Origin of the sequence: Gudongella ferriphila, assembly GCF_046224405.1 — a bacterium.
GTDB lineage: Bacteria > Bacillota > Clostridia > Tissierellales > Tissierellaceae > Gudongella.
This window is the reverse complement of sequence record NZ_JBJXRK010000007.1, coordinates 56,920-104,313: the sequence shown is the minus strand read 5'-3', so window position 1 is coordinate 104,313 and position 47,394 is coordinate 56,920. Positions and strand designations below refer to the sequence as shown.

At 43.2% G+C, this 47,394-nt stretch carries 43 protein-coding genes (1 of these 43 only partly in view); 5 read left to right on the top strand and 38 right to left on the bottom strand.

Annotated features, from left to right (window positions below):
• Window positions 1-4 precede the first annotated feature (4 nt).
• The 19 genes from mce to spoVG form a co-directional block, all read right to left on the bottom strand.
• On the bottom strand, window positions 5-406 hold the full coding sequence (gene mce / locus ACKVDP_RS06535; RefSeq protein ID WP_409228011.1) for a methylmalonyl-CoA epimerase: 402 nt from the start codon (window positions 404-406) through the stop codon (window positions 5-7).
• Between the two features lie 19 nt (window positions 407-425).
• A complete protein-coding gene (gene meaB / locus ACKVDP_RS06530; protein ID WP_409228010.1) occupies window positions 426-1,361 on the bottom strand; it encodes a methylmalonyl Co-A mutase-associated GTPase MeaB in 936 nt (311 codons plus the stop codon).
• Window positions 1,362-1,373: 12 nt separating this feature from the next.
• The gene (locus ACKVDP_RS06525) at window positions 1,374-1,772 is read right to left on the bottom strand and encodes a cobalamin B12-binding domain-containing protein (RefSeq protein WP_409228009.1); all 399 of its coding nucleotides are present in this window, start codon (window positions 1,770-1,772) and stop codon (window positions 1,374-1,376) included.
• 18 nt (window positions 1,773-1,790) lie between these two features.
• On the bottom strand, window positions 1,791-3,473 hold the full coding sequence (locus tag ACKVDP_RS06520) for an acyl-CoA mutase large subunit family protein (RefSeq protein ID WP_409228008.1): 1,683 nt from the start codon (window positions 3,471-3,473) through the stop codon (window positions 1,791-1,793).
• Between the two features lie 157 nt (window positions 3,474-3,630).
• Window positions 3,631-5,448: an ATP-dependent zinc metalloprotease FtsH gene (gene ftsH, locus ACKVDP_RS06515; protein WP_409228007.1), complete on the bottom strand. Its 1,818-nt coding sequence runs from the start codon at window positions 5,446-5,448 to the stop codon at window positions 3,631-3,633.
• A gap of 80 nt (window positions 5,449-5,528) precedes the next feature.
• The gene (gene hpt / locus ACKVDP_RS06510) at window positions 5,529-6,065 is read right to left on the bottom strand and encodes a hypoxanthine phosphoribosyltransferase (protein WP_409228006.1); all 537 of its coding nucleotides are present in this window, start codon (window positions 6,063-6,065) and stop codon (window positions 5,529-5,531) included.
• Window positions 6,066-6,081: 16 nt separating this feature from the next.
• The gene (gene tilS / locus ACKVDP_RS06505) at window positions 6,082-7,470 is read right to left on the bottom strand and encodes a tRNA lysidine(34) synthetase TilS (protein WP_409228005.1); all 1,389 of its coding nucleotides are present in this window, start codon (window positions 7,468-7,470) and stop codon (window positions 6,082-6,084) included.
• A 71-nt stretch (window positions 7,471-7,541) separates the two neighbouring features.
• Window positions 7,542-7,958: a S1 RNA-binding domain-containing protein gene (locus tag ACKVDP_RS06500; protein WP_409228004.1), complete on the bottom strand. Its 417-nt coding sequence runs from the start codon at window positions 7,956-7,958 to the stop codon at window positions 7,542-7,544.
• 68 nt (window positions 7,959-8,026) lie between these two features.
• Window positions 8,027-8,359, bottom strand: a complete 333-nt coding sequence (locus tag ACKVDP_RS06495) for an FtsB family cell division protein (RefSeq protein ID WP_409228003.1) — start codon at window positions 8,357-8,359, stop codon at window positions 8,027-8,029.
• 77 nt (window positions 8,360-8,436) lie between these two features.
• Window positions 8,437-8,679: an RNA-binding S4 domain-containing protein gene (locus ACKVDP_RS06490; RefSeq protein ID WP_409228002.1), complete on the bottom strand. Its 243-nt coding sequence runs from the start codon at window positions 8,677-8,679 to the stop codon at window positions 8,437-8,439.
• A gap of 57 nt (window positions 8,680-8,736) precedes the next feature.
• Window positions 8,737-9,033 carry an HU family DNA-binding protein gene (locus tag ACKVDP_RS06485; RefSeq protein WP_409228001.1) on the bottom strand — a complete coding sequence of 99 codons (297 nt, stop codon included), beginning with the start codon at window positions 9,031-9,033 and terminating at the stop codon, window positions 8,737-8,739.
• A gap of 46 nt (window positions 9,034-9,079) precedes the next feature.
• Window positions 9,080-10,555: a bifunctional methyltransferase/pyrophosphohydrolase YabN gene (yabN, locus tag ACKVDP_RS06480; protein ID WP_409228000.1), complete on the bottom strand. Its 1,476-nt coding sequence runs from the start codon at window positions 10,553-10,555 to the stop codon at window positions 9,080-9,082.
• Between the two features lie 13 nt (window positions 10,556-10,568).
• The gene (locus ACKVDP_RS06475; RefSeq protein WP_409227999.1) at window positions 10,569-12,179 is read right to left on the bottom strand and encodes a putative polysaccharide biosynthesis protein; all 1,611 of its coding nucleotides are present in this window, start codon (window positions 12,177-12,179) and stop codon (window positions 10,569-10,571) included.
• Window positions 12,180-12,238: 59 nt separating this feature from the next.
• Complete coding sequence (locus tag ACKVDP_RS06470) at window positions 12,239-13,156, bottom strand: peptidylprolyl isomerase (RefSeq protein WP_409227998.1); 918 nt, start codon at window positions 13,154-13,156, stop codon at window positions 12,239-12,241.
• A gap of 42 nt (window positions 13,157-13,198) precedes the next feature.
• The gene (gene mfd, locus ACKVDP_RS06465) at window positions 13,199-16,723 is read right to left on the bottom strand and encodes a transcription-repair coupling factor (protein WP_409227997.1); all 3,525 of its coding nucleotides are present in this window, start codon (window positions 16,721-16,723) and stop codon (window positions 13,199-13,201) included.
• Window positions 16,724-16,755: 32 nt separating this feature from the next.
• Entirely contained in the window at window positions 16,756-17,334 is a 579-nt protein-coding gene (gene pth / locus ACKVDP_RS06460; protein ID WP_409227996.1) for an aminoacyl-tRNA hydrolase, read from the bottom strand.
• A gap of 23 nt (window positions 17,335-17,357) precedes the next feature.
• On the bottom strand, window positions 17,358-18,305 hold the full coding sequence (locus tag ACKVDP_RS06455) for a ribose-phosphate diphosphokinase (RefSeq protein WP_409227995.1): 948 nt from the start codon (window positions 18,303-18,305) through the stop codon (window positions 17,358-17,360).
• A gap of 16 nt (window positions 18,306-18,321) precedes the next feature.
• A complete protein-coding gene (glmU, locus tag ACKVDP_RS06450) occupies window positions 18,322-19,707 on the bottom strand; it encodes a bifunctional UDP-N-acetylglucosamine diphosphorylase/glucosamine-1-phosphate N-acetyltransferase GlmU (RefSeq protein ID WP_409227994.1) in 1,386 nt (461 codons plus the stop codon).
• Between the two features lie 134 nt (window positions 19,708-19,841).
• Window positions 19,842-20,105 carry a septation regulator SpoVG gene (gene spoVG / locus ACKVDP_RS06445; protein WP_409227993.1) on the bottom strand — a complete coding sequence of 88 codons (264 nt, stop codon included), beginning with the start codon at window positions 20,103-20,105 and terminating at the stop codon, window positions 19,842-19,844.
• A 213-nt stretch (window positions 20,106-20,318) separates the two neighbouring features.
• On the opposite strand from spoVG, the gene murC reads away from it, so the two are divergent.
• Window positions 20,319-21,719 carry a UDP-N-acetylmuramate--L-alanine ligase gene (murC, locus tag ACKVDP_RS06440; protein ID WP_409227992.1) on the top strand — a complete coding sequence of 467 codons (1,401 nt, stop codon included), beginning with the start codon at window positions 20,319-20,321 and terminating at the stop codon, window positions 21,717-21,719.
• A gap of 43 nt (window positions 21,720-21,762) precedes the next feature.
• Here murC and ACKVDP_RS06435 read toward each other — a convergent pair whose 3' ends face one another.
• The 7 genes from ACKVDP_RS06435 to ACKVDP_RS06405 all read right to left on the bottom strand — a co-directional run bounded on the left by ACKVDP_RS06435 (window position 21,763) and on the right by ACKVDP_RS06405 (window position 29,327).
• A complete protein-coding gene (locus ACKVDP_RS06435) occupies window positions 21,763-22,866 on the bottom strand; it encodes a calcium/sodium antiporter (RefSeq protein WP_409227991.1) in 1,104 nt (367 codons plus the stop codon).
• A gap of 383 nt (window positions 22,867-23,249) precedes the next feature.
• Entirely contained in the window at window positions 23,250-24,098 is an 849-nt protein-coding gene (locus ACKVDP_RS06430) for a 3-hydroxybutyryl-CoA dehydrogenase (RefSeq protein WP_409227990.1), read from the bottom strand.
• Between the two features lie 13 nt (window positions 24,099-24,111).
• The gene (locus ACKVDP_RS06425) at window positions 24,112-24,891 is read right to left on the bottom strand and encodes a short-chain-enoyl-CoA hydratase (RefSeq protein ID WP_409227989.1); all 780 of its coding nucleotides are present in this window, start codon (window positions 24,889-24,891) and stop codon (window positions 24,112-24,114) included.
• Window positions 24,892-24,950: 59 nt separating this feature from the next.
• On the bottom strand, window positions 24,951-26,255 hold the full coding sequence (locus tag ACKVDP_RS06420) for a glucose-6-phosphate isomerase (protein WP_409227988.1): 1,305 nt from the start codon (window positions 26,253-26,255) through the stop codon (window positions 24,951-24,953).
• 75 nt (window positions 26,256-26,330) lie between these two features.
• Window positions 26,331-27,461, bottom strand: coding sequence for a SpoIIE family protein phosphatase (locus ACKVDP_RS06415; RefSeq protein ID WP_409227987.1), 1,131 nt, complete (start codon window positions 27,459-27,461; stop codon window positions 26,331-26,333).
• 195 nt (window positions 27,462-27,656) lie between these two features.
• Window positions 27,657-28,181: a cob(I)yrinic acid a,c-diamide adenosyltransferase gene (locus ACKVDP_RS06410; protein WP_409227986.1), complete on the bottom strand. Its 525-nt coding sequence runs from the start codon at window positions 28,179-28,181 to the stop codon at window positions 27,657-27,659.
• A 15-nt stretch (window positions 28,182-28,196) separates the two neighbouring features.
• Window positions 28,197-29,327 (bottom strand): THUMP domain-containing class I SAM-dependent RNA methyltransferase, encoded by a 1,131-nt coding sequence (locus tag ACKVDP_RS06405; RefSeq protein ID WP_409227985.1) that lies wholly within the window; start codon window positions 29,325-29,327, stop codon window positions 28,197-28,199.
• A gap of 123 nt (window positions 29,328-29,450) precedes the next feature.
• Here ACKVDP_RS06405 and ACKVDP_RS06400 point away from each other — a divergent pair, with 123 nt between their 5' ends.
• The 3 genes from ACKVDP_RS06400 to ACKVDP_RS06390 all read left to right on the top strand — a co-directional run bounded on the left by ACKVDP_RS06400 (window position 29,451) and on the right by ACKVDP_RS06390 (window position 33,193).
• The gene (locus ACKVDP_RS06400) at window positions 29,451-29,825 is read left to right on the top strand and encodes a class II SORL domain-containing protein (RefSeq protein WP_409227984.1); all 375 of its coding nucleotides are present in this window, start codon (window positions 29,451-29,453) and stop codon (window positions 29,823-29,825) included.
• 284 nt (window positions 29,826-30,109) lie between these two features.
• The gene (gene tyrS / locus ACKVDP_RS06395; protein WP_409227983.1) at window positions 30,110-31,333 is read left to right on the top strand and encodes a tyrosine--tRNA ligase; all 1,224 of its coding nucleotides are present in this window, start codon (window positions 30,110-30,112) and stop codon (window positions 31,331-31,333) included.
• Window positions 31,334-31,354: 21 nt separating this feature from the next.
• Window positions 31,355-33,193 (top strand): helix-turn-helix domain-containing protein, encoded by a 1,839-nt coding sequence (locus tag ACKVDP_RS06390; protein ID WP_409227982.1) that lies wholly within the window; start codon window positions 31,355-31,357, stop codon window positions 33,191-33,193.
• A gap of 50 nt (window positions 33,194-33,243) precedes the next feature.
• Here the strand turns inward: ACKVDP_RS06390 and ACKVDP_RS06385 are convergent, their stop codons facing one another.
• From ACKVDP_RS06385 to ACKVDP_RS06340, 10 genes are all read right to left on the bottom strand, one after another.
• Window positions 33,244-34,407: a M20 family metallopeptidase gene (locus tag ACKVDP_RS06385; RefSeq protein ID WP_409227981.1), complete on the bottom strand. Its 1,164-nt coding sequence runs from the start codon at window positions 34,405-34,407 to the stop codon at window positions 33,244-33,246.
• Window positions 34,407-35,645, bottom strand: a complete 1,239-nt coding sequence (locus ACKVDP_RS06380) for a M20 family metallo-hydrolase (RefSeq protein WP_409227980.1) — start codon at window positions 35,643-35,645, stop codon at window positions 34,407-34,409. The genes ACKVDP_RS06385 and ACKVDP_RS06380 overlap by 1 nt, the downstream gene beginning before the upstream one ends.
• 11 nt (window positions 35,646-35,656) lie before the next feature.
• A complete protein-coding gene (locus ACKVDP_RS06375; protein ID WP_409227979.1) occupies window positions 35,657-36,073 on the bottom strand; it encodes an OsmC family protein in 417 nt (138 codons plus the stop codon).
• A gap of 67 nt (window positions 36,074-36,140) precedes the next feature.
• The gene (locus ACKVDP_RS06370) at window positions 36,141-37,322 is read right to left on the bottom strand and encodes a hypothetical protein (protein WP_409227978.1); all 1,182 of its coding nucleotides are present in this window, start codon (window positions 37,320-37,322) and stop codon (window positions 36,141-36,143) included.
• Window positions 37,323-37,704: 382 nt separating this feature from the next.
• Window positions 37,705-38,487, bottom strand: a complete 783-nt coding sequence (locus ACKVDP_RS06365) for a polyphenol oxidase family protein (protein WP_409227977.1) — start codon at window positions 38,485-38,487, stop codon at window positions 37,705-37,707.
• Window positions 38,477-39,076, bottom strand: coding sequence for a nucleotidyltransferase family protein (locus ACKVDP_RS06360; protein ID WP_409227976.1), 600 nt, complete (start codon window positions 39,074-39,076; stop codon window positions 38,477-38,479). The genes ACKVDP_RS06365 and ACKVDP_RS06360 overlap by 11 nt, the downstream gene beginning before the upstream one ends.
• Complete coding sequence (glpK, locus tag ACKVDP_RS06355; protein WP_409227975.1) at window positions 39,076-40,575, bottom strand: glycerol kinase GlpK; 1,500 nt, start codon at window positions 40,573-40,575, stop codon at window positions 39,076-39,078. Before glpK ends, ACKVDP_RS06360 begins: the two co-directional genes overlap by 1 nt.
• A gap of 107 nt (window positions 40,576-40,682) precedes the next feature.
• A complete protein-coding gene (locus tag ACKVDP_RS06350) occupies window positions 40,683-40,910 on the bottom strand; it encodes a MoaD/ThiS family protein (protein ID WP_409227974.1) in 228 nt (75 codons plus the stop codon).
• Window positions 40,910-42,700, bottom strand: a complete 1,791-nt coding sequence (locus ACKVDP_RS06345) for an aldehyde ferredoxin oxidoreductase family protein (protein WP_409227973.1) — start codon at window positions 42,698-42,700, stop codon at window positions 40,910-40,912. Before ACKVDP_RS06345 ends, ACKVDP_RS06350 begins: the two co-directional genes overlap by 1 nt.
• A 214-nt stretch (window positions 42,701-42,914) precedes the next feature.
• The gene (locus ACKVDP_RS06340) at window positions 42,915-44,795 is read right to left on the bottom strand and encodes a sigma-54-dependent Fis family transcriptional regulator (protein WP_409227972.1); all 1,881 of its coding nucleotides are present in this window, start codon (window positions 44,793-44,795) and stop codon (window positions 42,915-42,917) included.
• Window positions 44,796-44,995: 200 nt separating this feature from the next.
• Here ACKVDP_RS06340 and ACKVDP_RS06335 point away from each other — a divergent pair, with 200 nt between their 5' ends.
• On the top strand, window positions 44,996-46,384 hold the full coding sequence (locus ACKVDP_RS06335; protein ID WP_409227971.1) for an MATE family efflux transporter: 1,389 nt from the start codon (window positions 44,996-44,998) through the stop codon (window positions 46,382-46,384).
• 28 nt (window positions 46,385-46,412) lie between these two features.
• Here the strand turns inward: ACKVDP_RS06335 and ACKVDP_RS06330 are convergent, their stop codons facing one another.
• On the bottom strand, window positions 46,413-47,030 hold the full coding sequence (locus ACKVDP_RS06330) for an NUDIX hydrolase (RefSeq protein ID WP_409227970.1): 618 nt from the start codon (window positions 47,028-47,030) through the stop codon (window positions 46,413-46,415).
• Between the two features lie 16 nt (window positions 47,031-47,046).
• Window positions 47,047-47,394, bottom strand: the 3' end of a protein-coding gene (locus ACKVDP_RS06325; protein WP_409227969.1) for a patatin-like phospholipase family protein. The gene runs 849 nt beyond the window's last position; only the last 348 of its 1,197 coding nucleotides appear in the window; its start codon lies beyond the right edge, outside the window; its stop codon occupies window positions 47,047-47,049.

The window sequence follows — 47,394 nt, the reverse complement described above, 5'->3', positions numbered from 1 at the left end:
GTACTTAATCTCTTTCGCTGATTTCTATAAGAACGCCGGATGTTGATTTTGGGTGAAGAAAAGCAATTCTAGCTCCGCCTGCTCCGTATCTAGGCTTCTCATCAATTAATCTTACTCCCTTTTCCTGAAGATCCTTTATGGCCTCTTCTATGTTGTCAACCTTGAATGCTATGTGCTGGATTCCTTCGCCCTTCTTTTCAATGAATCTGGCGATGGGCCCATCCTCAGTTGTGGATTCAAGAAGCTCCACCTCTGAATCTCCAACAGGTAAAAATGCAACTCTAACCTTTTGCTCCTCTACCTCTTCCTTGCTTGTGCATTTAATTCCCATTACATCTTCATAGAATTTAAGTGTTTCGTCAAGATTCTTCACTGCTATTCCAATGTGATCAATTTTTGTTACCACGGAATTTCCTCCTCTTTCTCTACTCCCTTATAAGGGAAATTATCTTTTCCTTAGCGGTGTATGGGTCCTGGGTCCTCTTCTCCACCTGGTGGGATAGCTCCTCAAGAAGGTCCCCTTCAAGGGCTTTTTGCATAATCATCTTTAAAAGCTCTTCCTCCACAAGCTGAACTATCTCAACCTTTAGGTTCCTTCTTCTTCTTTCATGAAGCTTCCCGGTCTCCTTAAGGTAGTTCTCATGATCTCTTACCTTTTGAAGCAAAACGTCGATATCCTCGTTTTTTATGGCAGATACCTTTTCAACCGGTGGTCTGTAGTCACTTTTTTCATTCAGGTCAAGATTCATTTCGATTTCAAGCTTTGTCTTGTCAGCACCGTCAAGGTCTGACTTGTTGATGGCAAAAACATCTGCAATTTCCATTATTCCTGCCTTGATAGCCTGTATGTCATCTCCCATATTGGGAATCATGACCATTAGGACGGTGTCTGCCATTTTGACAATATCCACCTCTGATTGACCCACTCCAACGGTCTCTATGAAAATATAGTCACAGCCGTATATGTCAAGTGCCTTTACCGCTCCCCAGGTGGCCTTTGAAACTCCACCCAGATATCCTCTTGTACCCATGCTCCTTATGAAAACATCCTTATCCAGGGCTAGGTCAGACATTCTTATTCTGTCTCCCAGGATTGCTCCTCCACTGAAGGGACTTGTTGGATCAACTGCAAGGATTCCAACCTTTTTGCCCTCTGCTCTCAGCTCCTTGGTAAGTCTGTCTGTAAGTGTTGATTTCCCACTTCCTGGAGAACCGGTAACTCCAATTACATAAGCGTTACCGGTTTTGTGATACTGTCTCTTTATGATATCCACAGCCTTTTCATCGTTGTTCTCAAGGAGGGATATAAGGCGTGCACAGGCTCTTTTGTCACCTTTAAGCAGCCTTTCTTCAATATTCAATTAAAACACCACCTATTTCTTCTTAATGTTTTCCTTAATGAATGCTATTACTTCCTTGGTTGGTGTTCCAGGCGTAAATATTCCCTCAACTCCAGCTTCCACAAGTCCAGGTATATCATCCTCTGGGATTACTCCTCCTCCAAGAACAAGAACATCCTCGATCCCTTCTTCCCTTAGCAGTCTTACTACCTTGGGGAAAAGGTGGTTGTGGGCTCCTGAAAGAATGCTCATCGCCACTACATCAACATCCTCCTGAACAGCTGCAGCAACTATTTGTTCCGGCGTCTGTCTAAGACCTGTATAAATAACTTCCATTCCTGCATCTCTTAAGGCTCTGGCTATAACCTTTGCACCCCTGTCGTGACCATCCAGGCCTGGCTTTGCAACAAGTACTCTAATGGGTTTATCCATTTTATTTCCTCCTCATAACTATAGTATTACAGACTGTTCATATTCTCCGAAAACTTCTCTAAGAACTCCACAGACTTCTCCCAATGTTGCGTATTCCTTGACTGCGTCGATTATGAACGGCATAAGGTTTTCATCTGTTTCGGCCTTTGCTTTAAGGACTTCAAGTGCTTCCTCAACCTTTTCATTATCTCTTGTACTCTTAAGCTTTTCTATCTTCTTCTTCTGTAGAAGCTCAACGTGCGGATCTACCTTTAGTAGCTCTTTCTTGTCCTTTTCCTCGATTCTGAATTTATTCACTCCGACTACGATTCTTTCCTGCTCTTCAACCTGCATCTGGTACTTGTAGGCAGAATTCTGAATCTCCTTCTGGATAAATCCTTTTTCAATGGCCTTTGGTGCACCGCCAAGATTATCTATCTTTTCAATGTAATCCATTGCTTCCTTTTCAATGTCGTTTGTTAGGCTTTCGATATAGTATGATCCTGCAAGTGGGTCAACCGTTTCAGTTACTCCTGACTCGTGTGCCACAATCTGCTGTGTTCTCAGGGCAATCCTTACTGAATCCTCTGTTGGAAGAGCCAATGCCTCATCCCTTGAGTTGGTATGAAGTGACTGTGTTCCTCCAAGAACTGCCGCCAGGGTCTGGATTGCAACCCTCACTATGTTGTTGTCAGGCTGTTGTGCAGTAAGTGTGGATCCCGCAGTTTGAGTGTGGAACTTCAACTGAAGTGACTTTTCCTTCTTGGCTCCAAATCTTTCCTTCATGATTCTTGCCCATAGCCTTCTCGCAGCCCTGTATTTTGAGACCTCTTCAAGAAGGTCATTGTGAGCGTTGAAGAAGAAGGAAAGTCTAGGTGCGAAATCGTCAACATCAAGTCCTGCCTTGATTGCAGCATCAACATAGGCTATACCATCTGCCAGTGTGAATGCAACTTCCTGAGCAGCCGTTGAACCAGCCTCTCTTATGTGGTAACCACTTATGCTTATTGTATTCCATTTTGGAACTTCCTTTGAGCAATACTCAAAGATGTTTGTAATAAGCCTCATTGATTCCTCAACCGGGAAAATATATGTTCCTCTTGCAATATACTCTTTTAGAATGTCATTTTGAATGGTACCTCTTAGTTGGTCTGGAGATACGCCCTGCTTTTCCGCCACTGCAATATACATTGCAAGTAAAACGCTTGCAGGAGCATTTATTGTCATAGACGTACTGACCTTGTCCAATGGTATTCCATCAAACAAAATTTCCATATCCCTCAGGGAATCAATTGCAACCCCTACTTTTCCAACCTCTCCCTCGGATAACCCATGATCTGAGTCATAGCCTATCTGGGTTGGAAGGTCAAATGCAACGCTAAGTCCAGTCTGTCCCTGCTCAAGAAGATACTTGTATCTCTTGTTGGACTCCTCTGCAGTTGCAAAACCTGCATACTGTCTCATTGTCCAGAATCTTCCTCTGTACATGGTTGGCTGTACACCTCTTGTGTACGGATACTCTCCAGGATATCCAAGATCCCTTTCATAATCCATCTCAGCTGTGTCAATTGGTGTGTAAAGCCTTTCAACCTTTTTGTCTGAACCAGTTGTAAAGGTTTCCTTTCTTTCAGGATTCTTGCTAAGCTGCTTTCCGACTTTGTTTTCATCCCAGTCCACAAAAGACGATTTAATCTGCTCTAGCTTCTTTTCATCGTACATCATTTTACCTCCTCGTATTGGTACCTTCTATAAACCCTATTATATTAGAAGTTATTGCAATTTTGCAATATAAAATTCAATTATTTTGAATAATGCATGTAAAATTGCATTTTTTTGTCAAGACATGGGAAAAGCAGGCCCCCAACAATGGGGTCCTGCATTAATTTCCTTGGAAAATCTCCTCAAACTCCTTTGCATCTATAGTTTCTTTTTCAAGTAACGCTTCTGCAATTCTGTGAAGTACATCCATATTCTCTTTTAATAATGACTCTGCCCTGTGGTAAGCTGTATCTATTATCTTTCTCATCTCCTTGTCTATAGCTGCGGCTACATCCTCACTATAGTTCCTGGATCTGTTAAGATCTCTTCCAACAAATACTTCCTCTTCATCCGTACCATAGGTCATTGGTCCAAGGACCTCGCTCATACCGTAATGGGTTACCATTGAACGTGCCAGCTTGGTTGCCCTTTCAATGTCGTTTTGGGCTCCAGTACTAATGTCCTCAAGGACAAGTGCTTCTGTAACCCTTCCACCCAGCAGTATTACCAGCTTGTCCTGCATTTGATTCTTGGTGAGGTAATTTCTATCCTCATCAGGGATATATGCAGTGAATCCTCCAGCCATACCTCTTGGAATTATGGTTACAAGATGTACCGGGTCGCTACCTGGCAAAAGCCTTGCAGTCAAAGCATGCCCTGCCTCATGAAAAGCTGTAAGCTTCTTTTCATGTGGACTTATGACTCTACTCTTCTTCTCTGGTCCTGCCTGAACCTTGATTGATGCCTCTTCAATTAGATGCATTGGTATCTTTTTAAGATTGAACCTGGCTGTCAGCAAGGCCGCCTCGTTTACAAGGTTCTCAAGGTCTGCAGGTGTGAATCCTGGTGTTCTTTTTGCAACTACACCCAGGTCAACATCCTCCTCAAGAGGCTTTTTCCTTGTATGAACCTTCAGTATAGCTTCTCTTCCCCTGATGTCTGGAAGCCCTACATATATTGTTCTGTCAAATCTGCCTGGCCTTAAAAGTGCGGGGTCAAGAATGTCCGCCCTATTGGTTGCAGCCATTACAATTATTCCTTCATTCTTTGCAAATCCGTCCATCTCTACAAGAAGCTGGTTAAGTGTCTGCTCCCTCTCGTCGTGGCCTCCGCCAAGACCTGCGCCTCTTCTTCGACCAACTGCATCGATCTCATCTATAAACACTATACATGGTGAATTCTTTTTGGCCTGCTCGAACAAATCCCTTACACGGCTTGCACCTACTCCGACAAACATTTCTACGAAGTCTGAACCGGATATTGTGAAGAAAGGAACCCCTGCTTCGCCTGCTACCGCCTTGCTCAAATAGGTTTTACCTGTTCCCGGAGGTCCTACCATCAGGACTCCTGTTGGAATTCTAGCTCCGATTTCGATGTATTTCTTAGGATTGCTCAGGAAGTCTACAATTTCCTGCAGCTCCTCCTTCTCTTCCTCTAGGCCAGCAACCTCGTCAAAGCTAACCAGCTTGCCCTCTTCAAGCTTAACAAGCTTGGCCTTGCTCTTTCCAAAGGACATTACCTTTCCGCCGCCTCCGCCGCCTTGGGATTGTTGCATGAAAACAAACCAGAAAACTGCGAATACTACCAGTATCATAATTGTAGGCAACATATTTATATACCAAGGTGTTTCGGGAACCTGTTCAGCAGAGTACGTTATCTGCTCATTGTCCACCAACTCTTTTACATAGTCGTGGTAGAATGTGAGTCTGGCTTCCTCAGGGAGTATTCCAGAAAATTTCCTTCCATCCTCCAGCTCTCCCTCAACCGTATTGCCGATTGAAGTTATTCTTGTGATGCTTCCTTCATTAATTCTTGACACCAGTTCTGTGAAATCCAGCTCTGTTACCTGCTCTACCTCTGTCCCAAACATCCTGACGCTGAACATTATAAGTAAAACTATCAACAGGTATATGCTGATGCCCTTAAAAAATCGTTTCAAACCTAGTCCTCCCTCCATCTCTTCCAGTGGATAATATTCATTGATTATAACATAGCATAGGCTTCGAATCAATCAATGGATTATTTGTATACCTCTTCCTTCAAGGCTCCCACGAAAGGATAGTTTCTATATTGTTCATTGTAGTCCAAACCATATCCAACCACAAATTCATCAGGTATTTCGAATCCCATAAAATCTATGTCCACACCAATCGTCCTTCTTTCCGGCTTGTCCAGCAAGGTGCATATCTTAACGCTATTAGCTCCCCTCTTACCCAAAATATCCTTCAGGTAGTTCAAGGTCAGACCTGTGTCGATGATATCCTCTACAATAAGTATATCCTTTCCTTCCACGCTGTAATCAAGGTCTTTGAGTATCCTAACCTCACCGGTTGAAACACTTGATTTCCCGTAGCTTGATACTGCCATAAAGTCAAGCATAACCGGAAATTCCAGCCTCTTCACAAGATCAGATAAAAATATGACAGCACCCTTAAGTATTCCTACAACCAGCAAATCCTTCCCTCTGTATTCCTCTGAAATTTCCTTTGCCAGCTCTTCAACTCTCTCATCAATTTCTTCCTCTGTAAGAAGAACCTCCTTAATTGGATTGTTCAAATCATTTTCCTCCCAGTCAATTCTTTTCCTCTTCAATTCTATCAATGGTAATTACAAGGATCCTCTTGGAATCCGGTTCAATCCTGTAATCTCTGCCAACTGCGTTCCCTGGAATCCATATTATACCCTTTTCATCAGCGAATACGGGAATTTTTTCCCTTTTCTCCCTGGGAATCTTGTTGTCGATAAACAGATCCTTGACCTTCTTGCTTCCATCCATCCCCAAAGGTCTTATTCTATCACCATTTCTCCTTTGCCTTACAATGATGTCACCGTGAATTTTGTCCTTGTCCACAGCAACTATGGATTCATGGGTTTTATATACCCTATTGTCCGACTCCTCAACTTTAATCAAGAGCCCCCAGTCAGGTAAAATATTCCTGCCAAGATTCAGAGTCCTGCTTTGAAGCTTGATCTCATTCACCTGAACAACCTTAATGATAAGGTCGTCATACGAGACTTCAGCAACGATATTTCTTCCCAAATCCACTGATTTACCTGTTTCTCCACTTGAAAACAGCCCTGTGGCACTTTGGATGTGTACTTCTCCAAAGCCATTCAAATCCCCTATCAAATCCAAAATAGCCCTTCTGACCAGTCTCCTGGCAGAGCCTTCATCTTCTTTGAGGAATTCGTCGCCTCTAAAGATTATACTATTGTTTGTTCTATTTTTCACTAATAAATTATACTTTTTCTCAATCTCATTATCCAGTACCTCCAGATCAAGCTGTGCTATTTCTGAGAGCCTGTATAGCGAATCTATAATGTTGGGATTAAAATTATCCCTTAGATATGGCAACAGCTCCAACCTTATCTTGTTTCTGGTGTATACTGTCTGAAGATTTGTGTGATCCTCAACAGAAGGTATATTGTTTTTTTCAATAAATCCTTCTATTTCATCTCTTGAGATGTTCAGCAAGGGGCGGATAATGTCTCCGCTGATCATGGACATTGCCCTGATCCCATCAAGACCTGTCCCCCTAATTATCCTGTGCAGGACTGTTTCAGCCTGGTCGTTCTTATTGTGGGCAATGGCGATTCTGCCGCCTCCCTGGCTCTTTAGCACATCCCTGAAAAAGCCATACCTGAGCAAGCGTCCAGCCTCTTCAGCCGTCATTCCATGCTCCCTGCCATATGATACCATATCAACATTGGTGGTATAATAGTCAAGTCCAAGCTCCTGTGAAATCTCTTGGACGAAATCCTGGTCTCTCTTGGCCAGGTCTCCTCTTACCCCATGGTTTACATGGGCGACCAGGAGTTTGAATCCAAGCTTTTCCCTGAGCTGGTAAAGACAATACAGCATTGCCATTGAATCCGGTCCCCCGGAAACGGCTGCCAGTACGGTACCTGTATTTTCCAGCAATTTGTACTTTTCAACATTGCTTCTTACGGCTTCAATCATATTATCACCCTATGGCCAAATTGTTCAAACATCAACCTAAAAACAGAAAAAACCGGAAAACCCGGTTTTTATTAATCGTTGTTACTGGCTTTTTTGCCTCTCATGCCAGAGCTTTTTCTGCCATCTTTGGTTTTGATCTGATCCATCTTTTCGCTGCTATCCTTCAGATAACTGTTCAACATATCTTCAAAGGACATGTTCTTTTGCCTGTCATCCGATTTTGCCCAATCGATTTCCACTGGCTTACTTGTCTTAGGCTTTGCCTGTCTAACAGAAAGACTGATTTTCCCGTCTGCTGAAATGGATAAAACCTTCACTTTTATTTTCTGATCCTTCTTCAGGTAATCAGATACTTTTTCTACGTAGTCGTGGGATACCTCTGATATATGTACCAGTCCACTCTTCCCCTCTGGCAATTGCACAAAAGCTCCAAAATTTGTAATTCCTGTTACTGTACCCTCAACGATCTCTCCAACTGAAACGGACATAGACAAATTACTCCTCCTTAAAATTTTTAATATATGTCAAGTATATATTACTGGGTGACCCCTGTCAATCAGTTATCATTCTTAAAAATATCCAGTGTATCATTTCCTCCCAGGCTTTTGTCCACATAGATAATTTCCCTTGGCTTAACCATGCCAAGGTCATCTCTTGCAACCTTTTCTATAAATTCAAGGGTTCCACTTTTCCCAATTTCATCATTGAGAAGCTTGATTTCCCTCTCAAGGCTGGTTATCTGAGTCTCCACTGTAGCCCTTCGATCCTGGAGATTGTTCATAAGCTTTCTCTGATGATTCATAACAAATCCCACATAAACAACAAGAATAATCAGAAGGACATGGAAAATCCTAATTCCCTTTCTCTTTATTGTTCTTTTGTCGGACATATTAGCACCACCTTTTCAAACGCCTCCATACTCCTTTATTATGTCACTATTTAGAAGATTTTTCAAGCTACTTTTAATCAGTCCAAGGATTTGTAAAGCTCATGAGCTTCATCCTTTCTTACATTTTCCTTAGTCTGTAGAACCTCAATGTTCATTTGCCCGCTACCGAAGCTAAGAGTAAGCTTGTCTCCAACACTAACATTGTCCCCAGCCTTTGCAACCTTGCCGTTAATTGTGACCTTCCCCTGGTCACAAGCTTCCTTTGCGATGGTTCTTCTCTTTATTATCCTCGCGGTCTTCAGATATTTGTCCAACCTCATTGAATTCTCTCCTCCTCACAAAAAAAATCAGGTCAAAGACCTGATTTCCCGCTTGTTTTATTTCTTCTTACCTTTTTTTACGTTTACGCTTTCTTTAAGCGCTTTTCCTGCCTTGAATACAGGTGCCTTTGATGCTGGAATTTTAATGACTTCTTCAGGGTTTCTTGGGTTTCTACCTTCTCTGGCTTTTCTTTCTCTAACCTCGAAAGTTCCGAATCCTACCAATTGTACTTTGTTTCCTGCTGCCAATGATTCCTCTACTGATCCCATGAATGCGTTTAAAGCTGCCTCTGCATCCTTCTTGGTAAGATTACTTTTCTCCGCGATGCTTGCAATTAATTCTGCTTTGTTCATTAATAATTCCTCCTTGTTTTTTATTTTCTAGAAATACTAAACTTAATCAGTCCTGGTCTTCCCCATTTTCATGGAGCTTGACCTCATCCCAGAGGCTATCCAATTCCTCCAAGGTCATTTCTTCCATAACTATACCCATTCTATCAGCCATGTACTCCATTTCCTCTAATCTTTTTGTGAATTTTTCAATGGTTCTACCCAATGCAACCTCGGGATTGACTTCTAGAAATCTGGATAGGTTAACAGCAGCAAACAACAAATCTCCCATTTCACTTTCAACAGCAAGACTGCCAGGACCGTGTACCGAAGCGGCTTCAAGTACTTCTGCCAGCTCCTCTGCCACCTTGTCCGATGGTCCATCTACCACGTCCCAGTCGAAGCCAACATCCGCTGCTTTCTCCTGGACCTTGAAGCTTCTCAAAAGTGCCGGCAGACGTGGAATATTCCTTAACCTCTCTGAAAGTGTAGTAATATTCCTGTTTGCATACTTTATCTTATTCCAATTATATACTACTTCCTCAGAATTATCCACATTTTTTTCAAAAAAAACGTGCGGATGTCGTGTAATTAACTTGTTTGCGAGGGAACTTGTCACCTGAATCGGGTTGAAATCCCCATTCTCATGTCCAATTTGAGTGTGGAAAACCACCTGAAGCAGTAAATCTCCCAATTCTTCCACTATATGGTCTGGGTCATCCTCCTCCAGAGCCTCTACCAATTCATAGGCTTCCTCAAGAACTGCTCCTCTTATGCTCAGGTGATCCTGGTCTCTGTCCCAGGGGCATCCGTCCTCAGCCCTCAATCTTCTCATGATCCTCTGAATGTCGCTGAAGTCATGGATTCCCAGCTTGCTCTTATCAAGTCGTGGTACAAAAAGGCTTGTCAGGGGCCCAATATTCTCACTTCTGTCAATCTGGTGCAGGGGCACTCTCTCTACTATTTCACTATCTCCCATCCCACCGTTGTGAACCAGGATCACCCTATAATCATCAGGGTAGATATCCATCAGCACCAATTTTACCTCAGACATAACCCTATTGTTGTACACCTGTGTAAATATCTGGTGGGAGTTTATGTCCACCTGGAAGCCTTCAAGACCTATTCCATCAAGAACCTTGAGGCCTTCAACAGGGTCAGCATGAGCAATTTCAAGCAAGGGCTCAATGAAGCTCATACCAGAGACCATCTGGATTTGACATTCATCTTGGTCAAGGAGCATTCTGACCGTGTTCTCGGCAACCATTGGATTCCCAGGAACAAAGTAGTTGATCACTCCATATTCCCTTGCAGCATCCAGAAGATTCGAAACAATGTTTTCATAGACACCTTCGAAGGAATCCTCCTGGTCATAAATATGGTCAAATGCAGTGAATTCTATCTCATTTTCCCTCATGTACTGAACAGAAGGGTGTTTTTCAGTTCTTAGAAAATTGGGATTCCCGCTTTCCATCCTTCTTATTGCTCCAAGGGTCAGGTCATCAATATTTCCGGGCCCAAGGCCTATAACAAATATTTTGTTCATATATTACTCTCCTTTAAGACCATTTATCAAATCTCTTTACAAGCTTTCGGAACTTGTCACCTTTTGGAATCAAATCCAGGTCTTCATCTGTTAGTGTTCCTGTCAGAAGAAGCAATACCCCGTATGCCACAACTCCAAGCAGTACCGCTACCAGGGTGGCAGGTCTCCCTCCAATCGGTCCTGCAAGGACCATGTATGAAACCCTTGCAATTATTCCCATTCCAACTGCCGAAATCAAAGGCTTCATAAGTATGGAACGAAGGTTAAGCTTTGCTTTTGCCACATATATTACATACAACAGATTCAATGTTGATGCGATTGCATAGGCTGCCACGGTGCTTATTGCCGCTCCCTTTACATTTATGGCCGGTATTCCCGTCAAAACATATGTCAGTATAATCTTTGCCACCGCCCCTATAAACAGGTTCTTCACTGGAACAAATGGTTTCCCGAGTCCCTGCAGTATTGCTGTTAGCGCCTGGACAAGAGTCAAAAAAATTACTCCCAGTGATAGGTATGCCAAAATATTTCCAACGCTTGCAATGGCTTCCGGTGGATTGTTGTAATACAAAAGGGCCACTATTGGCGTTGATAGAACAAAAAGACCGATTGCCGAAGGTAGACCTATCAGCAGGGTCATTCTGATTCCGCTAGATATAAGGTCACTGGTCTCCTGTCTTGACTTTCTTGCGCTTGCATTTGATATTGCAGGCACAAGGCTCATGGAAATTGCTATGGAAAATACCTGGGGGAGGTTCACAAGTGTCTGAGCCATACCCTTAAGCTCTCCATAAAGTGCATTTGCCTCAGCTGCTGTGTAATTTATCGACTGCAATCTCCTGAGGACAAGAGCTGCGTCAATTGTATCCATAATAGGTGCTATTGCAGCACCTATTGTTATTGGTATGGCTATCAGAAGAAGATCCTTTGCAATCTCTCCAACTGAATATTCTCTGGTGATTGTGCTCCCTGCTATTTCTTCCATAATCGCCGTTCTTCTCTTAAAGTATATGAAAACAATTATTGCAAGGCCCATAATGGCACCCATGGACCCCCCGAAGGATGCTCCACCTGCAGCTATTGGAATTCCTTTGTCCAGAAGTAGATATGTCAGTCCCAGACCTGTTACAACCCTGAATAGCTGTTCTGTTATCTGGGATAGGGCTGTTGGAAACATACTCTGTCTTCCCTGGAAAAATCCCCTGAAGGCCGACATGATAGGCACAAAGAACAGGGCGGGGACAAGCGCAACCAGCGCGTAGTAGGCATTCACATTTCCCAGGTAGTTTACAATGTAGCTGGCTCCAAATGCGATGACCATTGATGTCAGAAATCCAAGTCCCACAAGACCCACCAGGGCAACCTTGAAGACCTTGTGTGCCCCTGCAAAATCACCTTTAGCACGTTTCTCCGATACCAGCTTTGCTATGGCCACTGGAACCCCTGCAGTGGAAATTGTTAGCAGCAGCACATAAAATGGATATGCCGTCTGATAATATCCCAATCCTTCTGATTTTATTATGTTGGAAAGGGGGATTCTGTATATTGCTCCCAGAATCTTGACAAGCACTCCTGCCATTCCAAGTATCGCTGCCCCTTTTAAAAAGCTGTGTCCCTTAGACATTCCTGTTATCCTCCTGTGTAATTTCCTCTATACAGAGAATTGTTGATACCTCTAAACCATCAATCAAGATAGGTGCTTATTGTTGCATCATCCCTTAGGGATTGAACATACTCAAAGTATTCCTGCTCCTTGATAAGTGAGTTTACCTTCTCCTCCAGGTCATCGAAGCTTTCCCTCTTGTCCTGAACCTTGATTATGTGGTATCCAACCTCAGTTTTCACAACGTTGCTAATCTGGCCTTCCTCCAATTGAAATGCCACTTCCTCGAACTCCGGAATCATCTGACCCTTCCCAAAGTACCCCAGATTACCCCCATTAACAGCTGACACACTATCAAGTGATTGGGTTGTTGCAAGCTGTGCAAAATCTTCACCTGCATCCAATCTCTCTGCCAGGCTGAGGGCTTCAGCCTCACTTCCCAGCAGGATATGACTGGCGCTTATTTCAATCAGGTTATCCTTGTTTTCTTCATAATACTCTCTGGCCTGTTCTTCACTTATGGATATTCCGCTTAGGAAATCCTCCTTGTGCTTCCTGCCTCTGAGTTCTTTTCCCATATTGTCCACAAAGTATTCCTCAGAAAGGCTGTTAGATTGAAGGAACTGTTGATAGCTCTCCTCACCACCAATTGACTCCTTATACTCATCAATATATTTCTGAAGATCCTCTTCTGTAACCTCTATTCCCTTCCTTTCGTTGTCATCCTGAATCAAACGTTCCATGATCAACTTCTCCAAAATGCTTTCTTTCAGGCTTTCCCCCATGGTCTTGCCATCGATGCCCTCCTGGTCAAGGGCTCCTTCTCCAAGCTGTCTCTCATAAAGATCCTTATAAACCTGGAAATCCTTGTCAAACTCCTCCTGGGTTATTTCGTGTCCGTCAACTTTTGCAACAATTCCTTCCTGTTCAGTTGAACATCCTGAAAGAACCATGGCAGCTATCAAAGCTATAATCAAATATCTTATGTTCCTAGTCATCTTATTTAAACATCCTTTCTCTATCTCTTATGTTGATTTACATTATACACTATTACCCAGTTGAGCGAAATTGTCAATTGACTCCAACAGTTCCTTCAGTCTGTTTATGGTGTCACCTTTTATGACTATTGTTATGCTGGGCTGGTTTGAAAGGTCAAAGGATACGGCAGGTCCATACTTCTCGGTTAGCAGCTGGATAAGCTCTAGCCTGATATGGTCCACCCCTTCATAGTCAATCCTAACCTTTCTATCAATCTGAATTATGTTTGTTATATGGTTTCTGCTTGCCAACCCTCTAATGTAGGAAATATTCATCAGGTTTTCAACGGGCTTTGGTAAATCCCCATATCTGTCGATAAGCTCGTCGATAAGCTCCCTGTAGTCATCCATTGATTCGATTGTTGAGATTCTCTTGTAGATTTCAAGCTTCTGATCCTCATCGGGGATATATTTTGCTGAGATGTACCCATCAACCTTTATATCCACAGTGGTGTCCAGCTTCTCCTGAACAACATCACCCTTCAGCCTTCTGACCGCCTGACCAAGGTACTTCACATACAAGTCATATCCGATTGATTCGATGTTTCCGTGCTGTTCCACTCCCAGGAGGTTTCCAGCACCCCTTATTTCAAGGTCTCTCATGGCGATTTTAAAGCCCGATCCAAATTCGGTGAATTCCTTGATGGCCCGCAGTCTTTTTTCTGCAACCTCTGAAAGGACCTTGTCCTTCTGGTATACAAAATATGCAAAAGCCAGTCTGTTTGACCTACCTACCCTTCCTCTCAGCTGATATAACTGTGAAAGCCCAAACTTATCTGCATCATGGATTATTATGGTGTTTACATTTGGTATATCCAAGCCTGTTTCAATGATTGTAGTACATACAAGGATGTTGATTTCCTTATTCATAAAATCCAACATGACCTGCTCAAGCTCCCGTTCCGACATCTGTCCATGGGCAACCGCGAATTCTCCTTCGGGTACGAGGTTTCTCAACTCCATGGCTATCTTGTCAATTGTCTCAACCCGATTATAGACGTAGTAGACCTGCCCACCTCTCGATATCTCTCGCTGTATGGCATCCCTTATAAGTGTCCTGTTATACTCTGTCACATAGGTCTGTATTGGATATCTTTCCTCAGGAGGCTCTTCAATTACAGACATGTCCCGTATGTTGACAAGGGACATGTGAAGCGTCCTTGGAATTGGAGTTGCGGTGAGTGTAAGGACATCAACATTTTCCTTGAGCTTCTTTAGCTTTTCCTTGTGTCTTACACCAAACCTCTGCTCCTCATCCACAATTAGAAGACCAAGGTCCTTGAAGATGACATCCTTTGACAGAAGCCTGTGTGTTCCCACTACTATGTCAAGCATGCCCTTTCTCAGCATTTCCAGTGAGGCCTGCTGCTCCTTCCTGGTTCTGAATCTGCTTAGCATTGCCACGGACATGGGGAAGCTACCTAGCCTTTCCATGATTGTGTTGTAGTGCTGCTGTGCTAGAATCGTTGTAGGAACCAGTATGGCAACCTGCTTTCCATCCATTACGGCCTTAAATGCTGCCCTTAGTGCAACCTCTGTCTTGCCGTAGCCAACATCTCCACAAAGGAGCCTGTCCATGGGTTTTTTCTTCTCCATGTCATTTTTGATGTCCTTGATGGAGGTTTTCTGTCCCTGAGTCTCTTCATAGGGGAACATATCCTCAAATTCTCTCTGCCAGGGGGTGTCGGCTGAAAACTGATAGCCCTCAACCCTTTCCCTATTTGCATAAAGCTGCAGCAGGTCTGTTGCCATTTCCTCAATTGCCTTTTTAGTCCTGCTCTTGGTCTTTGCCCACTCGGTTCCGCTAAGCTTGTTTATCTTTGGCTTTATTGAATCTGAACCGATGTACTTCTGAATCATGGACATCTGCTCTATTGGAAGGTACAACCTATCCTTGCCCTTGTACTGGATTAGAAGGTAGTCCTTTTTTACTCCCTGAACCGACAGCTGAGACACGCCCAGGTACTGTCCGATTCCATAGTTTTCATGAACGATGAAGTCACCCTCGTTCAGGTCAGAGAATTGAAGCTTTTCACCGCTATCCTTCATTTTCCTGGACTTTTTCTTTGCCTTTTTCTTACCGGCTCCGTATATTTCCTTGTCGGTTATGACTGCAAGCTTCATCTCCTCATACTCAAAGCCTGCCTTCAGGGATCCCTCTGCAATAAACACCTGACCGGTCTTTATTGAAGCATCTCTGCTGGACCGGAACTCTGAATTAATTCCAATTTCCCTTAAAGCATCCTTCAATCGCTTGCCCCTATCCTGGTTTCCTGCCATTACAATTATCTTGTAGCCCTTATACAGGTACCTGTCCAGGTCTTCCTTTAGGATTTCAAGTTTCCCATGGTACACAGGAATTGTGCGCATTGTGAATCGTACTATCCCCTTGGGAGGAAAATCATTGTCCTGCTTGAGAAAAGACGCACTTGTAACTATTGATCTACCCTTTATCTCATGAATCAGGTCCTCGTAATGGTACTTCAATTGAAGGTGTGACTTCAAGACCTCCCCCACTTGAAACAGGTCAAGGGTACGACCGTTGAATTCCTCCATTGTGCCCTCATATTTTTCTCTCAATCTTTTAGGTTCATCCAAAACAACTAGAGACGTGTCCTGGAAAAAGTCAACAAGGGTTCCCATCAGCTCCTTCGGCAAATATGGAATAAGAAGGTCCTTGTTTGTAATATGGGAGCCTTCGGAAAGTGCATCCAGATACTTCCTGAACTTCTCATCAGATTTTGATCTCTTCTCGTCATCGTCAGTCTTTTTCCTGAAGTGCTCAAGATCCCTTTCAAGAGCCAATGCAATTTTATCACTTTCTTCAGTAGGAATTATTATTTCCGATACTGGGAATATTTCGACATGCTCGATAACATCAACAGACCTTTGGTCCTTGGGGTCAAAGGTCCTAATGGAATCCACTTCAGTGTCAAAAAATTCAATCCTTACAGGGTGCTCCAAATTGGGTGGAAATACATCTAGAATTCCACCCCTTATGCTGTACTGACCGGTTTGTTCAACAAGACTTACCCGTTCATAGCCTGCGCTAACGAGACCCTTGGATAGTTCCTCCAAACTTGCCTCCTTGCCCAGGGAGATGATCAATCTGTAGTTTTGGAAGGAGTCTCTGGATATGATCCTGTCAGACAGTGCCTCAACTGAGGCAACCACAATCAGGTCCCTGTCTTCCATAAGACATGACAAAACTTCCAGCCTCTGATGGGTTCTTTCCGAGCTGAACGCATCAACATCATATAGGATTGTGTCCTTTGAAGGATAGTGCCTTACAATCTGTTCAGGAAGAATAGCCTTGATATCCTCAAGTATCTGTCTGGCTTTGGTTTCGCTGTATGTGACAAATAGTATTTGTCTTTTTGTGTGGCTCTTTAGACCACACAGAAAATGTCCCATATTCTCTTCCATGAGTCCATGGGTAGAAATGGGCGTGGTCTGGTTTCTAATATCTTCAAGCAGCGTATTGTATGGCTTTAAATTCAACAATGGATCCAAAAGAAAATCCTTCATCACTAATCCTCCCAAAGGTTTAAGCCCAGGTTTTAGTCCTGGGCTGTATTTCTACTATTAAATTCATTCATGGCCTTGTCAATCCCACTCCTGACAAACTCCTGGACTGCTTCAGATGCATTCCTGATTGCCTGGTCCACAAGTTTTCGCTCATCAGTACTGAACCTGCTAAGAACAAAGTCCGCCAGGTCATAGTATGGGGGCTTTTTACCGATTCCCACCTTCAGCCTTGGAAAATTATCCGTCTGGAGGTGATAGATTATTGATTTAAGTCCATTGTGTGAGCCTGCGCTCCCCTTTTTCTTAAGCTTAATGGTTGCAAACTCAATGTCTATGTCATCCACTACCACCAGAAGCTTTTCAGGCTCAAGCTTGTAGAAATCCATGATTTCCCTTATTGATTCCCCGCTGTTGTTCATGTAGGTGCTGGGCTTTACAAGAAGCACCTTCTCAGTCCCTATGAAGCCCTCACCAGTCAATGCCTTGAATCTCAACCTGTTTACCTTGATGTTGTTTTCATGGGCTAGTCTGTCGATTACATCAAAGCCCACATTATGTCTTGTTTCGGAATACTTGCTTCCTGGATTTCCCAATCCTGCAATTACAATCACATAATCAACTCCTTGCTATGTGACTAGTCAAAGATAATGCTGACTGATTCGTTGCTGTTGATTCTTCTGATTGCCTCTGCAAGAATCGGAGCAACGCTAACCACCTCTATCTTGTCAATCCTTGCCATTTCTGACAGGGGAATTGTGTCCGATATTACGAATTTCTCAAGCTCCGAATTGTGAATCCTGTCAAGTGCAGGTCCTGAAAGCACACCGTGGGTTGCACAGCCGTAAACCTTCTTTGCTCCAAAGCTTTTCAAAACGCTAGCAGCCTTTACTATTGTACCTGCAGTATCAATTATATCATCAACAAGAATTACATTTTTACCTTCAATGTCACCTATTACATTCATTACCTCAGACACATTCGCCTTTGGTCTTCTCTTTTCGATTATGGCTATTGGAAGATCAAGAATGTTTGCAAACTGTCTTGCCCTGGTTACTCCGCCCAGGTCAGGAGACACAATTACTGTATCCTCGTCAACAATTTCCCTGAAATACTCTGCAAGTATGGGAACTGCTGAAAGATGATCAACTGGTATGTCAAAGTATCCCTGTATCTGACCAGCATGCAAATCCATTCCCACAACCCTGTCAGCTCCTGCCGTAGTCAGTAGATTTGCAACAAGCTTGGCTGTGATTGGTTCCCTGGCCTTGGTCTTTCTGTCCTGCCTTGCATAGCCATAGTAAGGTATGACTGCATTTATCCTGCCTGCTGAAGCCCTCTTAACAGCATCTATAAGAATAAGAAGCTCCATGAGATTATCATTTACCGGTGTGTTTGTGGACTGGATAAGATACACGTCACAGCCCCTTACAGTCTCTCCGATATTCACGTTAATTTCACCGTCGCTGAAGTGGGTAACATCACACGTACCCATGGTTATGCCCAGCTCCTGACAAATGTTTTTTACCAGGTCTCTATTGGCATTTCCGGTGAAGACCTTGATTCCACCTAAACAAAGGTTCATCTCTACATCCTCCTAGTTATTTGCGTTTTTTTAGTCCCTTCTTCTCTACCCATCCAGCTTTGTTTACCTGTCTGGCACGTGCTATTGAAAGCTCCCCTTCTCCAACATTATCTGTGATTGTTGAACCTGCAGCTACATAACCCCAGCTTTCCACCTTCACTGGTGCAACCAGGTTTGAATTGCTGCCTATAAAGGCGTTGTCCCCAATTATTGACTTGAATTTCCTTTCCCCGTCATAATTGACAAATACCACTCCGCAGCCTATGTTGACTCCTGAACCAACCTGTGCGTCGCCTACATAGGAAAGATGGCTAGCCTTTGAGTCATCTCCAAGTATAGCTTTCTTTATTTCCACGAAGTTTCCGATTTTGACGTTCCTTCCAAGCTCCGAGTCAGGTCTAAGGTGTGCATATGGTCCTATCTTACACCCATCGCCCACTTTGCTATTCTCGATTAGGGTTGACTCTATGCTTACCTCATCTCCGATGATGCTGTCCACTATCCTGGTGGCTCCTCTTATTGTACAGTCCTCTCCAATTACGGTATCTCCCTCAAGCACAGCCCCAGGGTACACAATTGTATCCCTACCGATCCTGACCGTTGACTCTATATAGGTATCCTTTGGATTTATGAGGGTTACACCGTTCTCCATATGTCCAAGATTAATCCTCTCCCTTATTATATCATCTGCCTGGGCAAGTTGCACCCTTGAGTTGATTCCGTGTATCTGAGAGGCGTCTTCGATCATAAAAGCTCCCACCTTGTAGCCACCTTCCACAAGCACTCCAATTACATCGGTCAAATAGTATTCGTTTTGGCTGTTGTCATTGTTGATTCCATCTAGGCCCAGCTTCAATTCCTTGCCGCTGAAGCAATAGATACCGGAATTGATCTCTCCTATTTTTCTTTGGTCCTCTGTTGCATCCTTGTGTTCAACTATTGCCTGGAGACTTCCCTCTGACTTTCTTACAATTCGTCCGTACCCTGTTGGATCTTCAAGACAGGTTGTCAGAACAGTTGCCTTATTGTTTTGGGAATTGTGGTATTTCATTAGCTCTGTCAAGGTACTGGCGGTAATCAAGGGCGTATCCCCGCATAGAACCACCACATTATCCTCATCCCCAACATGCCCCATTCCCTGCATGACAGCATAGCCTGTACCATAAGGAGCCCCTTGGTGTACAGGCTGTTCTTCGTAAATAATGTTCTCGCCGGTTATGCTCTCCATTACAGCTTCTTTTCCATGCCCAACTATAACCACATTTCTTCTGATTCCAGCTTTCTCTGCCTCATCAAGCACATAGGAAAGAAGCGGTTTTCCGGAAATCTTATGCAAGACCTTCGGGTGTCGGGACTTCATCCTGGTCCCTTCTCCGGCTGCAAGTATTATTCCAATATTCATCTTATTAACACACCTTCCGCTGAGTTATTCCCTCCATATTATTTTAACCCATTTATTTTATAAGTCCACACCTAATTGAGAATTTGGCAAAAAAACAAAGCTTTTTTAGAGAATAAAAGAGCCCTTAGGCTCTTCTACTCCGCTGTTAAAGCTTTTTCATACTCCTCAAAAACTGCCTCTTGAATTTTTTGCCTAGTGGTGGCATTAATCGGGTGAGCGATGTCTCTGAATTCACCATCTGCCATTTTTCTACTTGGCATGGCAATAAACAATCCGTTCTGACCTTCAATAACCTTGATATCATGTACAACAAACTCCTCGTCGAACGTAACTGAAACTATTGCCTTCATTTTGCCTTCCTCTGTTACCTTCCTAACCCTTACGTCTGTAATCTTCATTGTCTCACCACCTTCCTCGACGGTTCTTTGCATATTACTATATTTATTCTACATTTCTTGCCGGATTCCTTCTTTTTTTTGAAAATTATAAATATTTTTTTCAAATTTGTTCTTTATATTTTTTTTTGATATGATATAATCATTCAATGTGTGTCCGGGTAATAATTTTTCGGGTGCTGAGAATGGAATTTGAATATACCAGGAGGAAATTAAATGTTTGATATAAATTTAGGAAGTCCCCAATACCGAAGGGTCCACTTTATCGGAATCGGTGGCATCAGTATGAGTGGGCTTGCCGAAATACTTATAAATAAAGGGTTCCAAGTATCCGGAACGGATACAACTGACAGTCCGATAGTTGAGCACTTGAGGGCCATAGGTGCTGAGATTTTCATAGGTCACAGTAAGGAGAACATAGGTGATGCGGATCTTATTGTCTACACTGATGCAATCTCACCTGACAACGAGGAGCTCCTGGCGGCAATCGATTCACCTGCACCTGTTATAGACAGGGCTGCTTTTTTGGGTGCTGTGATGAGAAACTACAAAAACTCCATCGCAGTTTCAGGAACTCACGGTAAAACCACAACCACAAGCATGATTGCAACCATCATTAACAATCCAAAGATCAATCCAACCATATTGCTTGGAGGAGAGCTGGATGATATCGGTGGAAACGTAAAGCTGGGTTCAGATGATTATCTTTTAACAGAGGCTTGTGAATACAAGGCAAATATCCTTAAATATTTTCCTTCAATCGCCATAGTCCTTAATATTGATGAGGACCACCTGGATTTCTTTAAGAGCATGGACCATATTTCAGATACCTTCAAGGGATATCTTTTGAATCTTTCAGAGGATGACCATGCCATACTAAACAACGACGATCCGTTGGTAAGGAAATTGATCCCCCAGTTGGGTTCAAAGGTTGTAACCTTCGGTATAGAAGTGGCTTCTGACTTTGAGGCCAGAAATATCAGATTCAATGAAAAGGGACTCCCAGTCTATGACCTGTATCTCAAGGGTGAGATATGGGAAACCATAAGCCTAAACGTTATGGGAACACACAATGTATACAACTCACTTGCAGCCATTGCTGCAACCTATCTATTAGGTATGGATTCAAGTGAAATATCGGAGAGGATATCTGCCTATAGAGGAGTGCACAGAAGACTTGAGCACAAGGGTTTTCTCGGAAACATAGAAATCATAGATGATTATGCCCATCATCCAACTGAAATCAAGGCCAGTCTAAGCGCCTTGAGAAATGCAACGGACAAGAGGATTTTCTGTATCTTCCAACCGCATACCTTTACAAGGACCAAAATTCTCCTTGATAGTTTTTCAGAGTCCTTCAAGGGTGCAGACAAGGTAATAATAGCGGATATCTACGCAGCAAGGGAAAAGGACCTTGGAGAAATCCACTCAAGAGAGCTTGCCATGAGAATCAGGGACAAGGGCTATGATGCAACCTACCTTGGTTCATTCGACGAGATAGAATCCTTTATTCTCAGAGAGACCACCGACAGTGATGTTGTGGTTACAATGGGAGCAGGAAATGTATTCAAGGTTGGGGACAATCTGCTTAAGAAGAACTTAAATAAGGTCATATGATTTTAAAGGGTCGCATCAAATTGATGCGACCCTTTCTTTATTATTATGAAATTACATTGGTCAGATTCATACCCAGATATGCAAGATATAAGGCTATAAGCAAAGCACCTTCCCACCTTCTGATTCTGCTTCCCTTGTTGATTGTCACAAATCTGAAGGTCAGAAGAATTATTGCCATTGCAGGGAAATGAACCCTATAGAAGATTGGCGGAACCAATAGGCCCTCTGGTGTTACAGCTGCCGAGACTCCAATTACAAACAGTACATTAAGTATGTCTGCACCAATTATGTTACCAACTGCAAGGTCGCCATGGCCCCTGAGTGCTGCCTTGACTGCAGTTGTAAGTTCCGGCAGGCTTGTTCCAAATGCCACCAGGGTCGCTGCTATTATGCTCTTGGGAACGCCCACTTTCAGTGCAGTCACCTCAACTGTTGGAATCAATATCTTTGATGAAAAAATTACTATTGCCATTCCCACTGCCATCAGAAGAAACCTCTTGATGATTTCCGATTTTGGTACCTCATCATTATCCTCATCACTACTTAGATAGGAGCTCTTCCTTGACTCCCTAAAGGACCAATACATATATGCAGCAAGCATTGCCACAAAGATGAATCCCATTTCCTGGGAGATTGTGCCTGCTCCTCCCGGCGAAAAAACTGGTAGTGAAAATGCTATCAAGAGCCCGGCTGATATCATCTTGACCCACCCCTGTATCCGTATGGAGCCTCTATCGATGTCGATTGGCCTTAGAACCGCTGCAAGCCCTATTATAAGTCCCGTATTGGCAATTATTGAGCCCACCGCATTACCAAGAGCCATGTCCGGACTTCCCTGAATGGCAGCCATGGTTGATACCGACAGCTCAGGCAAGGTTGTTCCAAGTGATACAATTGTGGCACCTATGATTGCCTTTGGAACCCTTAAATAACCTGACACAGCCACTGCTTCATCAATGAGCAGGTCAGCCCCTTTGCTTAAAGTGAATAGGCTTATTCCGATTATTGCAAGCAACACAATCACGGGCATTGGATTAATTATACCAAGAACCAGATCTTCCATTTCCATCTCCTTAATTTCATGTATAGCCTCCGCAGCTCCCAAACCTTGTTTTATCGCTGGGTTAGGCATTTCCCTCAGTCTCATTGCACAATTTCATTCTCCCTTCGGTCTATGAAATTGGCATTCGTTGCGTTTATGACTTGACCCAACGAGCCAAGCGAGTTGTTGGTAATTCAAACGTAATGAGCTCCAAATTTGTGTGAATTTCATGAGCAAACAAATTTGTGATGCGAAACTACGGAGAGACCTACCAGCAGCTCCAAAACTTCGTTTTATCGCTGGGTTAGGTCATAAATAAACTCTACAACTCCCCCTTGGGGAATTGTAGAGTCTCACACGATTTTGAACCACTTAAGCCAGGACAATTCCTGTCCGTTATTGGTGACTTAAGTTCCCGATCAGGGCAGTTACTCCCTCTAACAGACTGAATATATCATAAATACATCCATTTTGTCAATGGAGTGGATTTAATAAGTGTAGAAGCCCTTGCCTGTTTTTCTACCAAGAAGATTTCCTCTAACCATCTTTCTCATCAAAGGATGTGCCCTGTATTTTGAATCCTGGAATTCTTCGTAAAGAACATCCATGATTGCAAGGCATACATCAAGACCAACAAGATCACCAAGGGCAAGTGGCCCTATTGGGTGGTTTGCTCCAAGCTTCATGGCCTCGTCAATATCCTCTGCCGTTGCCACTCCGTCAGCCAATATTCCAACGGCTTCATTTATCATAGGGATAAGAATCCTGTTTACAACAAATCCGGGTGCTTCCTCAACCTCAACTGGTGTCTTGCCAAGGGATTTTGACAGCTCAACTATTTTGTCCTTGGTTTCTTCTGATGTTGCAAGTCCTTTTATGACCTCCACAAGCTTCATTAGGGGCACGGGATTGAAGAAGTGCATACCTATGACCTTGTCCGGTCTGCCTGTTGAATTTGCAATTTCAGTTATGGAAAGTGAGGATGTGTTTGTTGCAAGTATGGCTTCAGGCTTGCAGATTTCATCCAGCTTGCCGAATGTATCCTTCTTGACCTTCATGTCCTCAGATATTGCCTCAATAACAAGATCACTGTCTGAAACCTTGTTCAGGTCAGTGGTTATCTTTATGTTCTGAAGGGTCTTGTCCATCTGTTCCTGGCTTATCTTTTCCTTGTTGACAAGCTTGCTCAAAGCCTTTTCTATTGGTGCAACACTTCCCCTTGGCTTGTCAGGGTCGATAGACCTAACCCATATGGTCACCTCTATGTCCTTCTGGGCAAATATCTGAACGATACCCAATGCCATTGTCCCTCTTCCCAACACACTTACCTTTTTCATAAAGCACCTCCACTTATTTTACCTTGAATTCAGGCCTTCTTTTCTCCCCAAATGCTTTCATTCCTTCCTTCTGGTCCTCTGTTGAAAAACAAAGACCGAAAAGGTTCCTTTCAATTTCCATTCCTGTTTCCATGTCGGTTTCAAAGCTTCTATTTATGGACTGTTTGGAATATCTGACTGCAAGCTGAGCATTTGAAGCTATCATTTTAGCCATTTCCATGGCAGTCCCCATCAAGTCTTCAGGCTCGGCAACCCTATTTACCAGACCAATCTGAAGAGCCTCATCAGCCTTTATTATACTCCCAGTGTAGATAAGCTCCTTGGCCTTGGCCAATCCTACATGACGTGACAATCTGACCGTTCCACCAAATCCTGGGGTAACACCAAGTCCGACCTCAGGTTGACCAAACTTTGCTTTTGTGGATGCAACCCTAATATCACATGCCATAGCAAGCTCGCAGCCACCTCCTAGTGCAAAGCCGTTAACCGCTGCAATCACTGGCTTCTCCATGATCTCCATTTCCCTGAAGGCCTTAAGTCCAGTCTCTGCAAAGGATCTTGCCTGAACTGAATCCATGGTACTCATCTCTGAAATATCAGCTCCTGCAACGAATGCCTTTCCTTCTCCAGTTAAAATAAGAACGTAAATATCCTCGTCATTCTTTACCTGTTCCACAGCTGCCAGCAGCTCCTTCAACACCTCTGTGTTGAGGGAATTCATAGCTTCCGGTCTGTTGATCCGTAGAACACCTATGTTATCTTCCTTGTTAAGAATCAAATGTTTAAACTCCAACGGAATCCCTCCTTGTCCAATATTTATCATACCAGTGATAGACTGATTAATCAAGGGGATTAATAGCCTTCTTTCCCTAGGAGTTTGAACATATTGCTCTTGTAGGCTTCAACTCCTGGTTGGTCAAAAGGATTCACTCCCTGAAGGTATCCAGAGATTGCACAGGCCTTTTCGAAAAAGTATATCAACTTTCCAAAGTGGAACTCATCAAGCCTTGGCAGGGAAATTATAAGATTAGGTACATTCCCTTCAAGATGTGCCAAAAGTGTTCCTTCGAAGGCCTTTCTGTTTACATGACCAATTGTCTTACCCTTAAGATAATTCAAGCCGTCAAGATTTTCCTCATCCTCGGTTATTTCCAGATCCTTCTGGGCGCTTTCCAGAACTATGCTTGTTTCGAATATATTCCTTTTACCGTCCTGTATCAGCTGACCCATGGAATGAAGGTCTGCAGTGAAGTTGACACTGGCCGGGAATAATCCCTTCCCATCCTTGCCTTCAGACTCACCATACAGCTGCTTCCACCATTCTCCCAGGTATTGCAGTCCAGGCTCGTAATTTACCAAAATCTCAATTTCCTTTCCCCTTCTATGGAGAATCTGTCTTGCAACTGCATACTGGTAGCATCTATTTTCATCAATATTTGGATTTCCATACTGAATTGCAGCTTCGTGAGCACCCTCCATCAGCTGGTCTATGTCAATTCCAGCCACTGCAAGAGGAAGCAGTCCAACTGGTGTGAGAACTGAATATCTTCCACCGATGTCATCAGGAATCACAAATGTCTCATAACCTTCATTGGTAGCCAATGTCTTCAATGCACCCTTGCTCTTGTCCGTGGTTGCAAAAATCCTGTTCTTTGCTTCCTCCTTGCCGTACTTTTCCTCCAGATGAGATTTAAGTATCCTAAAGGCTATTGCAGGTTCTGTGGTAGTCCCCGATTTGGAGATTACATTTACATAGATTTCCTTGTCATCAAGGGTTTCCATAAGATCCGTCATATACTTTGGAGACATGTTATTTCCTGCAAAGTAAATCTGTGGTGCATTTCTAGTCTCCTTTGGAAGAAGGTTGTGGAAGGTGTGGGTCAGTGCTTCAAAGGCTGCGCGAGCACCCAGGTAGGAGCCACCGATTCCAACCACTATGAAAACATCCGCCTTCTGTCTTATACTACTTGCAACGGTCTTAATCTTTTCATATTCCTGTCTGTCATATTTTTCTGTCCAATCCAGCCATCCTATGAACTCGTTTCCAGGTCCTTCACCATCGTGCAGAAGATTGTGCGCTTCCTTCAGGAATGGTTTCATAAACTCAACCTCATGCTTTTTGATAAAGCTCTTTGAATAATCAAAACCAACAGTCATATTACCCCTCCTAGAGTTTTATATATCCCACTTCCCCTAATCAATGAAAACAAAACCTAGAATAAGTATTCTAGGTTAATCTACTACTTCCACCAACACCAGGGCATAATCGTCATCCTGTTCCCCCCAGCTGTGGATTATAAACTTATCTTCAACTTCCTTTAGAATGTTGTCAGGATTTTTCTGGACAGTCTCCAAAACTCCCTCTATTCCAAACTGCTTGTCATTGTGGTCTCTAGCCTCTGTTATCCCATCAGTGTAAAGCAGTATTTTATCTCCAAGATTCAATTTGATTTCCTTCTCCTTGTATTCAACCTTTTCAAAGAGCAATGTAATTGGGTAACCCTTGATTTTCAAAGGTTCAATCTCCTCTGAGTTGAATTTTATCGGATAGCAGTTATGTCCTGCGTTTGAGTAGGTGAATCTGTGAGTAACCTTGTTGTATACTCCATAGAATATTGTAAAATACTTGTCTGCCTCAAGCTCCAGGATGCTAAACCTCTTATGAAGCTCCTCAAGTGCAAGTGCTGGACTCAAAACCTCATCCTTTATGCTCCTCATTGCCTGCTTAATAAACATGGTCATCATTGAAGCCGCTATCCCATGCCCTGCCACATCGCATATATATATTCCTATGTTTGCCTCGTCTATATAGAAAAGGTCAAACATATCCCCACTGAGCATCTCAGATGCCTGGTAGACATAGTCAATCCTAAGGTTCTCAACGATTCCTCTCTTGGGCAGGACCCTTTCCTGAATCCTTCTTGCAAAATGCAGATCCCGACTCATCTTCTTGTTTCTTTCAATCAGCTCAAGTTCCAGCTTTCTCTCTCTGGTGACATTTCTGAACACCTCAACTGCACCGGCAATCTCTCCATTCTGATTTTTTACAGGTGAGCTCTTCACGGAATAGTACTGACCCTGGATTATTTCCTCTTTTTGGACGGTTTCCCCTGTCTCTATGCTTCTGCTTGTAATACAAAATCCACATTTCTGATTTCTGCAGTGGACCTTGTAGCAGTCACTTCCCACGATGTCCTCTCCAAGTGCATCCTTCATGGCAGCATTTGCAAATATGACCTTGCCATTCTTATCAATTACCCTGACCCAGTCGGCCATTCCTTCAAGGACGCGATAATTCAATAATCCATAGGGGATATATGATAAATCTTCAGATACGTCTATTTCCTTTTTTTCTTCAATCATAATAATCACCTCTTTGAGGTCGTTAATATTTAAACTGTCATGTCACATCCAGCAATGCTAAATATTTGGTGACTATTATCATTGTATCTCATATCAGAGCATTTTTCCACAACTAAATTAATGCTAATCTCCTAATTAGATGGCTTTTTCAGAGCTTTGTACAGGAAAACAATTTCACCAGCTCCCCTTGGCAAATCAATCGTATTTTACCGCTCTTTGCTCCTCCTCTGAATACCTGGCCATTGCATAAATTGCATCTGATAATCTGTTAACATACTTCACAACCAAGGGATCCACCTCAGCAACTCCCGTAAGTGAGATTATCCTTCTTTCAGCCCTTCTGCAAACCGTCCTTGCTACATGCAGATAGGCTGAGGATATGTTTGATCCTGGAATTATAAAGCCCGTTGGGTCGTTAAGTCTTCCCATATACTCATCAATTGTATCCTCAAGGTACTTTATGTCCTCCTCCTTCATTCTATGGGCAACCTTTGATTGGTCTTCAGTGGCAAGATTTGTTGCCACGGTAAAAAGCTTGTTCTGAATGGTATAGATCCGTTCCCTCAGCTCTTGGTCTACATAGTTCTTTGCAAGCCCCAGAAAAGTTCCCAGTTCGTCAACTGTACCGTAGCTTTCAACCCTTATGTCATCTTTTGTAACCCTTTTGTTGTCAAACAAAGAAGTTTTCCCCTTGTCTCCTGTCTTAGTATAGATTCCCATTTAAACCATCCTTTCTTATTCAGGCCTTGGACCATAAAATTGGTAGAAGTCCACCTTGATTCTCCCATTGTAAAGCTTCCTCTTCCTGTCAGCCTTCTTGCCGTAGAGCGTTTCAAAATTTTCATTTGAGGTGATGGAATAGATTGACCAGGTTGGATGGTCACTGAACTTTTTCCCAAAGTCCCTGTAGAGCTGCTCTACCTCTTCACGGTCCCCCATCCTTTCACCATATGGCGGATTGGTTATTACCACTCCGTAGTCTTCCTGCAAATCAACGTCTCTCATATCCTTCATGAAAAAAGCTATGTCATCCTCAAGCCCCACATTTGCAGCGTTGTCCCTGGCCCTAAGAATTGACCTCTTATCTGTATCCGAACCAAGCAGGTGGAGTGTTGAGTCGTGGTCAATCTTTCTCATAGCCTCAACTCTTTCCACGGACCAGTATTCCTTTGGAATTATACCCCAATATTCCGCATCAAACTTTCTATCAAGTCCCGGAGCAATATTTTTGCCTATCATGGCAGCCTCAATCAGTATTGTTCCTGAACCACAGAAGGGATCAAAAAGTACCCTATCCTTGTTCCAGTAGCTTAGCATAACCATTGCAGCAGCAAGGGTCTCCTTTATTGGGGCATCTCCAGCTCTGTCCCTGTAGCCTCTCTTGTGGAGTCCTTCGCCTGATGTATCGATTGTCAGTGTAGCGATATCCTTTAATAGGGCAACCTCTACTCTGTATCTGGCCCCTGATTTTTCAAACCATTCTACAGGATACTTGGTCTTGAGTCTCTCAACAATGGCTTTTTCTACAATTCTTTGGCTGTCCGATATGCTGTATAGCTGGGATTTGACGCTCTTTCCCTCCACTATGAAGTTCCCGTCCTCAGGAATCCAGTCCTCCCATGGCAACGATTTGGTCTTCTCGAACAGTTCATCAAAGGTTAAAGCCTTGAATTCTCCCATTTTCACAAGAACCCTTTCTGCCGTTCTCAGCCACAGATTGGCTCTAGGTATATCCCTTAGGGTTCCCTTGAAGGAAATCTTCCCATTTTCGACATTTATGTCATCCACTCCCAGTTCAATCAGTTCTCTCTTCGTAACTGCCTCCAATCCAAATGTGGTGGTGGCGATCATTTCAACTCTATCCATACAATTCTCTCCCCTCTTGTTCTATTATACCAACCAAATGGCATCTTTAATAATAAATTTGTGTTTTTTAGGTCTTTTCGGGTATACATTTCAGTAGATAATTCAAAAGAAGGAGGAATGAGCATGTCAATCGGTAATTTTTATCAAAGCGGAGACTGGAAAGGTGAAAAACACGTTCCTGTTATCCACGCACCTGAGATGGTTAAGAATGGGGAAGAGGTCGAGGTTAAGGTTCTTGTAGGCGAGGAGATTCCACATCCTAACACCCTGGAGCACTACATAGCTTGGATAAAGGTATATTTCAAGCCTGAGGAAGGTAAATTCCCAGTGGAAATAGGCACCTACACATTTGCTGCACATGGAGAATCAGAGCTTTTCACAGCTCCATACCTTACTACTAAGTTTAAGGTTTCAGCACCCGGTACACTTTATGCAACAAGCTACTGCAACATCCACGGATTGTGGGAAAACAGCATGGAAATCAAGGTGGAGGACTAATCAGTCCTCTTTTTCTTTTCTTGACAAGGGTCTCTACATATAATAATATGTTATTAAATTCATAGGGACAATGAAGGGTACAAGTAGATTATGTGATGCATCTTCACAGAGAGTGAGCCGTGGTGGGAGGCTGACAGATGGCACATTATCCAAATACAGCCTGGAGTCTGCAGGGAATTTCACACCATACGTGATAAGAGGCTTTATGTGAATTAAGGTGGTACCACGGGTTTTCTCGTCCTTTAGATGAGAAGACCCTTTATTTTTTTGTAAGGAGGAATATTATGAGAAATGTTTTTGACGTATTGGAGGAAAGAGGCTACATTGATCAGGCCACGGATGAAGAGGCTTTAAGGGAGCTTCTGGAAAAGGAGTCAGTTGCCTTTTACATTGGATTTGACGCTACTGCCGACAGCCTTACACTGGGTCATTTCCTGCAGATCATGGTAATGATGCACATGCAAAGAGCAGGTCACAGACCAATTGCACTTCTGGGAGGCGGCACAACCATGATAGGCGACCCTTCGGGAAAATCCGACATGAGAAGGGTTCTCACCAGAGAGATGATCGATTACAACGCATCAAGGTTCAAGGAGCAATTTTCAAGATTTATCGATTTCAGCGAGGGAAAGGCATTTATGCCAAACAATGCAGACTGGCTGATGGACCTTAATTTTGTGGAATTCATGAGGGAAATCGGAGTTCACTTCTCCGTAAACAGGATGCTTACCTTTGATTGCTACAAAAATCGACTGGAAAAGGGACTTACCTTCTTTGAGTTCGGATACATGCTGATGCAAAGCTATGACTTCCTGCACCTTTACAGAACCTATGACTGCAAGCTTCAGCTTGGAGGAAGCGACCAGTGGTCCAATATCCTGGGAGGCTACGAGCTTGTAAGAAAGCTGGAGCAGGACAAGGTCTATGGAATGACCTTTAAGCTTCTGACCACCGCAGCGGGAACCAAAATGGGCAAAACGGAAAAGGGAACCATTTGGATGGACAAGGAAAAGACATCACCATATGAGCTTTTCCAGTACCTTCGAAATGTGGATGACAGGGATGTGGAGAAATTTCTTGCCCTGCTTACCTTCCTGCCTATGGATGAGGTTAGAAGACTTGGTTCTCTTGAAGGTGCTGAAATAAACAAGGCAAAGGAAGTACTTGCCTATGAGGTTACAAATATGATCCACGGCAAGGAAGAGGCTGACGGAGCCTTGGAGGCAGCCAAGGCACTCTTCGCTGACGGAATGGATGAAAGCAGCGTTCCTTCAACTCAAATGAATTCGGATAGGTTCAAAGACGGAATCGGAATCCTTGACCTTATGAGAGAGGTTGGAATGATAAAGTCAAACAGTGAGGGAAGGCGTCTTGTTCAGCAAGGTGGAGTAACCATCAACGGCGAGAAGGTGGATGCTGTGGACAGGATGGTTACCATTGCGGATTTCAAGGACGGTAAAATCCTTATCAAGAAGGGCAAAAAAACCTACCACCAGGTACAAATCTAAATACTGAAAGGTAGATTTATTATGACGGATTCAACACAGAGAATAAAGGAGCTTCATAACATACTGGAGGCAACCAAGCTCCTCAACGCTTCCAGAGATTTGGACTTCATTTTGAAAGAGCTTATGAATACGGCCTTAAGGTTGATAAAGAGGGCGGACATAGGTATAATTTTCCTTTATGATAAATCTGATGACCTGCTTAAATCCAAGTTTTCCTTTGGCTTTGACGATATGAAGGTTTCGTTAAAGCCAGGGGAATCAATTACCGGGATAACCTTCAACCAGAAAAGTACACTTCATCTTACCTCTCCAGAGGAGGTTCATGAGGCAATGTCGTCCATGTCCAGTGACACCAAGGAGATGCTCCACAAAAGGATAATCCGTCCCATGGATAACCTCCTTAGCGCCATCAGCTGCCCCCTTATCCACGAAGAGGAGTGCATAGGTGTACTCGTTCTGGATAATTACATGGGAGGGGAGCCTTTTACAGAGGATGATGTGTATCTGGCAGAATTGATTTCAGTCCAGGCTACCATCGCCATTAGGAATGCTGAAAACTACTCACGGGAGATCGAGGCCCAGAACTCCCTTAAGGAGTATAGCCAGCTAGTGGAGATGGAAAAAAACAGATACCAGTATTCCACTTTTCTTCACAACAAGTTCACTGAAATGATTCTAAACAGAAATTCATCCGATGATATTATCAGGGAGGTTTCACAGCTTCTTCAAACGGATATCTTTATAATAGACCTTTTTTATACAATCGTTTCCTACGCGGGAAACCATCATGAAATGAGAGATGAGCTGGAGGATATCAAGCGGTCAATATTGAAGTACATGTCTTCTGAGGGAGAGACAATCCATTACAACAATGACCTTCATTTGTGGATTATGCTCTATCCCATATTTGTATCGGGAGATGTCTTTGGGTGGATCGGTATGTTAATGGATGAAGACCATCTGTCAGAACTGGATAGGATTGTTGTTGAAAAATGCTCAAATGTTGTTGCCCTGGAAATACTTAAGGACTACGATATGTCAAATCTTGAGCAGTCAATCAGAGGAGACTATTTCGACAATCTCTTAAAGGGTAATCCCATGAACCTGGACAACAAGTTCCATGAAAGATATAGGATTGACTTTAGCCATCCACACAGGATGATTCTGGTTAACCTGGTTTACCAGAAAAAGGACAATCCAGCATACAAATACTTCAGATACTTTTACCAGGCTGTCAATGCACTGGCACTTCAGACCTTCAAGAGGAGTCTTGCCATACAGAAGCGAAATCTCATCATAATACTAATTGACGACAATGACAGCTTTAACAGGGAAATAATGAAGACCTTCCACAAAAGCATTACCGAGACTGTGGAAAAGTTGGAATCTCGAGCTAAAATCCATTCCAGCTGTGTTTCCATAGTAAGTGAAAAAATAAATAGCTATGATGAATTCAGGAGCATCTATGAAAGGACCTATAAACTGTTTGAAATCATACCAGGTAATCAGACTTCAGATTGTCACTTCTATGAGGATTATCAGGTCAAGAAGATACTGCTGAAGAACGACAAGCATGATCTTGTGGCCTTTTCCAGAAAGGTTCTGGCGCCAGTCTTTGATTATTCACATTCCTCCAGGATTGAGCTGTTCGAGACCCTGAAAACCTACATCTTCAGTGGAGGGAACTGGACCAAGACAAAAAATGATCTTCATATACACGGAAACACCCTCACCTACAGATTGAACAGAATAAAGGAGCTTATGGACGCAGATATAGATGACTACCAAACAAGGCTTAGAATTCAATTGGCACTGGAGATAACTGAAATATACAATGAAATTCTGGACGAAATAAAATAATGCTGTGGGTTCATGAACCCACAGCATTATTTGTCTGTCTAGATTACGGTTTAGTTGTTTAGGAAATCCAGTGCAAATTGTGCATATAACTCAGCTGCTCTTCCAAGGGCATCCTCATCGATGTTGAATTTTGGATGGTGATGTGGATGGTATTCGTGCTTGTCTTCATTCTTTGATCCAACAAAGGCAAATATTGAAGGTGCATACTCTGAAAAGAATGCAAAGTCCTCTCCACCTGTTGTCTTTTCAAACTTCACCAATGAGTCCTCACCGCGAAGCTTCTTTACTGTTTCTGCAGCCAATTCAGACATACTTGCTTCATTTATTGTAGGAATTGTCATTTGAGTGTACTCTACCCTTGCCTTTGCCCTGTAGGCTTCCGCAGTGTTTTCAACTACCCTTTTGACCATTCCTTCAAATGCATCATTTATTTCCATGGAAAAGCATCTTGTGGTTCCCTCCATGTATGCATCTCCTGAAATTACATTCCAACGGGTACCGCTTTTGATCATTCCAACGCTTACCACTGCAGGATCCAAGGGATTTGTCTCCCTGCTGGCAATGGACTGAAGGTTCATTACAATTGCAGATGCAACAACTGCAGCATCAACTGTCTGGTGTGGCATGGAGCCGTGTCCGCCCTTTCCTTCTACATATACCTTGAACATACCGGTTGATGCCATTCTTGGGCCTGCTTCAACAGAAATCTTCCCTGTCTCCACATCATTCCAGATATGGATTCCCATAATACCATCGACGCCTTCCATGGCTCCGTCCTTGATCATTGCAAGGGCTCCTTGGGCAATCTCCTCTCCAGGCTGGAAAAGAAGCTTAACTGTTCCATTGAATTCATCCTTCATATCGTTAAGAACCTTTGCAGCTGTAAGAAGTCCAGCTGTATGCGCATCATGTCCGCAGGCATGCATTACGCCTTCAATCTTTGACTTGTATTCAACCTCATTGAGCTCAGCGACCTCAAGTGCATCCATGTCCGCCCTAAGGGCTATGGTTTTTCCTTCTCCTTTGCCTTTAATCAAGCCAACTACACCTGTGCCACCACATTTTTCTGCAGGTATTCCCATTTTTTCAAGCTCTTCCATTACCCTTTTCTGTGTGTTATATTCCTTCATGCTTGGTTCGGGATTCATATGGAATTCCCTTCTCATTGTGATGGAATAGTCCCTGTACTTTTCTACAAGCTCTCTAACCTTCATTATTTTGCCTCCCCTAATTTTAGTATAGTATCATAAATCAATTCAATCCCTTTTTGGAGCTGGTCGTAGTCAGTCCATTCCTCCTTGCAATGGCTTCTCCCATCCTTGCTTGGAACAAATATCAATCCCACTTCAGTTACTTCTGCCATTACCATTGCATCATGCCCTGCTCCACTTAGCATGTTTCTATAGGAGAAATTCTTTTCCTCTGCAGATTCCTTAAAGAGTCGAACCATTTCCTCATTCATCTTTACAGGCTTAACATCAAGCATCTCAGTTACCGTATAGGTTACATCCGTGCCCTTTGTCAAGCTGTCCAGCCTGTCCATAATCTTCTTCTTTACATTCCTTATGCTGGCTTCATCCTTTGATCTGATGTCAACAGTGAATACCGCCTGGGCTGGTACTATGTTTGCAGCCCCTGGCTTGATTTCAAGAACCCCTACCGTAGCTACCGTACCGTTATTTTCAGGCTCTGGGTATGAATCAATTTCAGAGATAGCCTTTGAGGCCACCCCAAGGGCATCTGCTCTCATGTTCATTGGTGTTGTCCCTGCATGATCCGGTCTCCCGTTAACCTGTATCTTGAACTCGTTGATACCCACTATGAAGTCTACAATCCCTACATCTTTGCCTTCATTCTCTAGAATTGGTCCCTGCTCGATGTGCAACTCGATAAAGGCTTTTACGTCTTCCCTGTTTCTCTTGGTTTCAGCGATCTTCTCCGGTTCAAAGCCGAATTCCCTAAGGGCTTGAGCCATTGTAACCCCGTCCTTGTCCTTGTTTCTTTCCAATTGCGCAAGGTCCACAAGTCCGGCCATGGCACGACTTCCGAAAACCCCGGACCCAAATCTTCCACCTTCCTCCTCGATCATAGCCACAAATTCCAAAGGAAATTTGGTTTTAATGTTGTTCTCCTCAAGGGCTCTGAATATTTCCAGAGCCATCACTACACCCGCTGGACCATCAAAGTTTCCACCATTCTTCACCGAGTCAAAATGTGACCCAATCATTATCACTGGAGCATCAGGATCTGTTCCCTCTCTTCTTGCAAACAGGGTCCCCGCATTGTCCTCGTAGATTTTTACATTTAGCTTACCTAGCTGGTCCTTCAGGTATTCCCTTGCCATTCTGTCCTCCTCGGTCAGGGAAAATCTGGTCAGCCCACCCTCATTGCTGCTATTGAATTTTGCCAGTTCTTCTATGTCCTTCTTAATTCTTTCAACCTTTGTGTTCATAAATCAGCCTCCTAAAGAATCTTTGCCTTATATACAAGCTTGCAGGTTTTACCCAGGATTGCACTGACATTGCAGTACTTCTCCTCAGCAAGCTTAATAGCCCTTTCTAGCTTATCCATTTCCAGGTCATCACCTGAAAATTTGAAAACCACCCTTATTTCCTCGTATATCCTAGGAACAGTGCTTTCATCCATGTCAGCCTCTATTTCAAGATCCAATCCTGTTAATGAAACCTTCATCTTATCCAATATTATTTTGACATCAACACCCATGCATCCACCAAGTCCGGCAAGCAGCAGGGGCATGGGTCTGAAGCCCGCATTGTCTCCACCTGACTCCTCACCCAGATCCATCAAGACTTCATGGCCCAGCTCATCCCTGGCAACGAATGTCATGTTCTCTTTCCAGGAGCATTTCATCTTTTGCATACGATCCCACCTTTTGGCCTTATTTTTTATATTGTATAAAAAGCGCCTCAGGAGGCGCTTTTTATTGCTAAATCAGATTTACGAATATTCCTGCAATTATTACGGATACGATTGTTACAGTTGTAAATCCTCCAACAAGCATCTTTGGAAGCATTTCATCCATAAGGAATTCCCTTTCCTCAGGAGTTTCTCCCAAGGCCTTTGAAGCTTCCTCAGTAAGGATATAGTTTGGCGGGAAACCATAGAGTGCAGTCAGTGCAACTGCAAATGCCATTTCCTTCGTATACCCCAGTCTCTTTCCAAGAACCATTGAAAGGATTGCCATACCTGAAACACCTAGAACTATTATTCCCATAAGAGGAACAACAATCTCCATTAGCATTGCAGGGGTCGCTCTTGCCAATCCTGCAAATACGTAGGACATAAGCACTGTGATAAGGAATCCAAACGAGCCAGATGTATTAAGAGGTTTTTGCTCCACAAAACCAATTTCCTGTGCTATAACTCCAAACAATAGACACATTACAAATGCTGAAATGTTTATGATCGGTGCTATCAAGCCTGAAAAAGCAACTGCAGCCCAGGCAGTCAAGCCAAGTCTTGCTAGTGTAACATAGGTTGTTTGATAGTCCTTTGGTACCTGTGGCAGAAGCTTCTTCTTAACAGGCTTATCAACTACTACCTCTTCCTTGACGTGCTTGATCTCTCCGCTTCTGAATCCGTTTACAAGCCTTGTTCCTTCCTTCTTAAGCATGATTGAAGTCAAAGGATATCCAACAAATCCCTGCATAACGTATGTAATAATTGCAAGTATTGCCAGGTTGTCTCTTCCGATTGCAGTTGCAGCGTCACTCATCACTATAGCCGCTACAATACCTCCAGTAAGTGGTGGAGTTGCTATTACAGCTGTTTCTCTTCCAAATACAGCAGCTCCAATTGTCATTGTAAGGGACATTATACCAACTATACCTATAAGTGCGATTAGAATTGTTCTCCACTGTCCTGCAAGCTCTCTTACTGACATCATTGTACCCATGTGTGTGATCAAAAGGTACATTGACAATGTGACCACAGGCATCTGGAATCCAGCCAGGAATACAATGTCCTCTGGGAAGAATGTCCAGAAACCGAATAAAAACAATAATGCTGCCACGAAAACTGACGGTACAAATGCTTTTGTTTTAGTGGAGACTACATCTCCCAAAGCTAGTACAATCAACACTGTTGAAAATGCCATCATTAAACTCATATAATTCCTCCTTCATCTTTATTTAGCACAGTATACCATTAAATACTCCAAATGTATATGGTGTCAAGAACAAAATTTTTTAGCATTTTTTGAATAATTATATGTGATTGTTAGATATTTTTTTATCAATCGTCTACTTAACCCCTTGCTTTTTCACATTTTTTCTTTTATAATTGTATTGTAAAGATTAATAAATATAAATTTTTTGATATGTTTTGTTATATTTTTATCAAATTTGCTTTTTTCATGGTCTTTTTGAGATTCTTTGGTAAATCTTCCCCTCTTTGCATTTACTAGACTCAAACTGGAAAGACCCCTCTACATAGGTAGGTTCAAACAACATAAGAAGGGCTTCCCGGTTGGGAAGCCCTTCTTATGTCATTCAGTCACCAAGGACCGTAAAAAGTCCCATTAGCCCATAATTCTGTTTGTCCCTTCTATAGGAGTGGCATAGGTCATCCCTTTCGTAGGTCGATATATCAATTACAGTTATGTTCTTCTCATTAATTCCAGACTCAAGAAGCATTCTTCTGTTTACTTCCTGGAGATGGATAAGATACTTATCATCTGTTGCTTTTCTTACCAAATCACTCCACTGATCAAACTCCCGCATAAACAGACTGCTTACATCATCCCTAACAGAAAAATCGTCCTTTCCTATTGCAGGTCCTATGACAGCGATAATGTCTTTCGCGGATGATCCATATTCATTCAACATAGCCTCCATACCGTTTTGTACTATTCTTTCAAGGGTTCCTTTCCAGCCTGAATGGATGTTTGCCTGGACCATCCTTACCGGATCAAATAAAATTACCGGGACACAGTCGGCAAATCTTGTCAGCAGTGCCACTTCTTTCATATTCGTGACGAGTCCGTCGGTATTTGGAATAAACCTCCCAAAAGCTCCTCCCTTTCCCTCCTGCAATGTGTGCAGGGTCTTTATGTTTCCTGTATGAGCCTGATATCCATTGTAAAGCAGCTTTGGTTTTTCTCCCATAAACTCATAGGCCTCATTTATATAGCTTTGAAGCAGATCCCTGTCAGGATTTGTACTTGAACCCACATCCATATCCCTTGTGGTGAAGCAATGCTTAAGTCCCATTTCCTGTAGCTTTGGCAAATACAAAAATCTTTTTCCATTAAACTCTTGAACTCTATAATCCATTGTCTATTCTGTCCTTCCTGTGAATTAACTCCCTGTATTGGGTTTCAGTATCTATGTCACAAACATCCAGATGATCCTTTACATGGTACCAATGGATATCATCCTTGTTTCCGCTAATAATCTCAAAGCCACCCTTTTCGCCGTAAACCTGTTCAAGGTCTTCACGATATTTTTTTGAAAAAAGAATAGGCATTTGTATTTCTCCATCCAAAGTTGGAATTATGATTCCTTTTCCCGAAGCTGCAAAGGCATGGGTCAATCCATTTACAAGGGAACAGGAAAGGAATGGTTGGTCACCTGCAATAAACAGATAGCCGTCACCCGTTGCCTTTTTTAGCCCGCTTTTAACGCTTTCGGCCTGACCCAGGCGAGCCTTGGTATTCTTAATGGTTTCAACCCCATATCTCTTGCCTATCTCAGCAACCCTTGCATTTCTATAGACAAGTATTATCTTGGAAAGCCTCGACCTAAGCGCTGTCTTTACAACCCTCTCAACCACAAGGTCCTGCCCGATGGGAAGGAGCAGTTTGTCCCTGCCCATTCTTCTGGAAAATCCAGCTGCAAGTATTATTCCGTCTATTTTAGGCATCAGTCTTCTCCTTTCCAACCAAGTGACCTTTCAACAGCCTTCTTCCAGCGACTGTATAAATTGGCTCGTTCCACTTCATCCATGGATGGGACATATCTCCTGTCAAGATTCCAGTTGTTTACAATCTCATCCTTATCGGACCAGTATCCCACTGCCAGACCTGCAAGATATGCTGCACCAAGTGCCGTAGTCTCCCTTGTAACTGGTCTTTCCACATCCAGATTCAGAATGTCTGACTGAAACTGCATGAGGAAGTTGTTCTCCACGGCTCCACCATCCACCCTAAGGGTCTTCAAGGAAATACCAGAATCCTTTTCCATCGCCTCAAGCACATCCCTTGTCTGATATGCTATTGACTCAAGTGCCGCCCTTACGATGTGGTCAGCTGTTGTGTCCCTTGTCATGCCCACAATTGTACCTCTTGCATACATGTCCCAATGGGGCGCTCCAATTCCAACAAATGCCGGTACCATAAAAACACCATTGGTACTCTTTACCCTAGAGGCAAGTTCCTCGGATTCCGCTGCGCTACGGATAAGCTTAAGGCCGTCCCTAAGCCACTGAACCACGGCGCCTGCAACAAAGATGCTCCCCTCCAATGCATAGGTCACCTTGCCATCGATTCCCCAGGCAATGGTTGTTATAAGACCTCTGTCTGATTCTATTGGCTCTTCACCTGTGTTCATAAGCATAAAGCAGCCTGTTCCGTAGGTATTCTTGACCATTCCCTTCTCAAAGCAGGCCTGTCCAAAAAGTGCTGACTGCTGGTCCCCTGCAATTCCTCCAATTGGAATCCTTGCACCAAAGCCCTTCTCATCCGTATAACCGAATATACCAGATGAATCCATTACCTGCGGTAGCATCTCTGCCGGTATGTTCAACTCATCAAGAAGTTTCCTATCCCACTCCAGACTTCTTATGTTGTAGAGCATGGTTCTGGACGCATTTGAGTAATCGGTCTTATGGACCTTTCCCCCTGTCAGGTTCCAAAGGAGCCAAGTATCTACAGTTCCAAAAATCAGGTCTCCCTTTTCCGCCTTTCCCCTTGCACCCTTAACATTGTCAAGAATCCATTGAATCTTGGTTCCAGAAAAATATGCATCAATGAGGAGTCCTGTATTCTTTCTAACATAATCTGAAAGTCCCCTCTTCTTCAGCTCTTCGCAATACCCGGCAGTCCTTCTACATTGCCACACAATGGCGTTGTAGACCGGCCTTCCCGTTTTCTTATCCCATACTATAGTGGTTTCCCTCTGATTTGTTATCCCTATGGCGGCAATTTCATCAGGGGTTACGGAAGCACTGTCCATAACCTCCCTTATTACACCTGACTGAGTCCCCCAAATTTCCATGGGGTCGTGTTCAACCCAGGCTTCCTGAGGGTAGAACTGCTTAAACTCCTTTTGTGCCATTCCAAAGATTTTACCTTCCTTGTCAAACAGTATAGCTCTTGAACTTGTTGTACCCTGGTCCAATGCGAGGATATAATCCTTACCCATTGCGCTCACCTCTTTGCCCTTTTGTTAATTATATCAATAATCTGGATGATTTCATTGTTTTCCGTGAAATTTTTCCACAAAAAGAAGAAGCCCCTTCAGGCTTCCTCTTATCCCCCTCCAACAGGAGGGAAAAGGGACACTACATCCCCGTCCTTCAATTTGCTCTCAGGAGGTGTTCTTATTCCGTTTACCAGAAGAATTGCTACATCCTCAAGATCTACTCCAACCTGATCAAGAAGGCTATCCACACTTGTATCTTCCGCTACCTCCAGAGTTTCCTTCTTCTTGTCATCAATTCTGAGTGTGGCAAAATATCTGACCTCAACCTTTATCATTACAATCCCAGTTCCTTCAGTTTAGCTTCGGTAGGAATTCCATCCTCACCCCAGCCTCTTTCCTTATAGTATTCTCCAAGCATTTCATCAAGCTTGTTTACCCAGCCCTTGCTTGGACCTTCAGGAATTGGATCCTCAAGAAGTCTCTTTGGCAGTGTGTCTTCAGCTGGAGTAACTCCCGCAAGAAGGTTGAACTGCTTCTCTATGTTGTAGATTCTGTCTCCAATTGCCAGTAAATCTTTTCCAGTAAAGTCTGTTCCAGCTATAACATTGTACATCTCTGCGTAGTCATCCGCACCCAGTGCAAATGATGTAAACAGGCAAACTCCAAGGGAGTCTATTGTAGCTGTTAGATCCTGGAATATCTTAACCCAGCTTGGCTTGCTCTTGACATCAAATCTGTCTAGCTGCTCAGGAAGTCCCAGTATCTCTGGAGATATTGTATAGCCTCTAACGTGACAGCCTCCTCTGTTGCTTGTTGCGTAGTTAAGACCAATTCCCATTATTCCTCTTGGGTCATAGGCTGGCATCTCAAGCTTCTTAACAGTCATTGACAATTCAGGCACTCCGTAGCCTTCTGTCAATCTGTATGATCCTTTTGCCATTTTCGCACCAAGTCCCTGACCATAGCCCATTCTCTTAACCCATTCAGCTATGTCTGTTCCATTTCCAAACTCAAGTTTAAGTCCGTCAAGCTCGTCATCCTTGATATGTCCTTTCTGATACAGCTCAATTGCAGCTGCTATTGTTGCACCGGCTGAAATGGTGTCGATTCCCATTTCATTGCACCAATAGTTGGCCATGATGATTGAATCCATATCGCTGATTCCACAGTCTGATCCGAATGACCATAGAGTCTCATACTCAGGTCCTCCACCTTCCCAATCTCCTGACTTAACGTATCTTCCGCAGCCGATTGGGCATCTGTAGCATGCTGTTCTCTTGATAAGGTATTTGTCCGCCAAGGTCTCTCCACTTATTTCGTCAGCCTTGTCAAATTGGGCTTCCTGGAAGTTGTTTGTTGGAAGTGATCCCAGCTCGTTCAGTATGTTTACAAGTACTGCAGTACCATAGGTAGGAAGTCCCTCTCCTGTTACTCCATTTTCCTTTATTTTAGCCAATTGCTTCTTGTTCAGTTCCTTGACCCTGTCTTGATCAGGTACATCAGGCTTTCCGGACCCCTTGACAACGATTGCCTTAAGGTTCTTGGAACCCATTACAGCTCCTACTCCTGATCTGCCTGCCGCTCTGTCCTCGTCGTTCATTATTGCAGCAATATGTGAAAGATTTTCTCCACCAGGTCCTATCGCAAGTACTTTACAACCATCTGCATGCTTCTCCTCCAGCTTCTTGGTGGTGTTTGAAACTGTAGTTCCCCAAATGTCAGCAGCTGAAAGAATCTCAACCTTGTCATCCTCAATACTTAGATAGACAGGCTCTTCAGCTTTTCCTTCAAAGGCTATTATGTCCCAACCAGCAAACTTAAACTCCGCTCCCCATTTACCTCCTGAGTTTGAGGATGCAATTGTGTTTGAAAGGGGTGATTTAGTTACAACCATGTACCTTCCACCTGTCGCAACAGGGTTTCCAGTCATCGGGCCAGTAACCACAAATAGCTTGTTTTCAGGACTCAACGGATCCACCTTTGGATCAACCTCATCCATCATCATCTTGGTTCCTAGTCCTCTACCACCGATGAATTTTTTTGCCATTTCCAGGTCCAGGTCTTCAGTTTTCCATGTTCCATCTGTCAGATTCACTCTAAGAATTTTACCATTGTAACCATACATATGTATCCATCCTCCTTCTTTTTTCTTTGCTACCACCTATAATTAGTTGCAAAATTTATGCCAACTTTTTCCCGATGAAAGAAGTTGGCACAATGGCTATTTTTTAACTATTCTAATAATTCAAGCTTCTCAGCTGTCATCTGACAGGAAGCGTCGTTCCATATTGGAGCAATAATTGGCATATTTTGCTGTTCCACAATAGATCACTGTTTCATTATGGAGCGTTTATGCCGTATTTTTCGATTTTCCTATATAAGGTGTTTCTGCCGATACCAAGTTTTTTTGCGGCCAAGGTTATATTTCCTTCATATTTCCTTAAAATCCTCTTGATATGGTAGGACTCCATGTCCTCCAGCGTCAGGTCTTCAGCCACCTTTGCAGCGGTTGCTGTGGGTTCTTGCTTATGGAAGCTGTCCGTGGGCAGTGATTCAGTATTGATTATCAACTCCACCAGATTCTCCAGTTCCCTAATATTGCCGGGCCAATCGTGATCTTTTAGCATTTCCATGTAGTAATCCGGTACGTGCACCGGCTTCTTGCTTAGCCTTCTGGCCTTGCGATTCATGAAAAAATCAAAAAGCAGTGGAATATCCCCAGGTCTTTCTCTCAGAGGAGGCAACCTCAATGGAAGAACGTTTAGCCTGTAATAAAGGTCCTTCCTGAAGTTTCCCCTGTCAACCTCCTCCCGGAGATTCTTGTTTGTGGCTGCAATTATCCTTACGTCAACGGGTATTTCAATTGATCCCCCAACTCTACGGACGTTACCTTCCTCTATTACTCGGAGAAGCCTGGTCTGAAGCTCATAAGGCATTTCTCCAATTTCATCCAGAAACAAGGTTCCCCCATCGGCAATTTCGAATTTTCCCGGCTGTCCCTCCGTTTTTGCACCTGTAAATGCTCCACCAACATATCCAAATAGCTCAGATTCGATGAGATTCTTTGGAATTGCTCCACAGTTAAGTGCCACAAAAGGCTCATTTTTCCTATCACTTTCATTCTGAATGGACTGGGCAAATATTTCCTTACCCGTACCACTTTCTCCCATTATCAAAACTGTAGATTTGGAGTCCGCAACTTTCCTTGCAAACTCAATTACCCTAAGAAAATCCGGATCCTCTCCTATCACCTTTTCAAATGTGTATACGGCTCGTGAGCCGGTAACCTTGTTGGCAAGCTTTCTCATTTTCTTGACATCCTTGACGACAAAAACAATCTCATAGGGAATACCGCCCTCACCCATTACGGGATATGCACTGAGGTTTACCTCATTTTTGTTGGTGGCAAGATTGATGTATACATCCTCCTGGTAAATGCTTTCACCATTTTCGATCCTGTGAACGATGTCCTTCCAGTCAGGAAATAGCTCCATTCCAGTTACTCCATTGAACTCTTCCTTTGAATAACCCAATATCCTAAATGTATAATCATTTGCCAGGACAACCTTTCCATACATATCCACTGTGAAAATCCCGGACGGCAGGGAATTGATGATCGTATCCAGGTATCGTTCCATCTTTTCATGCAGATCCGAGCAATCGATATGTCTGATCATATATTCAATTGCCGAGGCTGCTGCGGCAACCATCCCAAGGGTATGGGAATTGACCAGCTCCATGCTACCGGTCAAATCAATGCACCCGATAATAGTCCCTTCATTATCTCGTATGGGAGCACCTGAGCATGTCCAGTTCTGAAGGATTCTAAGAACGTGTTCCTCCCCTGTCACCTGAAGGGGGTAGCCCTCCTTGATGGATGTACCCATGCCATTTGTACCAGCATCCTCCTCACTCATATAGGCTCCAGGCACCAACCAGGTTTCGTGGGCTTTTTGCAGCATGTCCTCATTACCTGTTATATTCAGTATACAACCTTCCCTATCAGTTAGTATAACCAGAAATTCAGAATCCTTCACAAAGGAGTAGAGTTGATTGATAAATGGCTCTGAAACCGATATCAGCCTATGGTTGTTTGTTATCAGACCATTTAGCTCCTTTTGCGACAGAATTCTCTTGCTCTTTCTCTGATTAGGGTTTATTCCGTAGGCCAAGCTTCTTCTATTGGATTCCACTATAAAGTCCCTGTCTTTATTTGCCATTAAAGTCCTCCCTAAAAATCAGTTGCAGTATTTATACTCCTTACTCTTTACTTTTAATTTATCAAGTCAACAGATAAAAGTCAAAGAAAACCGGTTGGTGTTGGTAATATGCGTGTAATGTAGTATAATTATCTAATGATAATCAAGCTATAAATATAGCTCCTTCACTTTTTGGAGGGGCATGAACAGAGGGTGCTGATATGGATAAGAACAAGACAAATAGCCAAAGGGCTTTAAGGCTTGGAAATGAGCCAATATGGAGTCTGCTTCTGAGATTTTCAATTCCTGCCATAGTGGGCATGATGGTGAATGCCCTTTACAATATTGTTGACAGGATTTTTATTGGCCGTGGCGTAAATAGCATAGCCATTGGCGGAATATACATAGGAATGCCAATAATGCTTATACTGATGGCTTTTTCAATGCTTGTGGGAATCGGCGGGAACACACTGGTTTCAATCAGACTGGGAGAAGGTAAAAAGGATGAGGCAGACAAGATAGCAAGCAACTCACTTATGCTACTTATCATAATTGGGATCCTGTTGGGAGCAGCAGGGTTATTGTTCCTGGAACCCCTTCTCAGGACTTTTGGTGCCAGTGACTCAAACATAATGTATTCAATGGATTACATGAGAGTCATCCTTCTGGGTGCACCCTTTCAGGCAATAGGCTTTGGAATGAACAATTTTATAAGAGGGGAAGGAAATCCCAAGATAGCAATGATGACAATGCTCATAGGTGCTGGACTCAACATGCTCCTGGATCCTCTTTTCATCTTTGTCTTCAACATGGGCGTACAAGGAGCTGCACTTGCCACAATCATATCCCAATTTGTTTCAGCTACGTGGGTATTGAGATACTTTCTGACAGGGAGCAGCATCCTTGACCTGAAAAGGGAATATCTGTTGCTTAAGCTGGAATATGTGAAAAAGATTTTCGGAAACGGATTCGCACCCTTTAGCATGCAAATTGCAGCCAGCATGGTTACTGCCCTATATAATACAAATCTTCAGATCCACGGGGGAGATCTTGCCACCTCCAGCATGGGAGTAATCAACTCTGTTGCCATGATGATACTGATGCCGGTATTTGGAATAAATCAGGGCTCCCAACCTATTATGGGCTACAATTACGGAGCAAGACAATATGATCGGGTTAAAAAGACTCTTCTTTATGCCACTTTGATGGCCACAGCAATAACAACGACAGGATTCCTGATTGTCCAGTTTTTCCCCGATGCAATAATATTGCTTTTCACTGGTGCTGAAGGAGCCCAATCAGGATTGCTTCCCATAGCCGTACCTGGCATAAAGACACTACTTTTCATGTTCCCAATAGTTGGTTTTCAGATTGTAAGCACCTCTTATTTTCAGGCTACGGGAAAGCCAAAGCAGGCTATGCTACTGAGTCTTTCAAGACAGGTTTTGGTTCTCATACCTGCACTGCTTATACTACCAAACATTTTTGGTTTGAGAGGTGTTTGGATTGCTGGCCCCCTGGCTGATTTTACAGCGTCCCTCATTACAGGAATACTGGTATTTTATTCCATAAGACAGCTTAATTCACAAGCAAAAAAAGGACTGATCTAACCTAAGGGTAGATTCAGTCCTTTTGAATTTAAAGCTCACGTATTATGTCTGTCAAGTGCTTTGTAAGCCTGGCGGTCAATCCCCACACAATATAGTCCTCATACTGGTAAAAGAGCACCTGGTGTTTTCCCTCCCGAAAATTGTACTCCCTGCCTCTGGGTATCAGCTCATATGGAAAGTCCTCCGCGTCTTCCGTCTTTAGAGACAGTTCATAGGCAAGCGGTTCTGTTTCCAGAAGAAAATCAACCGGCAACGTAAAGATGTGATCCACCTCATCCGGGTTTATCTCCAGATTATCCAGGTCATCTACATGAAGAACCCCAAGAAAGCAGTGAATTGTAAAATTGGCATATGATACCAGAAAATCCAATTCCCCAAGTATCTCAATATCTGAAGGCGCAACGCCCAGCTCCTCAACCGTCTCCCTGATTGCCGTGGTCCTGAAGCTTTCCCCTTTTTCCACCTTGCCTCCAGGGAAAGAAACCTCTCCAGGCTGTGTCTTCATGTGCCTGGCCCTAAGCTCGTATATCACTTCCCACTTGCCGTCTACCTTTACCAGGGGTATCAAAACCGAGAACTTGCCAACTGCATCCAACGGCTTTGGTATTCTGTTTTTGAGTTTTTCCGTCAATTTTTCTATAATCAATTCAACATCCTCCAAATCAATCTGTAAGCATTATCCCAGCAGCTCTCAAAAGAATCTCTTCCCTGTTGAAGGGCACAAGCTTTCCAAATCTGTTTATCATCGTATCATGTACTGTAGCCTCAAGGCTTGGAAGCTTATGTCCATTTGATATGACGTAGTCCCTTAGGTCCAGGAACTGGTAGATTTCAAACCGATCCTTTCCAAGATAGGTCAGCGCCAGCTCCAGTATTGAGATGACAAACCACTGGTAATCATGGTCCTTTTCAATATCCAGCATGGACCATAGCCTGGGGATAATCTGTCCAAACAATAGACTCAGGCTGGGGCTTGCGTCAATGTTCAACAGCTCTCCCAGGGCTCTGAT

Coding starts and splice junctions, on each gene's coding strand:
- ACKVDP_RS06525 (WP_409228009.1), bottom strand. CDS start 1,772: ATGGATAAACCCATTAGAGTACTTGTTGCAAAGCCAGGCCTGGATGGT.
- ACKVDP_RS06520 (WP_409228008.1), bottom strand. CDS start 3,473: ATGATGTACGATGAAAAGAAGCTAGAGCAGATTAAATCGTCTTTTGTG.
- tilS (WP_409228005.1), bottom strand. CDS start 7,470: ATGATTGAAGCCGTAAGAAGCAATGTTGAAAAGTACAAATTGCTGGAA.
- ACKVDP_RS06500 (WP_409228004.1), bottom strand. CDS start 7,958: ATGTCCGTTTCAGTTGGAGAGATCGTTGAGGGTACAGTAACAGGAATT.
- ACKVDP_RS06495 (WP_409228003.1), bottom strand. CDS start 8,359: ATGTCCGACAAAAGAACAATAAAGAGAAAGGGAATTAGGATTTTCCAT.
- ACKVDP_RS06490 (WP_409228002.1), bottom strand. CDS start 8,679: ATGAGGTTGGACAAATATCTGAAGACCGCGAGGATAATAAAGAGAAGA.
- ACKVDP_RS06485 (WP_409228001.1), bottom strand. CDS start 9,033: ATGAACAAAGCAGAATTAATTGCAAGCATCGCGGAGAAAAGTAATCTT.
- yabN (WP_409228000.1), bottom strand. CDS start 10,555: ATGAACAAAATATTTGTTATAGGCCTTGGGCCCGGAAATATTGATGAC.
- ACKVDP_RS06475 (WP_409227999.1), bottom strand. CDS start 12,179: ATGTCTAAGGGACACAGCTTTTTAAAAGGGGCAGCGATACTTGGAATG.
- ACKVDP_RS06470 (WP_409227998.1), bottom strand. CDS start 13,156: ATGACTAGGAACATAAGATATTTGATTATAGCTTTGATAGCTGCCATG.
- mfd (WP_409227997.1), bottom strand. CDS start 16,723: ATGAAGGATTTTCTTTTGGATCCATTGTTGAATTTAAAGCCATACAAT.
- ACKVDP_RS06455 (WP_409227995.1), bottom strand. CDS start 18,305: ATGAACCTTTGTTTAGGTGGAATCAAGGTCTTCACCGGAAATGCCAAT.
- glmU (WP_409227994.1), bottom strand. CDS start 19,707: ATGAATATTGGAATAATACTTGCAGCCGGAGAAGGGACCAGGATGAAG.
- spoVG (WP_409227993.1), bottom strand. CDS start 20,105: ATGAAGATTACAGACGTAAGGGTTAGGAAGGTAACAGAGGAAGGCAAA.
- murC (WP_409227992.1), top strand. CDS start 20,319: ATGTTTGATATAAATTTAGGAAGTCCCCAATACCGAAGGGTCCACTTT.
- ACKVDP_RS06435 (WP_409227991.1), bottom strand. CDS start 22,866: ATGAGACTGAGGGAAATGCCTAACCCAGCGATAAAACAAGGTTTGGGA.
- ACKVDP_RS06430 (WP_409227990.1), bottom strand. CDS start 24,098: ATGAAAAAGGTAAGTGTGTTGGGAAGAGGGACAATGGCATTGGGTATC.
- ACKVDP_RS06420 (WP_409227988.1), bottom strand. CDS start 26,255: ATGACTGTTGGTTTTGATTATTCAAAGAGCTTTATCAAAAAGCATGAG.
- ACKVDP_RS06415 (WP_409227987.1), bottom strand. CDS start 27,461: ATGATTGAAGAAAAAAAGGAAATAGACGTATCTGAAGATTTATCATAT.
- ACKVDP_RS06410 (WP_409227986.1), bottom strand. CDS start 28,181: ATGGGAATCTATACTAAGACAGGAGACAAGGGGAAAACTTCTTTGTTT.
- ACKVDP_RS06405 (WP_409227985.1), bottom strand. CDS start 29,327: ATGGATAGAGTTGAAATGATCGCCACCACCACATTTGGATTGGAGGCA.
- ACKVDP_RS06400 (WP_409227984.1), top strand. CDS start 29,451: ATGTCAATCGGTAATTTTTATCAAAGCGGAGACTGGAAAGGTGAAAAA.
- tyrS (WP_409227983.1), top strand. CDS start 30,110: ATGAGAAATGTTTTTGACGTATTGGAGGAAAGAGGCTACATTGATCAG.
- ACKVDP_RS06390 (WP_409227982.1), top strand. CDS start 31,355: ATGACGGATTCAACACAGAGAATAAAGGAGCTTCATAACATACTGGAG.
- ACKVDP_RS06385 (WP_409227981.1), bottom strand. CDS start 34,407: ATGAAGGTTAGAGAGCTTGTAGAAAAGTACAGGGACTATTCCATCACA.
- ACKVDP_RS06380 (WP_409227980.1), bottom strand. CDS start 35,645: ATGAACACAAAGGTTGAAAGAATTAAGAAGGACATAGAAGAACTGGCA.
- ACKVDP_RS06375 (WP_409227979.1), bottom strand. CDS start 36,073: ATGCAAAAGATGAAATGCTCCTGGAAAGAGAACATGACATTCGTTGCC.
- ACKVDP_RS06370 (WP_409227978.1), bottom strand. CDS start 37,322: ATGAGTTTAATGATGGCATTTTCAACAGTGTTGATTGTACTAGCTTTG.
- ACKVDP_RS06365 (WP_409227977.1), bottom strand. CDS start 38,487: ATGGATTATAGAGTTCAAGAGTTTAATGGAAAAAGATTTTTGTATTTG.
- ACKVDP_RS06360 (WP_409227976.1), bottom strand. CDS start 39,076: ATGCCTAAAATAGACGGAATAATACTTGCAGCTGGATTTTCCAGAAGA.
- glpK (WP_409227975.1), bottom strand. CDS start 40,575: ATGGGTAAGGATTATATCCTCGCATTGGACCAGGGTACAACAAGTTCA.
- ACKVDP_RS06350 (WP_409227974.1), bottom strand. CDS start 40,910: ATGATAAAGGTTGAGGTCAGATATTTTGCCACACTCAGAATTGATGAC.
- ACKVDP_RS06345 (WP_409227973.1), bottom strand. CDS start 42,700: ATGTATGGTTACAATGGTAAAATTCTTAGAGTGAATCTGACAGATGGA.
- ACKVDP_RS06340 (WP_409227972.1), bottom strand. CDS start 44,795: ATGGCAAATAAAGACAGGGACTTTATAGTGGAATCCAATAGAAGAAGC.
- ACKVDP_RS06335 (WP_409227971.1), top strand. CDS start 44,996: ATGGATAAGAACAAGACAAATAGCCAAAGGGCTTTAAGGCTTGGAAAT.